This window comes from Streptomyces sp. DH12 (assembly GCF_020873895.1).
In the GTDB taxonomy this organism is placed as follows: domain Bacteria; phylum Actinomycetota; class Actinomycetes; order Streptomycetales; family Streptomycetaceae; genus Streptomyces.
Map to the genome: position 1 here is coordinate 111,091 of NZ_JAHWGT010000013.1, position 56,266 is coordinate 167,356.

Here is a 56,266-nt window from a genome sequence, read left to right on the forward strand (position 1 = left end):
GACGGACTCGGCGAGGGGCACGGAGGGGTCGCGGCGGTGCATGTAGTAGAGGTCGATGACGTCGACGCCGAGGCGCCGCAGGCTGCCCTCGACGGCGGACCTGATGTAGGCCGGGTCGTTGCGCAGGCCGCGGTGGGCGGGGTCGTCCGAGCGGACGACGGCGAACTTCGTGGCGAGGGTGATCTCGTCGCGGTGGGCGGCGACGAAGGGGGCGAGGAACTCCTCGTTGGCCCCCCGCCCGTAGATGTCGGCGGTGTCGATGAGGGTGACGCCGGCTTCGAGGGCGGCGTCGAGGGTGTCGCGGGCGGCGACCTCGTCGGTGTCGCCGTAGAACTCGCTCATGCCCATGGCGCCGAGGCCCTGGACGCCGACCAGCGGTCCCGTCGCTCCCAGCCGTACCTGAGGGATCGTCTGTCCGGAGGTCATCGTGCTGCCCTTTCCGGCGCCGGTCGGGCGCCCGCATAGATGTCGATCTTCATATCGAGGACGGCCAGGGTCTCCTGGAGCTCCCCGATGCGGGTGAGCACGTCGCGGCGCGTCGCCTCCAGCAGGGCGCGCCGCTCATGGAAGGTGTGCTGCCCCGCGCGGACCAGTTCCGCGTAGCGCACCATGGCCGCGACGGACATGCCCGTCAGCCGCAGCTTGCCGACCAGGACGAGCCAGTCCAGGTCCCGGTTGGTGAAGCGGCGTTGGCCGGTGGCCGACCGGTCGACGTGCGGCATGAGCCCGATGCGCTCGTACCAGCGCAGGGTGTGCGCGCTGAGGCCGGTCCACGCCGCGACCTCGCTGATGGTGTAGTGGTCCTGCCCGTCGGGGCGGGGGTGTGCGGGCGGTGGGGCGGCGCAGACGTCGCTGCTGGTGGTGGGGGTGGCCGGCGGAGTGCTCTCGATCACCGTCATGCCCCCACGCTAGGACCTTGGAGTGCACTCGAAGCAAGTGCCGCGGCGAGCAAGTAACCTCGTCCGCATGCAGAGCCTGGCGATGATCGAGAACTGGCCCGTGCCGAACGCGGCCGCCGCAGTCGTCCGTGCCGACGGCACCGTGGTGGGGGCGCACGGCCCCACGGCGCACCGGTTCCCGCTCGCCTCGGTGACCAAGCCGCTGGCCGCGTACGCGGTGCTCGTCGCCTACGAGGAGGGCGCGGTCGAGCTGGACGAGGCCGCCGGGCCCGACGGCTCGACCGTCCGGCACCTGCTGGCGCACACCTCCGGTCTCGCCTTCGACGAGGACCGGGTCATGGCCGCCCCGGGCACGCGCCGCATCTACTCCAACACCGGCTTCGAGGTGCTGGCGGACCATGTGGCGAAGGCCACGGACATCCCGTTCGGGGAGTACCTGCGCCAGGCGGTGCTGGAGCCGCTCGGCATGGCGTCGACGGCCCTGGACGGATCGGCCGCGAAGGACGGGGTGTCGACCGTGGACGACCTCGCGCGGTTCGCGGCGGAGCTCCAGGCGCCCCGGCTGCTGGACCCGCGCACGGTGCTGGAGGCCATGACGGTGGTCCACCCGGGACTGACGGGCATCCTGCCCGGCTACGGCCACCAGCGGCCCAACGACTGGGGGCTCGGCTTCGAGATCCGGGACGGCAAGTCGCCGCACTGGACGGGGGGTTCGTCGTCCCCGCGGACGTTCGGGCACTTCGGGCAGTCGGGGACGTTCCTGTGGGTGGACCCGGGCGCCGGGGCGGCGTGCGTGGCACTCACCGACCGCGACTTCGGGCCGTGGGCGGTGGAGGCGTGGCCGCCGTTCACCGACGCGGTCCTGGCCGAGCTGCGCGCCGGCGGCACCACCCGCGCCTGACCCCTCCCGCTCGGTCCGGACGCCGGCACCCCCCGTCGGTGCCCCCACCGACACCCCCGCCGGCTCCCTCGGTACCGACCGGCCCGACCGGCCCGACCGGCCCGCCCGGTCCGCCCTGACGGGGCGGCGGGCGGACCCGCCCGCTCAGCCCCGACCGGGCGTGGCGGGGTGGCTCATCTGCCACACCAGTACCTCGGCGGCCGTCACCGCCGTCAGTGCGACACCGCGCGCCCCGGTGATCCGGGCCGAGTCTCCCGCGCCCAGCTCCCCGTCCGCGCCGTCGCCGGCCACCCCGACCCGGCCGCGCACCACGTGCACGTAGGCGAGGTCGCCGTCCGGGACGGCGGTGCGCTCCCCCGCGGCGGGGCGGCGCACGTGGAGCAGCGCGCCCGCGGCCGGCACGGCGTACGGGGTGGCGTCGGCGAGGCCGCGCACGATGCCGTACGACGGTTCGCCGCCGGGCTCCAGCGGCGTCAGCCACATCTGCACGAAGGTCAGCGGCGCGGCACCGTCGTTGCGCTCGACGTGCCGGACGCCCGCCGCGGCGCTCAGGTGCTGGACGTCGCCGGGCCGTACGACGGTGGCGTGCCCGGTGGAGTCGCGGTGCGTCAGCTCCCCCTCGACGACCCAGGTGACGATCTCGGTGTGGCTGTGCGGGTGCTCGTCGAAGCCCGCGCCCGGTGCGAGGCGCTCCTCGTTGCAGGCGACGAGCGCCCCGAAGCGGAGGTTGCCGGGGTCGTAGTGCGGGCCGAAGGAGAAGGCGTGGCGGGTGTCGATCCCGGCGGCGGCGTCCCCTCCGGGGTACCGGTCGGCGGCCCTGTGTATGGACATCACGGGGCCAACGGTAGACCGGCTGGACGGGCCGCCGTCCCGATAAGGCAGTCTTGTCCCGTGCCTGAACCAGCAGCGAACGCCGCCCACCCGCACGCAGCGACCCTGAAACGCCTCGAACAGTCCTCCGGGCGGCTCGCCGCCAACGCCATCGCCCGCATGGACGAGACGTTGCCGTGGTACCGGGCCATGCCCCCGGAGAACCGCTCCTGGATCGGTCTCGTCGCGCAGGCCGGCATCGCGGCGTTCACCGAGTGGTTCCGGCACCCCGAGGCGCCCCAGGCGATCTCGACCGACGTGTTCGGCACGGCCCCCCGCGAGCTGACCCGGGCGATCACGCTCCGCCAGACCGTCGAGATGGTGCGCACCACCATCGAGGTGATGGAGACGGCGATCGAGGAGGTCGCCGCCCCGGGCGACGAGTCGGTGCTGCGCGAGGCGCTGCTGGTCTACGCCCGGGAGATCGCCTTCGCGACGGCCCAGGTGTACGCCCAGGCCGCCGAGGCGCGCGGCGCGTGGGACGCCCGCCTGGAGTCCCTCGTCGTCAACGCGGTGCTGTCGGGTGAGGCGGACGAGGGGGCGGTCAGCAGGGCCGCCGCGCTCGGCTGGAACTCCCCCGAGCACGTGTGCGTCATCCTGGGCACCGCACCGGACGGGGACAGCGAGCTGACGGTGGAGGCGATCCGCAGGGCGGCCCGCCACGCCAAGCTGCAGGTCCTGACCGGTGTGCTCGGCGACCGCCTGGTGGTCATCGCGGGCGGCAGCGACAACCCGCTGGCCGTGGCGAAGGCGCTGATCGGCCCGTACGCGGCGGGGCCCGTCGTGGCGGGGCCCGTGGTGCCGGACCTGCTGGCGGCGACGCGGTCCGCGCAGGCGGCGGCCGCGGGGCTGAAGGCGTGCTCGGCGTGGCAGGACGCGCCCCGCCCGGTCCTCGCCGACGACCTCCTGCCGGAGCGGGCCATCGCGTCGGACCCGGCCGCCCGCGAGCAGCTGGTGGAGGAGATCTACAGACCGCTGGAGGAGGCCGGCTCGGCGCTCCTGGAGACGTTGAGCGTGTACCTGGAGCAGGCGAGCAGCCTGGAGGGGGCGGCCCGGATGCTCTTCGTCCATCCGAACACCGTGCGCTACCGGCTCCGTCGTGTGACCGATGTCACCGGGTGGTCGCCGTCCGATGTACGGTCGGCGTTCACGCTGCGGATCGCGCTGATCCTGGGGCGTCTGGCCGACGGCGAGACACAGTCCTAAGGCTTTTGTGGGGGACCAACAATTCACCCGACGGTTCTTCGTCCTAGTCCCCACGGGCGTGGAGGACCGTCCACAAGAGAGAGTGTGAGGGTGCTCGTACTCGTCGCTCCCGGCCAAGGCGCTCAGACGCCCGGCTTCCTGACCCCCTGGCTCGATCTTCCGGGCGCCGCCGACCGTGTCGGCGCGTGGTCGGAGGCCATCGGACTGGACCTGGCCCACTACGGCACGAAGGCCGACGCGGAGGAGATCCGCGACACGGCGGTCGCCCAGCCGCTGCTGGTGGCCGCCGGGCTGCTGTCCGCCGCCGCGCTCGGCGAGGTGTCGCCGGGCGCCGTCGCGGGCCACAGCGTCGGTGAGATCACCGCCGCCGCGTTCGCGGGTGTCCTCGACGACACGGCGGCGCTGCGGCTCGTCCGGACCCGCGGTGTGGCGATGGCCGAGGCCGCCGCCGTCACCCGGACCGGTATGTCGGCCCTGCTCGGCGGCGACCCGGAGGTCACCGTCCCGCACCTGGAGAAGCTCGGTCTGACCGCGGCGAACGTGAACGGCGCCGGCCAGATCGTCGCCGCCGGCACGATGGAGCAGCTGGCCGCGCTGGAGGCGGACAAGCCCGAGGGCGTCCGCCGCGTGGTCGCCCTCCAGGTCGCCGGCGCGTTCCACACCCACCACATGGCGCCCGCCGTGGCGAAGCTGGAGGAGGCCGCCCGCGGCCTGTCCCCGGCGGACCCGCAGGTCGCCTACGTCTCCAACAAGGACGGGCGGACCGTCGCCTCGGGTGCCGACGTCGTCACCCGCCTCGTGGGCCAGGTCGCCAACCCGGTCCGCTGGGACCTCTGCATGGAAACGTTCCGGCGGCTCGGTGCGACGGCGCTGGTCGAGGTGTGCCCCGGCGGCACGCTGACCGGTATCGCCAAGCGCGCCCTCCCCGGTGTCAAGACGCTCGCGCTCAAGACCCCCGACGACCTCGACGCGGCACGCGCGCTCATCGCCGAGCACGCCGGCGCCGCCTCCTGAACCGGAGCAAGGAGCCGTAGAGCATGGCGAAGATCAAGCCCAGCAGGGGCGCCCCGTACGCACGCATCATGGGTGTCGGCGGTTACCGGCCCACCCGTGTCGTGCCGAACGAGGTGATCCTCGAGACGATCGACTCGTCGGACGAGTGGATCCGCTCACGCTCCGGCATCGCGACCCGCCACTGGGCCTCGCCCGAGGAGACCGTGACCGCGATGTCGGTCGAGGCGGCGGGCAAGGCCATCGCGGACGCGGGGATCAGCCCCGACCAGATCGGTGGGGTCATCGTCTCCACCGTCTCGCACTTCAAGCAGACCCCGGCGGTCGCCACCGAGATCGCGGACAAGATCACGGCGAGCAAGCCGGCCGCGTTCGACATCTCGGCGGGCTGCGCCGGGTTCGGCTACGGCCTGACCCTCGCCAAGGGCATGGTCGTCGAGGGTTCCGCCGAGTACGTCCTCGTCATCGGCGTGGAGCGGCTGAGCGACCTGACCGACCTGGAGGACCGTGCGACGGCCTTCCTGTTCGGTGACGGCGCGGGCGCCGTCGTCGTCGGCCCGGCGCAGCAGCCGGAGATCGGCCCCACCGTCTGGGGCTCCGAGGGCGACAAGTCCGAGACCATCAAGCAGACGGTGCCGTGGACGGACTACCGCGACGGCACGGTCGAGCGGTTCCCGGCCATCACGCAGGAGGGCCAGGCGGTGTTCCGCTGGGCCGTCTTCGAGATGGCCAAGGTCGCCCAGCAGGCGCTGGACGCGGCCGGGATCTCCGCGGCCGACCTGGACGTCTTCATCCCGCACCAGGCCAACATGCGGATCATCGACTCGATGGTGAAGACGCTGAAGCTGCCGGAGCACGTCACGGTCGCCCGTGACGTGGAGACCACCGGCAACACCTCGGCCGCCTCGATCCCGCTCGCGATGGAGCGGCTCCTGGCGACCGGGCAGGCGAAGAGCGGGGACACCGCGCTCGTCATCGGCTTCGGGGCGGGGCTCGTCTACGCCGCGACGGTCGTTACCCTCCCCTAGGCACACGTTCCGGCCCGCGAGGTCGGGACGGGCGCCGTCACATCCTCTGAGAAGCACAGAGCTACACACCGAAGGAGCGCCAACATGGCCGCCACTCAGGAAGAGATCGTCGCCGGTCTCGCCGAGATCGTCAACGAGATCGCCGGCATCCCGACCGAGGACGTCGAGCTGGACAAGTCCTTCACGGACGACCTGGACGTGGACTCGCTGTCCATGGTCGAGGTCGTCGTCGCCGCCGAGGAGCGCTTCGACGTGAAGATCCCGGACGACGACGTCAAGGGCCTCAAGACGGTCCGCGACGCCGCCGACTACATCCTCAAGCACCAGGCCTGATCGGATCGCCACCCGGCGGTGGCGCCGCATTCACGCATACCTCATACACGTGGAGAAAGAATTCCTGTGAGCCCGACCAATCGCACCGTGGTCGTCACCGGTATCGGCGCAACCACACCGCTGGGTGGCGACTCCGCCTCGACCTGGGAGGGCCTGCTCGCCGGGCGTTCCGGTGTCCGGCCCCTCGAAGGCGAGCGTTTCGCCGACCTGCCCGTGCAGATCGCGGCCCGTGTGGCCGTCGACCCGCTGGAGGTCCTGCCGCGGCCGCTGGCCCGCAAGTTGGACCGCTCGGCGCAGTTCGCCGTCGTCGCGGCGCGCGAGGCGTGGGCGGACGCCGGTTTCTCCGGCCCCGCCGGCGAGGACGAGAAGGTCCTCCCCGAGCGCCTCGGCTCCGTCATCGCCTCCGGCATCGGCGGCGTGACGACCCTGCTCGACCAGTACGACGTGCTGAAGGAGAAGGGCGCGCGGCGGGTCTCCCCGCACACCGTGCCCATGCTCATGCCGAACAGCCCGGCCGCGAACGTGGGTCTGGAGGTGAACGCCCAGGCGGGCGTCCACACCCCGGTGTCGGCGTGCGCGTCGGGCGCCGAGGCCATCGGCTACGCCATCGAGATGATCCGCACCGGCCGCGCCGACGTGGTCGTCGCCGGCGGCACCGAGGCGGCCATCCACCCGCTGCCCATCGCGGCGTTCGCCAACATGATGGCGATGTCCAAGAACAACGACGAGCCCGAGAAGGCCTCCCGCCCGTACGACAAGAGCCGTGACGGCTTCGTGCTGGGCGAGGGCGCGGGCGTGGTCGTCCTGGAGTCGGCCGAGCACGCCGCCGCCCGCGGCGCCCGCGTGTACTGCGAGGCGCTGGGCCAGGGCCTGTCCGCCGACAGCCACCACATCGCGCAGCCCGAGCCCACCGGCCGCGGCATCGCCGCCGCGCTGCAGAACCTGCTGGACTCGACGGACCTGAAGCCGGCGGAGGTCGTGCACCTGAACGCGCACGCCACGTCGACGCCGCAGGGCGACGTCGCCGAGGTGAAGGCGCTGCGCAAGGTCCTCGGTGACGACCTGGAGCACGTCGCGATCTCCGCGACGAAGTCCATGACGGGTCACCTGCTGGGCGGCGCCGGCGGCATCGAGACCGTCGCGACGGTCCTGGCGCTGCACCACCGCACGGCCCCGCCGACCATCAACGTCGACGACCTGGACGAGGAGGTCGACGCGGACGTCGTGCGCGGCGAGCCCCGTCCGCTGCCCGAGGGCACGATCGCGGCGATCAACAACTCGTTCGGCTTCGGCGGCCACAACGTGGTCCTCGCCTTCCGGACGGTCTGACGTCCGCCGCCGGGACGCCCCGGCCCGTGCGTGAGGAAGGCCCCCGCCCTGCTGGGCGGGGGCCTTCCGCGCTGTCCGAAGGCAGGCGCCGGGGCGCTCGGGTGGCGCGCGGTGGGGGACGTACGCGCGGGGTCGAGTGGGGCGGGGGGAGGCGCCGGGCGGCCCGGCGGGCGGTCAGACGACCTGGTGCAGCCAGCGGACCGGGGCGCCCTCACCCGCGTAGCGGAAGGGCTCCAGCTCGTCGTCCCAGGGCTTGCCGAGCAGCTTGGCGATCTCGGCCTCCAGGAGCGTCTCGCCCTGGGCGGAGCGGGCGAGGGCGGCGCGCAACCGGTCCTCGGGGATCATGATGTCGCCGTGGATGCCGATGACGGCGTGGAAGATGCCCAGGACCGGCGTGGCGCTGTAGCGCTCGCCCTCGGCGGTGGGGCAGGGTTCGGCGGTCACCTCGAAGCGGAGCATCTGCCAGCCGCGGAGGGCCGAGGCGAGTTTGGAGGCGGTGCCGGGCTCACCCCGCCAGGAGAACTCGGCTCTCCAGGTGCCCGGTGAGGCCGGCTGCCGGATCCAGTCGAGCTGGACCCTCGTGCCGAGCACTCCCCCGGCCGCCCATTCGACGTGCGGACAGAGCGCGCGCGGCGCGGAGTGGACGTACAGGACTCCACGTGTCGTCACCGGGACCTCCAGGGTGGGACGAGGTTCGCCTTTTCCCAGCGGCCTCAGTAAACAGCATCGGGAGCGAAACTCCACAAAAGGGACAGCTTGTGACGTGATGTAATTTACCGGAGCCGGTCGGCCAGGCGCGTCTGGTTCGACGGGGAAAAGCTACCGTGCGCCGGGTCTCTTGGGATGACGTACGGTCGGTCCCGTGGCCCGTCGACACCAAGCTTTCACTCGCCAGGACCCCGACCGCGTACGCCCGTCCGGGGGGCGCCGAGCGGCCGCCGTCGCGGCCGCGGCGGCGCTGTTCTGCGGTGCGGCGCTGTCCGGGTGTGTCGCGTCCCCCGGCGACGGCGGGGCGGACGGCGCGCGGCAACGGGCCGCCGCGGCCCGGCCGAGCCCCTCCCCCACCTCCCTCTGGAACACCCGGCCGACGTCCGTCGCCGCGGTCGGCGACTCCATCACGCGCGGTTTCGACGCCTGCGGGGTGCTGGCGGACTGCCCGGAGGCCTCGTGGGCGACCGGTTCGGACGCCGTGGTCAACAGCCTCGCGCTGCGGCTGCTGGGCGCCTCCGCCCTCCCCTCGCGCAGCTGGAACCTGGCCCGGTCGGGCGCCCGCGTCGCGGAGCTGCCCGCGCAGATGCGGCTGGCCGCGGCACAGAAGCCGGACCTGGTCACGGTCATGGTCGGGGGCAACGACGCCTGCCGCCCGTCCGTGGACCTGATGACGCCCGTGGCCGACTTCCGGACGTCGTTCGCGTCGGCGGTGGCACAGCTGCGGCGCGACGCGCCCACGGCGCAGTTGTACGTGTCGAGCGTGCCGGACCTGCACCGGCTGTGGTCGACGGGCCGCGACCACCCGGTGGGCCGGCAGGTGTGGCAGCTGGGCGTGTGCGGTTCGATGCTCGCCGACGCCGACGACCTCGGCGCGGCCGCCACGGCCCGGCGCGCGGCCGTGCGCGAGCGGGTGGTGGCGTACAACAGCGTGCTGCGCGAGGTGTGCGCCCGCGACGCGCGCTGCCGCTACGACGGCGGCGCCGTCTTCGACTTCCGTTTCGGCAGCGGCCAGTTGAGCCCGTGGGACGTCTTCCACCCGAGCCGGGACGGGCAGGGGCGGCTGGCGGAGATCGCCTACCGCGCCGTCACCTCCGCGGAACCGCCCGCCTAGGGGGTGTCCGGGCGGTCGGCGGTGCCGGGCACGGTCCGCGTGTCGCGGCTCGGGGCTCAGTCGAGTTCCAGGCAGACGCTCAGGCGCACGTCGGTGAGGGAGCGGCCGGCGCGGATCTCGTACCGGCCCGGCACGGCGGTCCACGCGGCCGCTTCCTCGTCCCACACGTCGAAGAGGCGGGGCGCCAGGCGGATCTCCGCCTCCGCGGCGGCGCCGGGCGCGGCCTCGACGGTCGCGAAGCCGATCAGCCAGCGGGCGGGGCGTTCGACGCGGTCGGCGCGGGGGGCGACGTACAGCTGGACGACCTCGCGGCCGGGCCGGGCGCCGGTGTTGCGGACGCGGACCCGGGCGGTGGTGGGGGTGACGTCCAGGGACTCGTACTCCCAGGTGGTGTAGCCCAGGCCGTGGCCGAAGGGGTAGGCGGGGGCGGGTCCGGCGGCGCGGTCCCAGGCGCGGTACCCGATGTAGGGGCCCTCGGCGTACCGCAGTTCGCCGTCGACGGGGGTGACGTCGGTGACCGGCGCGTCGGCGAGCGCGGCCGGCCAGGTGGTCGGGAGGCGGCCGCCGGGCTCCTCGGTGCCGAGGAGGACGTCGGCGAGGGCGGCGCCGCCCTCCTGGCCGGGGAACCAGGTCAGGAGCACGGCCGCCACCTCGTCCCGCCAGGGCGTCTCCACGGGCGCGCCGGCGTTGACGACGACGACGGTGCGGGGGTTGGCCCTGGCGACGGCCCGCACGAGGGCGTCCTGACGGCCCGGCAGGCGCAGGTCGGCGCGGTCGAACCCCTCGGACTCGACGCGTTCGGTGGTGGCGACGACCACGACGGCGGTGTCGGCGGCACGGGCCGCCTCGACCGCCTCGGCGATCAGCTCGTCGGGGTCGCGCCGGGGCGGGCGGTGCAGCAGCGCGAAGACGACGGCGGGCAGCGGGGACCTCGGGCCGCCGCCCGTGGTGTGGCGGAGGGACACCTCGACGGGCACGCCCTCGGCGAGGGTGAGCGCGCCGCGTTCGGCGGGGGCGCCGGCGAACGCCTCGAACGGGTCGCTCTCGTCGCCCGCCGCCTGCGTCCCCTCGTAGAGGGTCCGCCCGGCCACGGACAGCGCGAGGGCGCCGAGGCCGCGGGTGCCGAAGCCGTGGACGCCGCTCTCGCGGGGGGTGAACGTGCCGGTGATCTCGACGCTGTGGAGCGTGTCGTGGGTGACCCCGGCGGGCAGGTCGGTGGCGATCCACTGGATCTGGCCGGAGGGCAGCGGGGTGTCGGCGAGCACCGCCCCGGCGGCGTCGCGGCAGACGGCGCGCAGGGTGAAGCCCGGTCCGGCGGGGGCCGGTTCGTCGGCGGGGTCGGCGCCGACGGCGTATGTGAGGGCGACACCCTCGGGCAGGGCCGCCGCGAGGCCGTCGAGCGGGGAGACGGTACGGGCGGGGAAGACGTGCGCGGAGCCGCCGCCGAGGACGCGGGCGTCACGGGCGGCGGCCCCGACCAGCGCGATCCGGCGGGTGCGGGCCGGGTCGAGGGGCAGGACGCCGCCGGTGTCGCTCAGCAGGACGAAGGAGCGGTGCGCGACCTCGCGGGCGAGCGCCCCTCCGTCGACGGGGGGCGGGGGCGCGGGGACGGCCGGCGGGGCGCCCCTGAGCGCGCCGACGCGGGCGGCGAGGCGGAGCACGCGGCGTACCGCCCGGTCCACCAGTTCCTCGTCGACCTCCCCGGAGCGGACGGCGGCGGCGAGGGCCTCGCCGTAGACGGTCCGGGGGCCCGGCATGGCGACGTCGAGGCCGCCGCGCAGGGCGCCGGCTGTGGAGCGGGCGGCCAGCCAGTCGGAGACGGTGACGCCGTCGAAGCCCCACTCGCCGCGCAGCACGTCGTTCTGGAGGTACCGGTGCTCGGTCATGGTGACGCCGTTGACGGCGTTGTACGCGGCCATGACCGCCCAGGGGCGGGCGCGGCGGACGATCGCCTCGAAGGGCGCGAGGTACAGCTCGCGCAGGGCCCGGAGCGGGACGGTGTTGTCGACGGTGAAGCGGTCGGTCTCGGCGTCGTTGGCGACGAAGTGCTTGACGGTGGCGGCGACCCCGCCGTCCTGCACGCCGCGCACGTAGGCCGTGCCGATCTCGCCGGTGAGGTACGGGTCCTCGCTGTACGCCTCGAAGTGGCGTCCGCCCAGCGGGGAGCGGTGGAGGTTCACCGTCGGGGCGAGCAGGACGTGGACGCCCTTGCGGCGGGCCTCCTGGGCGAGCAGACGGCCGACGCGGCGGGCGAGCCCGGGATCCCAGGTCGCGGCGAGCGCGGTCGGGGAGGGCAGGGTGAGGGACGGGTCGTCGGGCGTCCAGCGCACGCCCCGGACGCCGACGGGGCCGTCGGACATGACCAGCGGCGCCAGGCCGACGGCCGGGACGCCGGGGAGGCTCCACATGTCACGCCCGGCCAGGAGGCTCGCCTTGGTGTCCAGGTCGAGCGCGCCGAGCGCCGCCTCCACCGCTTCGTCCGCCGCTTCGTCCGCCGTCATGGTGGCCCCTCCCGCTCCGTCCGACCCGCGTCGCCGCCCCCATGGTCACCCGGCCACCTGGCGGACAGTAGGCGTCGTTACCCCTTCGTGACGTCCGGGGGCCCGGATACCGTACCGTCCTGCTGCGGCACCGACGGGAGGAGCGCGGGACATGACGGCTGCCAGGCCCAGGAGCGAGGAGCGTCGCGAGGCCATCCTGCGCGCGGCCTTCGAGGTCATCGCCGAACGCGGCTACCGGGGGGCGTCGCTGGCCGCCGTCGCCGAACGGGCGGGCCTCACCCAGCAGGGGCTGCTGCACCACTTCCCCGGCAAGGAGGCCCTGCTGGTCGCGGTGCTGGAGGAGCGCGACCGGTGGGACACCGGCGGCAGCGGGGCGAGCGGCCGGTCCGGGTGGCGCCTGGACCTGCTGGCGACCCTCGTCGAGTACAACGCGATGCGGCCGGGCATGGTGCAGACCTTCTCGGCGCTGCTGGGCGAGAGCGTGACGGACAGTCACCCGGCGCGGGAGTTCTTCGTCCGGCGGTACACCGGGGTGCGGGCGGACATGGCGGAGCTGCTGCGGGCCGAGTTCGGCGAGCGGCTGCCCTCCGGCCTGGCCCCGGAGCGTGCCGCGCCTCTGCTCACGGCGGTGCTCGACGGGTTGCAGTACCAGTGGCTGCTCGACCCGGAGTCGGTCGACATGACGTCGGCGTTCCGGGACTTCATGGTGCTGCTGGGGTGGGAGGAAGCGCGGTAGACGCGTGGTGGCGCCGGGTGCGGGCGGCGGCGATACTGCGGCACTGCGACCACCCGACGGAAGGACCCCCGTGTCACCGATACGCACCACCGCCCTCGGCCTCGCCCTCACGACCGCCCTCTCCACCCTCGCGCTCGGCGCCGCGCCCGCCTCCGCCTCCGCCCCGGCTCCCGCCTCCGCCCCCTCCGCCGTCGCGGGGCCCGGCGCGGGGTCCACCTCGGGGCCCGCCGTCGAGGAGGCCCGGCTCGACCGGCCCGTGCCGCGGGAGATCCTGCGGCGTTCCGGGTTCGACACGGCGGCGCCCCGGTTCGCCGACGCGCTGCGCGGCGCGCGGACGTACGCGCAGGCCGAGCGGGTCACCGCACGGCACGGGGCGGAGCTGTGGCGGCGGGCCGTCGAGCGGGCGCAGGGGCGCGGACCGGCGGGCGGCGATCTCGCCCGGGACGACGACCGGCCGCTGTACTGGGCGCGGTTGGGCATGGTCCGGGCCCTGCGCGCCTGGGAGCCGGCCACCGCCCTGCCGGCGGGGGCGCGCGAACGGCTGGTCGACCGGCTGGAGTCGGCCTCGCGGGGCCAGGAGGCGGTCCGCTTCCCGGCCGGGCGGGGCGTCAGGCGGGTGCTGCTGACCGGCTTCGACCCGTTCACCCTCGACCGGGACATCCGGATCGGCAACCCGTCGGGCGCGGCCGCCCTCGCCCTGGACGGGACGCTGGTGCGCACGGCGGACGGCGGGTGGGCCCGCGTGGAGACCATGGTCTTCCCCGTGCGGTGGCGGGACTTCGCGGACGGCGTTGTGGAGCGGGCACTGCGCCCGCACCTGCCGCGCGTGGACCTGTTCACGACCGTCAGCCAGGGCCGCGTGGGCCGCTTCGACGTCGAGCGGTACAACGGGGCGTGGCGCGGCGGCTTCGCGGACAACGAGAACGCCTCGGAGACCGGCCCGGTGCCGGTGGCCGACCCGGCCACGCGACCGCAGTGGACGGTCACCAGCCTGCCGTACGCCGCGATCACGGCGGCCGCGACCGGTCCCTTCCCCGTGTACGACAACACGTCGGTGACCGAGGTGCCCGCCGGCGCGACCCAGCCGGTGGTCCGCCCCGACGGCCCCACGCCCGGCTCGGCGGCCCGCGCGGGCGGCGGGGGCGACTACCTCTCCAACGAGATCGCCTACCGGGCCACGCTGCTGCGCGACCGGCTGGGGCTGACCGGACTGCCGGGCGGCCATCTGCACACGCCGGTGCTCCGGTTCGGCGCGGACCACACGGACGCGGTGGAGGACCCGGCCTACCTGCGGAACCGGGCGGCCATCACGGCGCAGGTCCGCTCGGTCATCGCCGTCGCGGCGGGCGCGCGTGGCGTGGGCGGTACGGCGGACGCGGGCGGTACGAGCGCGGCAGGCGGTACGGGCGGGGCAGGCGGTACGAGCACGCCGGGCGGCGGTACGGGCGCGGCGGGCGGCGGTACGGGCGCGGCGGGCGCCGGCGGCGGTGCGACCGCCGGGCGCTGACGGGACGTCGGCCGCGCCCGGCGCGGCGCGGGCGGGGCCCGGCATACTGGGAGAGTGATCGTCGCAGCGGCCCAGTTCAGCGCGGTACCCGGGGACGTGGCGGCCAACGTCCGCACCATGGCAGGGATGCTCCGCGCGGCGGCCGGGGCGCGGGTGGTGGTCTTCCCCGAACTGGCCCTCACCGGTTACGAGCCGCAGCTCGTCGACCGGGACCGCCGGCTCTGGACGGACGCCGACGACCCGCGGCTCGACCCGCTGCGGGAGGCGTGCCGCGCGGTGGGCGCCGCCGCCGTCGTCAACGGCGCGGCGCCGGGAGCGGCGCCGGGCGACCGGCGGCCGTACCTGGCGTCGTTCGTGTTCGGCCCGGACGGGGCGCTGCTCACCCGCTACGACAAGCAGCACCTGTACGAGGCGGAGGGCGAGGTCTTCGCGGCGGGCCGCCGCGACGGGCGCTTCACCCTGGACGGGCACCGGTTCGCGCTGGCCACCTGCTTCGACAACCACTTCCCGGAGGTCGGCGGGCGGGCCGCGGCGGACGGCTGCCGGGTGTACCTGGCCAGCTCGCTGTACGGGACGGGGGACGGCGTGCGCCAGCGGGCGGCGGTCTATCCGGCCGTCGCCCGCGACCACGGCCTGTACGTGGTCCTCGCCAACCACGTCGGCCCGGCCGGCCCGTGGACCGGCTGCGGGCGCAGCGCGGTGTGGGGCCCGGACGGCGGCCTGCTGGCCGAGGCGGACGAGGTCGCGCCGGGGCTGGTCCGGGCGGAGGTCCCCGCCCCGTAGGCGGCCGGCCCCGGCCGGCGGCGCGGCGGACCGTGCGGTCAGTCCTTGCGCAGGCCGTACGTCCCGGGCCGGGCGGCGGGGGCGGGCTCCTGGTCCGGCCGGGGTGCGTCCGGCGCCAGCTCGCGCGCCATCAGCGTGGCCCCGGCGACGGCGCCGGGCATCAGGAAGACCGCGACGAACGGGACCAGGTACGCGAGGGTCAGCGGCACGCCGAAGCCGAGGACCATCATGCGGCGGCCGCGCAGCAGGGCCAGGCGGTCCTTCAGGTCCATGCGGCGGCGCTGGAGCGCGACGGCCGTGAGCTCCTCGGTGAGGAAGTAGCCGGAGACGCAGAAGGCGAGCACGGGGACGACGGTCTGGCCGACGACCGGGACGAAGCCGAGGGCGAAGAGCAGGATGCCGTAGCAGGCCACCCGCAGCACGACGCGGACGCTGTCGCGGGCGGAGATCCACAGCTCGCGGCCGAAGGACAGCCCCGACTCGGCGACGTGCCCGCCCTCCGAGCGGTCGACCTCCTCCGAGAGCGACTCGTAGAAGGGCTGGCCCACGAGGAGGGTCACCGCGGTGAAGGTGATCACGGCGAGGAAGAGCCCGAGGGCGAACACCAGGGCGGTGAGGAAGCCGCGGAACAGCCCCTGCCAGGGCGACGACCAGTCGTCGGCGAAGGGGGTGGCCCATGCGGTCAGGTCGTCGGCGCCGAAGGCCAGACCGACCAGCGCGCCGGCGTAGAGGACGAGGGTCACGAGGCCGGGGAGGAGCCCGAAGCCCAACCAGCGGCCGTGCCGGCCGACCCACCGCTGTCCCTGCAGGAGAAAGCCGAAGCCCTTGGCAAGATCACGCATGGGGTCACCCTATCGGGGCTCCTCCGCCGGTCCCCCGGCACGTCGCCGCGGGCGCGGTGGCGGGAGCGGGCGCAGCGCAGGCGGACGGCGGAGGGGCGGGACCGTGGAGTGCGGACACGGGGCGGGTGGGACGGCGGAGGGCCGCACCCCCGGTGGTCCCGGGAGTGCGGCCCTCGCCCGTGCGCGGCCCGCGCCGTCCGTCAGACGGCGAGCTCGACCGTGATGTTCCCGCGGGTCGCCTTGGAGTACGGGCAGACCTGGTGGGCCTTCTCGAGCAGCTCCTTGGCGGTGGCGGGGTCGACGTTCGGGATCGTCGCGGAGATCTTCACGATGATCCCGAAACCGTCGTCGTTCTTGCCTATGCCCACCTCGGCGGTGACCTGGGAGCCGGACACGTCGGCCTTCTCCTGGCGGGCGACGACGCCGAGCGCGCCCTGGAAGCAGGCGCTGTAGCCGGCGGCGAACAGCTGCTCCGGGTTGGTGCCCGCGCCGGAGCCGCCCATCGCCTTCGGCGGGTTGACGACCACGTCGAGCACGCCGTCGTCCGTGGCCACGCGGCCGTCCCGGCCGTTCTCGGCGGTGGCTACCGCGGTGTAGAGGACGTCGGACTGCTGGATGGACATGTAGGGGTTCCTCCCTGTGTCGCGCCGCGACTCGCGCCCACGATCGCGACGGCCTGGAGGGAGCCTAGCGGGTGAGAGAAACGATCATCTTACCGGTGTTGTCCCCGCGCAGCAGGCCGAGGAAGGCGTCGACGCCGTTCTCCATGCCCTCGACGATCGTCTCGTCGTACTTCAGGTCGCCCGAGCGCAGCCAGCCGGAGACCTCCTCCAAGAAGCGCGGCTGGAGGGCGGCGTGGTCGCCGACGAGCATGCCCTGCAGCCGCAGGCGCTTGCCGATGACCAGGGCGAGGTTGCGCGGGGCCGGGGTCGCCTCGGTGTTGTTGTACTGGGCGATCATGCCGCAGATGGTGGCGCGGCCGTGCACGTTGAGCGAGGAGATCGCGGCCTCCAGGTGCTCGCCGCCGACGTTGTCGAAGTAGACGTCGACGCCGTCGGGGGCGGCGGCCTTCAGCTGCTCGCCGACCGGGCCGTTCTTGTAGTTGAAGGCGGCGTCGAAGCCGTACTCCTCGACCAGGCGCTTGACCTTCTCGTCGGAGCCGGCCGAGCCGATCACGCGCGAGGCGCCCTTCAGCCGGGCCATCTGCCCGACCTGGCTGCCGACCGCGCCGGCCGCGCCGGAGACGAACACGGCGTCGCCCTCCTTGAAGGAGGCGGTCTCGAAGAGGCCGGCGTACGCGGTGAGGCCCGTCATGCCGAGCACGCCCAGGTAGGCGGTGAGCGGCGCGAGGGAGGCGTCGACCTTGGCGGCGCGCTTGGCCTCGACCTCGGCGTACTCCCGCCAGCCCAGGCCGTGCAGGACGTGGTCGCCGACCTGGAAGCCCTCGGCGGCGGACGCGACGACCTCGCCGACCGCGCCACCCTCCATCGGGTGGTCCAGCCGGAACGGCGGGACGTACGACTTCACGTCGTTCATCCGTCCCCGCATGTACGGGTCCACCGAGAAGTGGAGGTTGCGGACGAGGATGCGGCCCTCGCCCGGGGCGGCGACGGGGGCCTCGCGGAGCGCGAAGTCCTCCGGGACGGGCCAGCCGTGCGGGCGGGAGACGAGGTGCCATTCACGGCCGGACGTCGGGAGTGCGGACATGCTGCGTACCTCCATAGGATGTTTCACCAACTGAAACAACCATGCTCCTCGATATTTCATGTTGTCAAGTAACTGGGTAGGCTGGTGGGCATGGCCAGTACACGCACAGACCCGGTCACCGTCGAGGTCGTGGAACTCATCGGCACCGTCGTGGCGCGCTACCACGAGGAGTACGAGCACGCCGCGGCGCAGCACTCGCTGACCGGGGCGCAGGCGCGGGTGCTGAGCCTGCTCGCCCTGGAGCCGCTGCCCATGCGGCGCATCGCCGTGTCCCTGCGGTGCGAGCCGTCCAACGTGACCGGCATCGTCGACCGCCTGGAGGCCCGCGGCCTCGTCGAGCGGCGCCCGGACCCGGCGGACCGCCGGGTGAAGCTGGCCGCGCCGACGGAGGAGGGCCGAGCCACGGCGCGCCGCCTGCGGGACGCCCTGGACTTCGCCCGGGAGCCGCTGGCGGGCCTGTCGGTGGCGGAGCGCGCCCTCCTGCGCGACCTGCTGCGCCGCATGCTCGGCGAGCCCCCGGCCTGATCGAGCGGCCCGGGAACCGGGCGCGGGGCCGGCGCCGGCCACCGCGGCGGGCGGGCGCCGGCCACCGCGGCCGCCACCCGCACCGTCCACGCCACCGCCCGGCGGCGGCAGGAGCCACGGCGACGGCGACGGCGACGGCGTCAGGCTAGAAGCACCACCACAGCCACGGCGTGCAGCTCTTCGTCGGCGAGGGTGACGGCGCCGGCGAGGGCGGCGGTTCGGGCGCCGGTTCACCGGTCGGGGTGGGCGTCGGATCCGGGGCCGGGTCGTCCGGGGCCGGATCCGAGGGGGCGTCCGGCGGCGGCTCCGGGGCGTCGGCGGAGGCGGTCGGCCGGGTCGGGTTCTTCAGCCCGCCCTTGTGCTGCCCCTGCCCGGCCCCTCCGTCCTCACCGGTCCCGTCGCCGTCGCCGTCGCCGGGCGCGGTCCCGGCGCCGTCGGGGCCGCCGGTCGCGTCGCCGGAGCCCTCGCCGCCCGTCGACGCGGACGGGTCGGCGGTGGGCCTGGCCGCCGACGGCGACTCCCGGACCTCGTCCGGGCCCTCCGGCCGGCCGGTGCTCGGCGTCGGCACGGGCAGGGGTTCCGGCTGCGCCGCGTCCTCCTGCCGCACGGCGGTGGCCGCGCCGTCGTCGGCCGGGTGCTCCATCGCCAGCTCGGCCAGGCTGAGGGCGCCCGCCGCCAGGACGAGGCCGGTGACCCCCAGCAGGACGTTGCGGCCGCGCCGCCGCCGGGCGCGGCGTCCACCCGCCCGCGCGGCGCGCCGGGCCCCAGGCCGGCCCCCGCCGGAGCCGGAGCGGGCGGAGCGGGCGGAGCGGGCGCCGGCGGAACGTTCCTGCCGCGCCTGGGCACGGGAAGACGCCGCGGGCGGTACCGGCTCGTCCCGAGCGAGCTCGAAGACGCCGTCCGCCGCGGCTGTCCGGGGGTCGTCGCGCCGGAGCTCCTCTACGGGAGTACCGCACCCGGCGCAGGCCAGGGCTCCGTTGAGGTGCCTCTGACACTGGTGGCAGAAATCCATGGCGCCCGCAGAGTATGCGCCCGACGGGTGCCGCAGACCGGGGAGCTTGTGAGGATCCTGTGTGGAACGACGTCTTCCGTGGGCGGCGCGCCCGGCGCCCACGGAGCCGGTGGCGGCGCGCTCTCAGACCGTGATCGGCACCTCGTGCACCTCGTCCGCCGGGTGTCCCGCCTTCTCGTGCACCCGCTGCACCGCCTCCTTGGACGGCGCCGACGACAGGCAGTACACCGTGCCGGACTCCGGGTCGGCCCAGGCCCGCTCGAAGTGCACTCCTTCGCCCTTCTCGTGGGCGAGGTCCGCCTGGTGCGCCTGGCGCAGCTGGTCCGCGGTGATGCCCTCGAAACCGTGGTGAACGTCCATGTACGTGGCCATGACACCCGTACCTCCATCCGGTGGCCGTCCCCCTCACTCCATGGTGCGCCCGCGGTGCCCTCCCGTCTCGCGGGGGCGGGGCGGAGGGCCGCTGCCCTCCCGTCGCGCGGGGGCGGTCGGGCGACGGGGGCGGCGGGCCGGTGCGGCATGCGCCACCCGGCTGACCCCCCGTCAGCTCCGTCCCCCCACCGGCGCAGCCCAGCGCGCGCCCCGGTCCCGGCGGCCGGACGATGCAGACACACACCGCTCTCGGGAGGATCCGCCGTGACCGTCAGTCTTGAGCAGTTGCGCCGCTGCCACGTCGCCGTCGACCTCGGGGCCGCCAGGACCCGGGTCTTCGTCAAGGGCGCCGGGCTCGTCGTGGACGAGCCGAGCGTGGCCGCCGTGAACACGCGCACCGGCGCGCTGATCGCGGTCGGCGCGTTCGCGGAGAAGATGACCGGGCGCACGCCCCACTACATCCGGGTCGTCCGCCCCGTCTCCGGCGGCAGCGTCGTCGACATCGACATGGCGCAGCGGATGCTCCGCAGCCTCCTCGGCGAGAAGCTGCGGCGCCAGCTGCGCCGCAAGCCGATGCTGCGCGCGGCCGCCTGCACCCCGCACGACAGCGACCCGCTCGCCCAGCGCGCGACCGTCGAGACGATGGTGGGGCTGGGGGCCCGCCGGGTCGAGCTGGTGGACACCCTGATCGCGGCGGCCGTCGGCTGCGGCCTGCCCGTCGCCCAGCCGACCGCGACGATGATCCTGGTGTGCGGGGCGGCGACGACGCAGGTCGCCGTCCTCTCGCTCGGCTCGATCGTCACCGCCGAGCGCATCCCCGTGGGCGGCAACGCCATCGACCACGCCGTCATCCAGTACCTGCGCCACCAGCACGAGCTGATGCTTCCGACGCAGTCCGTGCGCCCGCTCCAGCTCGCCCTGCACGGCAACGGCCTCACCACCCAGGGCCCGGCGTCGACCGAGATCCACGGCCGCGACGTCGCCACCGGGCTGGCGCGTTCCGTCCTGGTGGACACGGCCGCGGTCCGTCAGGCCATCCACACCCCGCTGACGGCCGTGCTCGACGGCATCGGCAAGGTGCTGCGCGACTGCCCGCCCGACCTGGTCGCCGACCTCGCCGAGCGGGGCATCACCATGGTCGGCGGCAGCGCCCGGCTGCCGGGTCTCGACCAGATGCTGCGGGACTGGACGGGCATGCCGGTACGGATCGCCGAGCGGCCGGACGTCTGCGCGGTCCTCGGGCTGGGCGAGATGTTGGAGGGCCGGATCGAGCCGCTCACCCTGAACCCGCTGGCCGACGCCGAGTAGCCCCCGGGTCGCCCCGGACGGCGGGGCGGGGGCCCGTGCCGCCGGGACGGCCCCGTGCCCGCCGGACGGGCACGGGTGGATCCCGGTGCCGCCCGGCCGGATACGGCGGACACGGCGGACGCGGACGGAAGGGCCGGCGGGCGGCTCGGTGGGCGGGCCGGCGGACGGGTGGGCCGCGGCCGGGCGGGAGGCGCCTGGGAGCATGGCGGGACACCCCGTGCAGCGATGCGAGGAGGACGGCCCCGTGAGTTCCCTCTTTCCGGCCCTGACCGCCGGCGGCCCCGACGGCGACGACCGCCCCGCCCTGCGGTTCGGCGACCGCGCCCTCACCTACGGCGGGCTCCGCGCCGCGGCCGCCGCCGTGGTCCCGCGCCTGGCCGGCGCCGGGCGGGTCGCGGTGTGGGCCACGCCCTCGCCGGAGACCTGCGTCGCCGTGGTCGCGGCGCTGCTCGCCGGCGTCCCGGCCGTACCGCTCAACCCCCGCACCGGCGAGCGCGAGCTGACGCACGTCGTCGGCGACAGCGAGCCCGCCCTGGTGCTCGCCGCCGCGGGTGACCGGCTCCCCGAGCCGCTCGCCGGCCTGCCGCGCGTCGACGTCGCGGCCGGCGCGCCCGGCGGCGGCCCGGCCCGTGGCCCGCTGCCCGCCGAACCGGGCCCCGGCGCACCGGCGCTGATCGTGTACACATCCGGCACGACCGGTCCGCCCAAGGGCGCCGTCCTCTCCCGCCGCGCCCTCGCGACGACCCTCGACGCGCTGGCCGACGCCTGGGCGTGGACGGCGGACGACGTCCTGGTGCACGCGCTGCCGCTGTTCCACGTCCACGGCCTCGTCCTCGGCGTCCTCGGCCCGCTCCGCCGCGGCGGCGCCGTCCGGCACCTCGGGCGGTTCACCACCGACGGGGTGGCGAGCGCCCTGGCCGACGGCGGGACGATGCTGTTCGGCGTGCCGACGATGTACCACCGGATCGCCGAGGCCCTGGCCCCGGCCGGGCCCGCCGGCGGCACGGACCCGGCCCCCGGCGCGGCCGGCGGGCTGGCCCGGGCGCTCGCGGGCGCCCGGCTGCTCGTGTCGGGTTCGGCCGCGCTGCCGCTGCCGGACCACGAGCGGATCACCGCGGCGACGGGGCGGCGGGTGGTCGAGCGGTACGGCATGACCGAGACGCTGATGAACACGAGCGTCCGTCCGGGCGCCGAGCCGGAGCGCCCCGGCTCCGTCGGCACGCCGCTGCCCGGCGTGGAGCTGCGGCTCGTCCTCGACGACGGGACTCCGGTCGCCGGGGACGACGGCGAGACGATCGGCGAGGTGCAGGTGCGCGGCCCGCACCTGTTCACCGAGTACCTGAACCGGCCCGACGCGACCGCCGCCGCGTTCGACGGCGACTGGTTCCGCACCGGCGACATGGCGGTGCGGGACCCGGACGGGTCGGTGCGCCTCGTGGGGCGCCGGGCCACCGACCTGATCAAGAGCGGCGGCTTCAAGATCGGCGCCGGGGAGATCGAGAACGCCCTCCTCGCCCACCCGGCGGTGCGGGAGGCCGCCGTCACCGGCGAGCCAGACCCGGACCTGGGCGAACGCGTCGTGGCGTGGATCGTCGCCGCCGACGCGGACGCGCCACCGGCGGTGGCGGACCTCGCGGCCCACGTGGCCGAGCAGCTCGCCCCGCACAAGCGGCCCCGCGCCGTCCGCTACCTCGACGCGCTGCCGCGCAACGACATGGGCAAGGTGCTCAAGCGGGCCCTCCATGGCTGAGGCGGCGGCACGGCTGACCGCCCGCGCGGCGATAGCGCTGGTGGCGGAGGGGTTCACCGAGCACACGCCGCCCCCGCCGCCTGCCGGCCCCGCGCCGGCCGACGGGCCGCTGGGCTGGGACGGGTACGGGGAGGCGCGGGCCCGCGCGCGGGAGCGGACCGGCGAGGCGGAGTCGGCGCTGTACGGGGAGGCGGAGGTGGCCGGGGTGCGGTGCGCCGTCCTCGCCTTCGAGTTCGGCTTCCTCGGCGGGTCGCTCGGCGAGCGCACCGGCGACCGGATCACCGCCGCGTACCGGCTGGCGCGCGAGCGTCGCCTGCCGCTGGTCTCCCTGGTGGCGACGGGCGGGAGCCGGATGCAGGAGGGCGTGGTCGCGCTGGCGCAGTTGCAGCGGGTGGCCCGCGAGACGGTGCTGCTGCGCGAGGCGGGGGTGCCGCACGTCGCCGTGCTGCGGGACCCGGCGACCGGGGGCGGCTGGGCGACGATCGGCGCGGGCGCGGACGTCCTGCTGGCGCTGCCCGGCGCCCAGATCGGCTTCGCCGGGGCGCGGGTGCGGCCGGCGGACGCCGACCCGGCGGCGTACACGGCGGAGGGGCAGCTCGCGGCGGGCCAGGTCGACGCGGTGGTCCCGCCCGGGGAGCTGCGCGCGCTGCTGGGACGCTGGCTGACCGCCCTGACCCGGCCGGCGCCCGGTCCGGTGCCCCCGCCGCGCGCGCTGGGCCAGGCGGCCGGACCGCCGGTGTCCGGCTGGGACGCGGTGCGCCGGGCCCGCGCCGCGGAGCGGCCCCGCGCCGAGGCGTACCTGGACGCGTACTTCCGGGAGCGGCTGCCGCTCGTCGGGGACCGGTGCGGCGGCACGGACCCGGGGATGCTGTGCGGCGTGGGGCTGCGCGACGGGCGCGGGGTCGTGTACGCGGCCCAGTGCGGCACGGCGACGCGGCCGGCCGGGTACCGCACGGCGGCGCGGGTGGTCCGCCTCGCCGACCGGCTGGGCCTGCCGGTGCTGACGCTGGTGGACACGCCGGGCGCCGCGAACGACGCCGAGGCCGAGCGGGCGGGTGCGGGCGCGTCGATCGCGGAGGTGTTCGCGGCGGTGGCCGGCGCGCGGGTGCCGGTGACGACCCTGGTGGTCGGCGAGGGCGGGTCGGGCGGCGCGCTGGCGCTCGCCGCGCCGGGCCGCACCTGGGCCACACCGGACAGCTACTTCTCGGTGATCGCGCCGGAGTCGGCGGCGGCCATCCTCAAGCGCCCCGCCGGGGACACCGCCCGCACGGCGGAGCAGCTCCGGCTGCGCCCGCAGGACCTGGTGGAGCTGGGAGTCGTGCGCGGCATCGTCTGACCGGACCGGACCGGCCCGGCCCGGACCGGAGCGGTACGGCGCCGCCCGGTACGGCCGGCCGCGGCCCGGCACGGCCCCCGTCCCGCGGGGCGCCCACGGCCGGGAGTACGCGGCCGGGAGTACGCGAGGCGACCGCGACCGGACGGCGGGACGACCGGCCGGTGGGCGCGAGGCGTCGGCGCGCGGGCGCGCGGGTGCAGGCCGTGGTCCCGGGCCTCCCGCGCGATCCGGACCCGTCGGCGCACGGGCGCGCGGGCGTGCGGCTTCAGGGCCGGTGGTCGCCGGGCTCCTCGTCGCCCATGGTCCGCGCGGCGGCGTCGAGCGCGGCGGCGAGGTCGTTGAGGCGGGCGCGCAGCGTGCGCATCTCGTCGAGGGGCATGCCCGTGACCTCCGCCATCCGGCGCGGGACCCCGGCGGCGCGCTCGCGCAGGGCGGCGCCGGCCGGCGTGGGCCGCACCGTGACGGACCGCTCGTCCTCGGCGCTGCGGCGCCGCTCCACGTACCCGGCGGCGTCCAGCCGCTTCAGCAGCGGCGAGAGGGTGCCGGAGTCCAGGCGCAGGTGTTCGCCGATCCGCTTCACGGGCAGTTCGCCGTGCTCCCACAGCACCAGCATCACCAGGTACTGGGGGTAGGTCAGCCCCAGGTCCTTGAGGGCGACGCGGTAGACGCCGTTGAAGGCGCGGGTCGCCGCGTGCAGCGAGAAGCAGATCTGGTGGTCGAGGCGGAGGAAGTCCTCGTCCTCCCGGGCGTCGCGGTGCGTGTCGGTGTGGTGCATGCCACTAGGCTACCTCCCCCAATTTAGTTGTGTGCAATTTAATTGCCTGCTAGAAATGATCTCGACGCACTTCACGACCGAGAGGACGGGACTCCCCATGGACGCCCTGTACACCGCCGTCGCCACCGCCAACGGCCGCGAGGGCCGCGCCGTCAGCTCCGACGGCCTGATAGACCTGCCGCTCGCCTTCCCCCAGGCGCTCGGCGGCAACGGCGCGGGCACCAACCCCGAGCAGCTCTTCGCCGCCGGGTACGCGGCGTGCTTCGCCAGCGCCATGGGGGCGATCGGCCGGCAGGAGAAGATCGACGTCAAGGACGCCTCCGTCACCGCCGAGGTGAGCATCGGCAAGGACACCGACGGCGGCTTCGGGCTCTCCGTGGTCCTGCGCGCCGAGCTCCCGGACCACCTCCAGGGCGAGGCCGGCCGCGACCTGCTGGAGAAGACCCACGCGTACTGCCCCTACTCCAAGGCGACGCGCGGAAACATCACCGTGCGCCTCGAGGTCGAGTGACCGCGCATGCGCCCGCCGGGCACCCGGGGCGTGTCCCGCCTCAGACGGCCGGGCCCCGCCAGCCCGCGACGGCCGCGGCCTCCAGGCCGCGGGTGCGGTAGCTCTCACCCTCCAGCGTGACGACCTCGGCGTGGTGGGCGAGCCGGTCCGCGGTCGCGGAGGCGACCCCGCCGTCGCCGAAGACCTCGGCCCACCGCGAGAAGGGCCGGTCGGTCGTGACGAGCAGCGAGGCACGCTCGTAGCGGTGCGCGACCAGCTGGAAGAAGAGGTTGGCCGACTCGCCGTCGAACGGGACGTACCCGAGCTCGTCCACCACCAGCAGCGGACAGGCGTCGAGCGCCGCCAGCTCCTCGTCGAGCCGGCCCGCGGCCTTGGCGCGGCGCAGCCGGGCGCCCCACTCCTGCGCCGTCGCGAAGAGCACCCGCTGCCCCGCCTCGCAGGCCCGCACACCGAGTGCGACGGCGAGGTGGGTCTTGCCGGTCCCCGGGCCGCCGAGGAAGACGACGTTCTCGCGGCGCGCGACGAAGTCCAGCCGGCCCAGCCGGTCCAGGACCAGCGGGTCGGGCGCCCGCAGGTGGCCGACGTCGAAGGTCTCCAGCTCCTTGCGGGCCGGGAAGCCCGCCGCCGCGATCCGCTCCTCCGCCGAGGCCGAGCGCCCGGCGCCCGCCTGCCGCGGAATGGGCCGCAGGGCGGCGCCCGCCTTCGCGGTGCTCACCGCCGTACCGCCCACGCGTGCGTCCCGGGCGTCCCGCCAGTGCCGGCCGTCTCGGCCCTCTCCGCCGTCCCGGTCGTGTCCGCCGTCCCGGTCGTCCGGGTGGGCGGGGCCGCGCTCGGGTGCGTCGTCGGGGCGGGCGCCGTGCTCGTGGGCGGTCATCGGCCCGGACATGTACGCCAGGATCAGGGCCGACACGATGAACGCCATGTGGATGACCGTGCCCCACAGCAGGTCGTGCTGCGGGGTGTGGTGCACGTCGACGAACATCTGGAGCAGGTGAACCGACGAGATGCCGACGATGGCCGTCGCCAACTTCACCTTCAGCACGTTGGAGTTGACGTGGGAGAGCCACTCCGGCTGGTCCCGGTGCCCCTGGAGGCCGATGCGGGAGACGAAGGTCTCGTACCCGCCGACGATCACCATGATGAGGAGGTTGGCGATCATGACGACGTCCACGAGCTTGAGCACGGCGAGCATCACGTGCGTCTCGTCGGCCGAGCCGCTCAGGACGTGGTCGATCAGCTTCCACAGCTCGTTGAAGAACTTGTAGACGTACACGCCCTGCGCGGCCACCAGGCCGAAGTACAGGGGCGCTTGGAGCCAGCGGGTGGCGAAGAGCGCGTAGCCGAGGGTCGTCATGTGCGACGGGGCGGCGGAGCGGGACGAGTCGAGGCGGGACACCGGCATCTCCTGCTACGGGGTGGGGAGCGCCATTCTCGCGGTGCACGGGAGAAAATCTGAATTCCTGCCACTCGTAGGGATTAATAGGCATTCAGTCGGACGGCAGCGGGCCGCTCTCTGTCCGTGGATCACCCTGGCGCGGCCCCCGGCAGTTGTGCGAATGTCGCTGCGGGTGTGTTCGACGCGTCGCCGGTGACTCGGCGAGGCGGACCACCGGCGAGGGGGCGACACGGGATGGCGCTGCTTTCCGACGGCGGCCTGGAGTTCCGGCTGCTGGGGCCGCTGGAGGTCCGGGTGGCCGGCCGCCGGCTCCCGCTCACGGCCCCCCGGCTGCGGCACGCCCTCGCGGCGCTGCTGCTCCACGCCGACCGTACGGTCTCGGTCGACCAGTTGGCCGAGGGCGTGTGGGAGGACCGGCTCCCCGCGGACCCCGCCAACCAGGTCGCCGTCTGCGTCTCGCTGCTGCGCCGCCGCTTCGCGCGGGCGGGCGCGCCGGACGGCCTCATCCTCACCACCCCGCCCGGCTACCTCCTCACCACCCGCCGAGCGGTGCTCGACACGGCCCTGGTCCGCCGCCTCGCCGCCGAGTCCGAAGCCCGCGCCGGGGCGGGCGAGCGGGAGGAGGCCGCCGCGCTGCTGCGGCGCGCGCTGTCGCTGTGGCGGGGGCCGCTCCTGGAGGGCACCGCCCGGCGGGCCTGGCAACCCGAGGTCCGCGCCTGGGAGGAGGAGCGGCTGGCCCTCCACGCGCGGTGGGCGGAGCTGGAGTCGGCACTCGGCCGGTACGAGGGGCTCGTCGCGGAGCTGAGCGCCTTGGTCCAGGAGCGTCCCTTCCTGGAGCGTCCCCGCGCCCAGCTGATGACCGCCCTGTACCGCTCGGGCCGGCGGGCCGACGCGCTGCGGCTGTACCGGGAGGGGGCGCGGCTCCTCGACGAGGAGCTCGGCGTCACCCCGGGGCCGGAACTGCGCCGCCTCCACGAGGAGATCCTGCGCGACTCCCTCCCCCCGCGCCCGGAGCCGCCCGCACCACCGCGGCCCCCGGCCTCGGCCGTCCCCGCCACCCCGGCCGCCCCGGCCGTCCCCGCCACCCCGGCCGTCCCCGCCGCCCCGGCCGCCCCGGCCGCCTCGGAGGACCCGGACTCCGCTGCCGTCCCGGCCGCCGCGGCCACCCCGCCTCCGCCGCCGTCACCCTCGCCGGCCCCGTCCCCGCCGCCGGCCCCCGACTCCGCCCCGCCCCCGCCCCCGCCGGTCGGGCCGTGCCTGCTGCCCGGCGGCGTGGCGGAGTTCGTCGGCCGGGAGCGCGAGGTGGCGGTGCTGACGGAGGTGCTCGCCCCCGGCGGGCGTCCCGCCGACCGGGACGGTACGGCGCTCCCCGCAGCCGGGCGCGTGCCGGTCGCCGAGGTCGTGGGCGCGGGCGGCACCGGCAAGACCGCGCTCGCCCTCCACGTCGCCCACGGGTGCCGCCCCGCGTTCCCCGACGGCCAGCTGTACATCAACCTCCGCGGCCTGCACACCGACCCGGTACCGCCGGAGGAGGCCCTGGCCCGGTTCCTGCGCGAACTGGGCACCCCCGGCCCCGCGATCCCCGACGGCCTGGAGGAGCGCGCCGAGAAGTACCGGGCCCTCCTCGCCGACAGACGTGTGCTGATCATCCTCGACGACGCGGCGTCCGCCGCACAGATCCGGCCGCTCATGCCGGGGACGGGCAGCTGCGCCGTGGTGGTGACGAGCCGCTCCCGGGTGGCGACGTCGTTCGCGGCGCGCGTGGTGGAACCGGGGTTGTTCAGCCGGGCGGAGGCGCGGGAGCTGCTGGCGCGGATCGCCGGTGCGGACCGGCCCGCCGCCGAACCGGACGCCGCGCGCCGGCTCCTGGAGCACTGCGGCAGGCTGCCGCTCGCGGTGAGCATCGTCGGCGCGAAGCTCGCGGCCAAGCCCCACTGGACGCTCGACCGGGCGGCCGGCCGTCTCGCCGACGAGCGGCGGCGCCTGGACGAACTGGAGCACGACAGCCTCGCCGTCCGCACCAGTCTCGCCCTCTCCTACCGCGGCATCGGCCCGGTCGCGCGGCTGCTGCTGCGCCGGCTGGCCGTGCTCGCCCCGCCGGACTTCGCCGACTGGATCGCCCCTCCCCTGCTCGACGCCGCACCGGACGAGGCGGAGGCGGCGGTGGAGGAACTGGTGGACTCCCGCCTGGTCGATGTCGTGGGGACCGACCGGGCGGGGCAACTGCGCTACCGCGTGCACGAGTTGGTGCGGCTCTTCGCCGCGGAGCGGGCGGCCGGCTCGGAGACGGAGGAGTCCCGCCGGGCCGCCGTGGCCCGGACGGCGGAGGCGGCCGTCGCGTACGCGGAGACGGCGCACCGCCTGGTGTGCGGCGGCGAGTTCACGACCGTGCGCGGGCACCCGACCCGGTACCCGGGGGGCCTGCCCGCCGGGGGCCCGGCCACCGGGGACCTGCCCGCCGGGGCAGCGCCCGGTCCGGGGACGGCGCCGGCGGACCCGCTGCGCTGGTACGAGGCGGAGCGGCTGACGCTCACCGCGCTCGTCCGCCAGGCGGCCGGCCACGGGCTGGGCGGGCAGGCGTGGGACCTGGCGGCGGTCTGCCGCTGCCTGTTCCGCACCCGCGGCCACCACGACGACTGGGCGTCGACCCACCGGCACGCCCTGCGCGCCGTCCGCGCGGCGGGTGACCGCCGGGGCAAGGCGGCGACGCTCCTCGGCCTCGGCGAGCTGCACCTCGCGCGGCGCCGGCACGCCGAGGCGGTGCCGCTGCTGGAGGAGGCGCACCGCGGGTTCGAGGAGGTGGGCGACGCGTACGGCGCCGCGCTCGCGCTGCGCGGGGCGGCGCGAGCGGAGCGGTACCGGGGCCGCTACGAGCGGGCGCTGGAGCGCTGGGCACGCTGCCTGCCCGCCCTGCGCGCCGCCGGTGACGAGGAGGCGCGGGCGCAGGTGCTGCGGTGGACCGGGCTGACGCTGCTGGAACTGCGCGACGTGGACGGCGCCGAACCGTACCTGCGGCGCGCGGAGGAGATCACGCGCCGGCTGCACGGGCGGGCCGCGGACCGTTCGCGCCTGGCGCCCGCGGCCCTGCTGCGCGGCCGGGGGCGGATGGAGGCGGCGGAGGCGCAGTACCGGCGCGGCCTGGAGGCGGCGCGGGCCCTCGGGGACGTGGTGGCGGTCGGCCACGCCTACTTCGGGCTGGGCGGGATCGCCCTGGAGCGGGCCGACTGGGCGGGGGCGGAGTACCTGCTCGGCCGGTGCGTGGAGCAGGCGCGCACCGTGCGGGACCCGCTGTTGGAGGCGGGCGGGCTGTTCTGCCTGGCCGCCGCGCGCGGGCACACCGGGGACCCCGGCGCCGCGTACGTGCTGCTGAAGCGTTCCGCGGCGCTCAGCCTCGAACTGGACGCGCCGGTGCGGTACGCGCGCTGCCGGTACGCGCACGCCGCGGTGCTGGCGGCGCGGGGCGGGGACCGCGCCACGGCGGCGGCGCTGCGCGCCGAGGCGGACGCCGCGGTCGCGGGCACGGGCTCCGCGCGGGCCGCGGCGGCGTTCCCCGGCGACGGGGTCGCGCATTACCCGCTCGTTCCCTGACCGCCGCGGCGCACTCGGCGCCCCTTCGCCGCCCGTTCACCGGCCCGGGGAAATGCAGCCGGAAAGCGACTCTGTCGATTCGGTTCCTTCTCGATGTCATCTCCGTCTCCGCTGGTCGGACCGGGTTTGGCGAAAATTGGCACATGCATCTTGACCGTGCTTGCCGCCCGTTTTCCGAACTGCTCATGATGGGTCGCGAATCGGCGGGCCGAAAACGGACCGCGGAATAGGAGCGTGCGCGCATCCGGAATGGGACGGGTGTTTCCCGTCCGGTGGGCGGCGCCGGGGCCTCGGGGAAAGGGGCGGACGTGGGGCGGGACGGCGAGGACGGCGGGGACGGCGGGGACACCGCGACCGGCGGGGAGCAGGGGTCCCGCGGCGGTTCGGGGGCCGCGGCCGCCGTGAGCGTGGCGCTGATCACCGTGCTCACCTCCCTGCCCCTGTTCCTGGTGGGCGCCACGAGCACGCTGGTCAACCGCGAATTGGGCTGGGACGCCGGCGACACCGGGCTGCTCCTCGCCGCGTACTGGCTGTCGTCCCTCTCCGGCGCCTACCTGAGCCGGCGGGTCGACACACCGGTGTCGGCCGAGACGACGGTCGGCTCGGCGGCGCTCGTCACCGCCGTCGGCCTGTCGGTGGCGGCCTGGTGCGGCGGCTGGGGGCTCGCGCTGGGCACCGCGCTCGGCGGGCTGGTCTACGGCTACACCCAGCCGCACACCAACTCCCTGCTCATGCAGCGCTGCCCGCCGTCCGCGCAGGGGTTCGCCTTCGGCCTGAAGCAGGCGGCGGTCCCGGCGTCGACGCTGGTCGGCAGCCTGGCCGTGCCGGCACTGGCCGTACCGTTCGGCTGGCGGGCCGTCTTCACCGCCGCGGCGGTCGTGTGCGTGGCCTACGCGCTGCCCGGCCTCGTCGTGCGCCGCCGCGGGCCCGGCGGGCGGCGCGGGCCCGCGACCCCGGCGCCGCCGCTGCGGTTGAACGCCCACCTGGTCGGGCTGGCCGTCGCCGGACTGTGCGGGGCGATGGTGGGCAACGCCCTCGGCGGCTTCCTCATCGCCTCCGGCGTCCACGAGGGCATGGCGCTGACCTGGGCGAGCCTCCTCGCCGCCGCCGGGTCCACGACCAACATCGCGGTCCGCCTGCTGGCCGGGATCGTCGTGGACCGGGGCCGGTACGCGCCGCGCGCCCTGCTGTGGCAGCTGTACCTGGCGGGCGCCGTCGGCACGCTGCTGCTGGCGGTCGGCGGCGGCCCGTGGGTGATGACGGCCGGCGGGCTGCTGGCGTTCGGCGGCGGCTGGGGGTGGGCGGGGCTCCTGCACTACGTCGCGGGGGCCGCGTTCCCCGGGCGGGCGGCGCGGGCGACGGCGGTGACGCAGATGGGCGTCTCGCTGGGCGGCGCCACCGGCCCGACGCTCTTCGGACTGCTCGTCGACCACGCCGGGTGGCCCGCCGCCTGGCTGATGCTCACCGCCGTCGGCACCGTCGCCGCGGTCGTCGTCCGCCTGCTGCGCGAGCCGCCCGACACCGCGGCCCCGGCCGCGGCGGCGGCCCCCTCGACCACGCACACCAGGAAGTGAGGCACCGTCATGACCTCCACCGCTCCCGAGACGTCCCCCGCCGCGCCCCCGTCCGCACCCGCGGCGACACCGACCCGCTTCGTGACCAGCCGGCGCGAGCGGTCCCTGCGCGACCTCACCACCGAGCAGCGCAGGAGCCAGATATCCGACGGGCACCGGCTCATCCGCGCGGCCCGCGCGCGGCCCTTCCAGCTGTACACGGCGCGGCGGCACGCCACCCGGGCGGTGACCCTCGACGCCGAGGAGTGGATGGCGGGCGTCCTCCCGGCGATGCGCGCCGCCGTGAGCCGCACCGCGTCGGCGCGCCTCGACACGGCCCTGGCGCGGGCGCGCAAGCGGATGAACGAGTACGGGGTGAAACGCGTCGGCTCGGCGGAGGCCGTGGCCGAGGCGCTGTCGGACACCAAGTGGTTCCGCACCCGGCGCGAGCACGTGGGGCGGGCGGAGCTGCGCGACCGGGTCGCCGACGCCCTGGCCCACGGCGAGCCGGTGGAGCTGGTCCTCCCCCTCTTCTCCCGCAAGCCCTTCTCCCCGGTCAAGAACCGCGGCGTCGCGCCCGACACCGCGGAGCTGCACGCGCTGGCGCGGTGCGCGGCGCTCGCCCACACCGTGGCGGCCCTCTCCCCCACGGGGTGCCGCTTCACCGTCGTCGCCGACGGCCGCAAGTACAACCGGGCCTGCCGCACGCCCGACGCCGTCGTGGAGGCGTACCAGGACGGCCTGCGCCGGTGGGTGCGCGAGCTCGACGCCGAGGAGGTGCTGCGCGTCACGGACTACGAGGAGTGGGTCGCCCGCGGCCTCGGCCCCGGTGACCTGCGGGAGCGCGAGGAGTACTACCTCCGGCAGGCGGCCGCCCTGCACGAGCGCCACGGGCGGCGGTTCTCCCCGGCCACCCCGCGCGACAGCCTCGCGCGGCTGGCCGACGGGGACGACACCGGGCGGCAGCTGGCGCACACCTTCTGGTCGATCGCCACGTCCGTGCGGTACACGGCGCTCGGCACCGGCCACGCCGGCCTGCCGGACGGCCCCTGCTACACCGACGCGTACCAGGAGGCGTACGCGCACTACGTCGCGCACCTGGGGCGGCCGCTGACGGGGACGGGCGCGGGGGCCGGCGCGGGCGGGCAGCGGCCCGCCGCGCCGTACGGGCGGACCGCGGCCGACCCAGGACTCCACCACGCCCTGCGGGAGGAGGCGTGGCGGGCCGCCTGCCGCTACGTGGCGATCTCGCTCACCGACCGGGACCTCGACCTGGTGCGGGAGACGGCCCCCCGCGCGGTCAAGCTGACCATCCACGGGAAGCCCGGTGAGCTGCACTTCACGACGGCGGCATCGCGCGACGCGAACATGACGGCGCAGCACTCGACGGGCGGTTACGCTCTGCTGGACGGTCGAGCCAGGCCCACCTTCCGCTACCGCGTCGAGCGGGAGGCCGCCGGGGAGACGCCGGTTCTGCTCCACGGCGCGGCCGACCGCGCCGAGCGCGAGCCGCACTTCCTGCCGCTGGCCCGACTGGAGCGCACACAGCAGCCCGTCGCCTACGTGGACGACCCGGCGCCGCTGCTCGACGGTACCTTTCCGCACCTTCTGGAGGCCCTGGAACTATGACGACCACCGCGACCTCTTCCCCCCGGCCCGGCCGGATAGTCAGCGGCAGTGGACTGCCCGCCCTGCTCAGGGAGAGCCCCGACGCCGTCCCCTTCACCCCGCGGACCCCGGACCCCGCCTGCGTCCTGACGGTGGGTCGACTGCGGGAGGAGCTGGTGCCGCGCTGGCGCGAGGGGGTGGAGCGGCAGGCCAGGGCGATGGTCCGGCGCTCCCGGAGCACCCTGGAGGTGCTCACCGGGGAGACCCTGTACGACCGGCTCGACGACCCGGCGCACCGGCGGGCCGCCCTGGTCGCCGAGCTGTTCCGCAACCACCAGGTCAGCGCCAACGCGGGCCGCCTGGACACCCGGGCGCTCCAGCGCCGTGTGGTGGAGGCGCTCGCCGAGTCGGAGCCGCTGCGCTTCGAACTCGCCTGGGGCCAGGCCAAGCGCTCGGTCGGCGGGTTGAAGACGCACGGGCAGTGGGCCGACCTCGCCGAGGTGTACGCGGTGGGCCGGGTGCTGGCGCTCGTGCTGGCCGCCCGGGAGCTGGCCGAGGACGACCGGATCGGCATGACGGTGTACTCCGGCGGCAACCGGTTCGCGAAGGCCCTGTACGCCCGGCCGCAGGCGTTCGCGGAGTACGACGCGCAGCGGCAGCGCATCGCCGCGGCCCTGGTGGGGCCGGGCGTGGCGGAGTTCCTGGACTACGCGGCGGTGATGCGGTCGGACGCGGCGGAGGACGCGCGGCACGAGGAGCGGGTGGCCCGCCACCTCGCCGCGCTCACCGACGAGGACGTCGCCGGGCAGATGCCGGTGATGCTCTTCAACGTCGACTGGCCGCAGGTGCTGCCGCTGGCCGCCGGCGGCGAGGCGCCGCACGGCGTGCCGATGGCCCCGCACGTCGCCGAGTGGCTGCGGGAGGCGCCGGACGAGCGGGTTCCGCTGCTCGTGCGGGCCGCGGTGACCTGCGCGGTCTCGCCCGCCGCCCAGGCCCGCTGGCTGGAGGTGTTCGGGGACCGGCCGGAGGTACTGGAGGACGCCGTCGCGTTCGTCCTCGCGGTGGGGCGGGCCGCGGCCGCCCGGTACACGGCCATCGCGCGGGCCGACCGCGACGCGCCCGGCCGGACCGCCGGTCCGCACACGGTGCGGCTGACCGTGCACGAGAAGACGGACCGGCCGGAGGTGCCGGCGGTGCTGACCCTCGGTGTCCGGGGCGGCGCCCAGCTCTCGCAGCACGTGATCGCCCGGGTCGCCCCGGACGCGCCCGTCGCGTTCGCCTCGGTGGCGGAGACGCAGGTGCGGTCGCCCGAGGCCGCACCGGTCCTCCTCACCGACACCGCCGGCACCACCGCCGGCACCGCCGACAACGCCACCACCGGCACCACGGCCTCCACGGCCTCCACGGCCCCCGCCGGAGCGGACGCGGCCACCGCGGACCTCTTCGACTGGCTCGTCCGCGAGGACCTGCCGCTGTGCTACGCCTCCGGGCCCGAGCAGGGCGTCCTGCGGGCGCTGGCCCAGGTCCTCGACCCCGACCACGGATGAGCGCCATGACACTGAGCACCACCAGCCCCGCCCGCCTCGCCGAGCTGCGGGAGGAGACCCGGGCCGCGTACGACGCCCTCGTGGCCCGCGGGCTCGCCCTCGACCTCACCCGGGGCAAGCCGTCCCCCGCCCAGCTGGACCTCTCCACCCCGATGCTCGACCTGGGCGGGGCCGACCTCGGCCCGGCCGGCGCGGGCGCCGACCACCGCAACTACGGCGGCCTGACGGGCCTCGTGGAGCTGCGCCGGATCTTCGCCGACGCCCTGCGCGTCCCCGTCGACCAGCTCCTCGCCCTCGGCAACTCCAGCCTCGCGCTGATGCACGACACGCTGGTGCACGCGGCGCTCTTCGGCGTCCCCGGCTCCAAGCGGCCCTGGTCGGCGGGGCGGACGGCGGTGCTCTGCCCGGTGCCGGGGTACGACCGCCACTTCACGCTCTGCGAGAAGCTCGGGTTCGAGATGATCCCCGTCGCGATGCGCGACGACGGACCGGACATGGACGAGGTCGAGCGGATCGCCGCCGCCGACCCCGAGGTGCGCGCCATCTGGTGCGTGCCCACCCACTCCAACCCCACGGGCGCCGTCTACGGGGAGGAGACGGCGCGCCGGCTGGCCGCGCTCGACGCCGCGGCGCCGGACTTCCGGATCCTGTGGGACGACGCGTACGCGGTGCACCACCTCACCGACGAGCCCGCGCGGGCGCCCGACGTCCTCGCCCTGTGCGCGGAGCACGGCCACCCGGACCGGCCGCTGGTCTACGGCTCCACCTCGAAGATCACCTTCGCGGGGGCGGGCGTGGCGTTCTTCGGGGCCTCCCGCGCGAACGTGGACTGGCTCACCGGCCACCTCGCCGCGCGGACCATCGGCCCGGACAAGCTCAACCAGCTGCGACACGCGCTGTTCCTGCGCGACGCCGACGGACTGCGCGCCCACATGGACGCCCACCGCGCCCTGCTGCGCCCCCGCTTCGACCTGGTGGAGCGGGTGCTGCGGACGCGCCTCGGCGGCCTGGGGGTGGCCGACTGGAAGCGGCCGCGCGGCGGGTACTTCGTCAGCCTGGACGTACCGGACGGGTGCGCGCGGCGCACGGTCGAGCTGGCCGCCGGCGCGGGCATCCGGCTGACGCCGGCGGGCGCGACCTTCCCGTACGGCACCGATCCCCGCGACCGGAACATCCGGATCGCGCCGACCTACCCCGCCCCGGACGAGCTGGAGCAGGCGATGGAGGGCCTCACCGTCTGCGTGCTGCTGGCCGCGCTCGAACAGCGCGCGGCGGCGCCGTCCAGGATCGTCCACGAAGACGAGCACGTCCCGCCCCCGGCGTGATGCTGGGGAACGGCCCAGTCGACCGACAAAGGAGTGCCGAGATGCTGATGGAACGTCAGGAATTCCGCGACCAGCTCGAGAAGACGCTGCACGAGAAGCTCACCCTGAACCACCCGATGTTCGACATCCTCTTCGACGCCGAGAAGAGCGAGCTGCACACGCTGCAGAAGGTGGCGCTCCAGGGCTACCAGCTCACCAAGCACTTCCTGGACTACATAGAGACGCTCTTCTACTTCTGCCCGAAGGAGGGCCGCCACAAGCGCCGCCTGCTCTTCAACCTCTACGAGGAGGAGACGGGCCGGATCTCGAAGACGAAGAACCACGTCGAGCTGATGCAGGACTTCATCCGCGCCATCGGCATCGACGACGAGACCCGGGACGCCGAGACGGCCCTGCCGAACACGCAGGAGCTGATCGACTACCGCATGAAGGCGTGCAAGAACCCGGAGACGTACCACATCGGCGCCGCCGCGGTGATGATCGCCAGCGAGGGCCAGAACCTGGAGACGCGCGGCGCCGAGGCCCGCGACAGCATCTTCAAGCGGGTGTACGGCCTGAAGGACGAGGACCTGCTGTTCTTCTCCGTGCACCAGGCGGAGGACGTCCACCACGTCCGCCACGGCCTGGACCTGGTCTCCGACATCTGCACCACGGAGAAGATGCAGGAGGAGGCGCTGTACGCCGTCTCCCACACCTGCGACCTCTTCTACAACATGTACGAGGGCGTCTACCAGGAGTACAAGGCCGGCCGGCTCTGACCGCGGACGACACAGGAGCAGGGATGCCCGTGAAACAGCCGCCCGGGTCGTACTCCCTCGCCACGCACGCCGTGCGCGCGGGCCAGTACCAGGACCTGTCGGATCTCCACAGCGAGGGGCTCGCCCTCACGGCGAGCTACGTGTTCGCGGACGCCGAGGACGCCGCCGAGAAGTTCGCCGGCCGCCGGCCCGGGAACGTCTACATCCGGTTCAGCAACCCGACCACGGCCGCCTTCGAGGAGCGGATCGCGGCCATGGAGGGCGCCGACGCGGCGGTCGCGGTCGGCTCGGGGATGGCGGCGTACACGGCCGTGGCGCTCGGGCTGCTCTCGGCCGGCGACCACGTGGTCCTCGGCGACGGGATGTTCGGCACGACGCCCAGGTTCTTCCGCACCTACATGGAGAAGTTCGGGGTGTCCGTGTCCGTCGCGGACGTCCGGGACCTCGACCAGTGGCGGGACGCGGTCCGGGAGAACACGGCCATGTTCGTGCTGGAGACCCCGACCAACCCGATGATGCACGTCGCCGACCTGCGCGCGCTCTCCGCCCTGGCGGCCGAGCGGGACATCGTGCTGGTCGTCGACAACACCCTGTGCACGCCGGTCCTGCAGAATCCGCTGGCGCTCGGCGCCGACCTCGTCATCCACTCCGCCGCGAAGTACATCGACGGCCAGGGGCGGTGCGGGGGCGGCGTCGTCGCCGGGCGGGCGGACCTGCTCAAGCCGGTGTCGGAGGTGCTGCGCACCGCCGGCCCCAGCCCCAGCGCCTTCAACTCGTGGGTCTTCCTGAAGTCGCTGGAGACGCTGCCCATCCGGATGCGGGAGCACTCGCGCAACGCGACGCTCCTCGCACAGTGGCTGGAGCGGCACCCGGCGGTGGAGGAGGTCTTCTACACCGGCCTGGAGAAGCACCCGCAGCGGGAGCTGGTCGACGCCCAGCAGTCCGGCCACGGCGGTCTGCTGAGCTTCACCGTGCGCGGCGACCAGGGGGACGCGTGGAACGTGGTCGACAACCTGTCGCTCATCTCCCTCACGACGAACATCGGCGACACCAAGTCGATGGTCACCCACCCCGCGTCGACGACGCACGGCCGGATGTCGCTCTTCGAGAAGGAGCGCGCCGGCATCGCCCCCAACCTGCTGCGGATCTCGGTCGGCCTGGAGGACGTCTCCGACCTGATGGCCGACCTGGACCAGGCGCTGCGCGCCGTCGACGCCCGGTCGTCGTGACATGAACGTGAAGCCGAACGGGGGCACCATGACCGACACACCCGACGTGACCGACGGCTTACTGCGGATCGGGATCGTCGACCTCTTCTCACCCGCCCCGGAGAGCTGGGCGCGGTACATGTTCGCCACCGCCGTGGAGAGCGCGGCCGGCCGGCTCGGCCTGCCCGTGGAAGTCACGGCGTACGGCGCGGACATGACCCGCCCGACGGCGGAGTGCGGGATCGCGTGGGAGGACCTGCCGTCGCTGGACGGGCTGATCGTCACGGGGGGCGAGCCGCGCTACCGCGCGGTGGAGGCCGAACCGGCCCTCGCCGTGGTCGACCGGATCCTGGCGGAGACGGCCGGGGCGGTCGCGTCGACGGTGTACTCCTGCCAGTCGGCGCACGCGGCCCTGCACCTGCTGCACGGGTTGAGCCGCAGCCGGCTGCCGCACAAGCGGCAGGGCGTCTACCCCCACCGCGTGCGCGCCCGCGGTCCGCTCACGGCCGGCCTGCCGGACACCGTGCGCGTGCCGCACTCGCGGTGGAACACCATGCCGACCGAGGAGCTGCGGCGCGTGGGCGTCACCGTCGCGCTGGAGACCGAGGACGGCGCCTGGTCCCTGGCGACCGGCGAGGACGGGCTGCGGCACGTCTTCTGCCAGGGCCACCCCGAGTACCTGCGGGAGACGCTGCTGAGCGAGTACCGGCGCGACCTGCGCCGGTACGCCGGCGGCGAGGCCGACCACGTGCCGGACCTGCCGCAGGGCTACCTGACGGCGGACGCGCGGGACACGCTCCTCGCGTACGCCGAGAAGCTCCGGGAGCAGCGCGATCCCGAGCTGCTCAAGAGCTTCCCCGACCGGGCCGCCGCCGAGGGGATCGAGGACGGCTGGCTGGCGGACTCACGGGCCTTCTTCACCGACTGGGTGCGGGCCCTGGACCTTTCGAGAGAGCGGAGTGGGCAGCAGCGTGTTGACATGGCACTGGCCCGTCGACGTACGGGCGCATGAGAAGGACCTGGCCAGGATGCTCGCGGCGAGCGCCGCGGACGACGGCATCCTCGGTTACGCGGAGACCCCCTCGGCGGCCCAGCAGGCGGGGTTCGTCGACGGGGTGGAGCAGCTGGTCTCCGGCGGCGGCGGTCACCTCCTGATCGGCGAGGACGAGGAGGGGGTGGCGGCGATGTGCGTGATGAAGACCAACGGCATGCCCAACTGCCGCCACCTGGCGGAGGTGATGAAGGCGTACCTGGAGCCCCGGGTGCGCGGCACCTCGGCCGTGTACCAGCTGGTCGAGCAGGTCTGCGCGAAGGCGACGGAGGTGGGCGTCGAGACGCTCACCATCGACGTCCGCGAGGACTCCAAGGCCCACCGGGTGTGGTCGCGCTTCGGCTTCACCTCCTACGGCGTCCTCGACGACTACGCCCGCGTGGACGGGACGTCGTACCGCGGCCACTACATGCGCCACGGCGTCCGGGAGCTGGCGGCCTCCGTGGCCGAGCGGACCCGGGCGCGGTCCGGCGGGGCGGCCGTGAGCTGACTTTCCGTCAGACCACCCGTCCACCGGCCGGAACGGACGGGGCGCGCGGCGCCTGACCGCGTTCATTCACAACGCACCGCACCACGGGCCCGGGGACGCCGGCCACGACACAGGCAGGGAGAGACATGCCGCCCTCTGAGGAAGAGACCAGTACGCGCACGCCCGAAGCACCCCCCTCCGGCGGTTCCGGCGGTTCCGCGGGGGCCGGGGTGTCCCGGCACGGGCGGACCCTGCTGTTCGTCGCCGTGGCCCTGGGCTTCGTCATCGCGCTGCTGTCCTCGTCGATCAAGAACACGCTCACGGCGTTCTACGTCTCCATGACGGAGGACTTCGACGTGTCACGCGGCACGTTCGCGATCGCCCCGTCGGCGTTCATGCTGACGTACGCGGTCGCGTCGCCGGTGATGGGCTTCGTCGCCGACCGGTTCGGCGCGCGCAAGTCCCTGGCCGGCGGCCTCGTCCTCGGCGGCGTGCTCTTCCTGGTGGGCGGCTACACCCAGTCGTTCGCCGTCTTCACGGTGGTCTACGGGGTGGGCCTGGCGATCTCGTACACGGCGATCTCGTACGTGCCGCTGGGCGTCCTCGTCGACGAGCTGTTCCCCCCGCACCGCCGGGGCGTCACCTACGCGATCCTCATGAACGGCACCGCCGTCGGCTTCGTCGCGCTGCTGCCGCTGTGGATCCAGCTGGACGAGGGCACGGTCTGGCGGTCGGTCTTCCGCTGGCTGGGCATCGTCCTGCTGGTCATCACCGTCGTCGCCCTGCTCGTCCTGCCCAAGGAGGGCGGTTCGGCCGGCGCCGCGGCGCGGGAGGGCGCGGAGCCCCAGCGCAAGACCAGCCAGGGCATGCTCTCGGAGGTGCTCGGCTCGCGGGTCTTCTGGACGATCAGCCTCGCCTTCTTCGGCTGCGGCGTCACGATGGCCTTCGTCGACGTCCACCTGGTGGCCCACCTCGACCACATCGGCCTGGGCGCGAACGTCGCGAGCACCACGGTGGCGCTGCTCGGCGCCGCCGAGATCGTGGGCGCGCTGGTCGCCGGCTACTTCTGCGACCGCGGCCACGGCGTCAAGGTGCTCGTCTGGAGCTACCTGGTGCGCGCGCTGTCGCTGGTCATCCTCATGGCGGCGCCCACGGCGCTGGCCGCCAACGTCTTCGGGCTGCTCTTCGGCATCACGTACCTGGGCACCGTGGTGGCCAGCTCGATGTACCTGATCAACTCCCTGGACGCCCGCGCCAAGGGCCTCGCGCTCGGCCTCATGTGGTTCATCCACCAGATCGGCGCCTTCGTCGCCAGCGAGGGCGGCGGCATCAGCTACGACACGCTCCAGTCGTACGACCCGGTGGTCGTCTTCTCGGCGGTCATCGCGCTCGTCTCCACCGTCATCATCGCGGTGTGGCTGCCGCGCGTCCTGCGCGCCACGGCGGCCCCGGCCGTCGACGGCAAGGTCCCCGACGGCAAGACCCCCGACGGGCAGACGGCCGGCAGCGAGACGGCCGACGGCAAGGCGCTCGGCACGGGAGCCGCCGAGCGCTGACCGCGCCGGTCACATCCCGTGGCCGTGCCCGTCCAGCTCCCTGCGCTCCCCCTGCTCGACCCCGGTCTCCGCCCCCGCGGGGTGGAGGCCGGGCGCCACCACGCCGGCGAGCACGCCGACGTAATACGCCCAGAAGAACAACAGCGCGAGCAGCGCCACGAAGCCGAAGAACTGCCGCGGTGGTGCCCACCGGGAACTCGCCATCTCTCCCCCTCGAAGTCCCGCAGCCGGAAAAAGCCTCGGTGACGCGATACTAGGCGCGCCGGCGACGCCGCGGGAACAGCGCCCGCCCCATTCCCGGCCCTCGCGCCGGCGCCCGAACGCCCCCGCGCCGCGCCGTATACAAAGCCTCCGGAAAATTCACCGGAGCGCGGGAACCGCAGCCCCCGGCCAACCGACCAACATCCCGTCGGCCGACGGTCGGTGAACCGCCGATCCCCTTCTCACCATGCGGATCTCGGTTGACTCCGGTGGCGACTCGTACGGTACGGTGACGCGCACCCGCGCATCAATCACCGGCCTTGACACTTCGGGGGAGGGAGCGGGCCGCGTGTCACAGACGTCGGAACTCGACGGAATTCGGACCCTTGACGAGTTCGTCATCCAGCTACGCGCGTTGAAGATGAGGGTCGGCAATCCGTCCATCACCGAGATAACGCGCCGTGTTCACCGCGACTGGCGGCGGGCGGGCCGGCCGAGAAGCGAGTGGCCCGCCCGCTCCACCATCGGGAACTGTTTCCAGACGGGCCGCCGGCGGCCGAATTCCGATCTCCTGCTCGCGGTGGTCCGCGCGCTGGCGATGGACGACCAGGACCTGCTCGCCGCGTGGAGCCGCGCGCTGCACGCGGCCCTCGGCGAGGCGGCGTCCGGCCCCGGCGTCCGGGTCACCGACAAGATCCCGCCGCCGCCCGACGGCACGCTGGTGCGCGGCCCCCTCCTGGACGAGGCCCTGCGCCTCCTGGAACTCCCCGGCAACGGCCGCACCGTGGTCCTGGAGGGCCCGGTGGGCGCGGGCAAGAGCACCCTCGCGCACGAGCTGGGCCGCCACCTCGTCACCGCGCGCCACGCCCGGGGCCCCGTCCTCGTCGCCGACCTCCACGGCACCCACCCGGCGGCGCCCCCGGCGACCCCCTTCACCGTCCTCGGCCACCTGCTGCGGGTCCTCGGCACGCCCATGGCCGACGTACCGGCCTCCACCGAGCGCCGCACCGTCCTGCTGCGCCGCCTCCTGGCGGGCACCGGGGCGCTGCTGATCCTGGACGACGCCTACGACGCGGAGCAGGTACGGCCGTTGCTGCCCGGACCCCGCGCGGGCCACACCGTGATCACCACCCGGCGCTCCTTCGGCGGCGCGGACATCGGCGGGCGCGTACGGGTCCCGCCGTGCGAGACGGCCGACTCGCTGCGGATCCTGCGCGCCGCCGCGGGCGCCGCGCGCATCGACGCCGACCCGATCGCCGCGACGCTGATCGGCGAGGCCGTGGGCCACCTCCCGCAGGCCCTGGTGATCGTCGGCCGGCACGTCGCCGCCCACCCGGACTGGCCGCTCGCCGACTACCACGAGCACGTCGTCGCCTCGCTCGCGCTGCGCGGCGGCATGGGCCGCTCCTTCGCCGCCTCCGAGCAGCGGGTGTCGCGCGACGCGCGCCGCCTGCTGCGGCTGCTGACCCTGCTGCCCGCCGCGTACACCGACGTGCGCACCGCGGCCCGCCTCGCCGGCACGAGCCCGCAGGACGCCGCGGACCGCCTCACCGAACTCGTCGCGGCCGGCCTGCTCGAACACCTCGGGCCGGGCCTGTACGGGCTCGGCAGGCTCGTCCACTCCTACGCCCGGGCCCGGTTGCGCCTCGACGAGCCGGTGAGCCGGGTGCAGGAGGCACTCGCCCGGCTGCACCGGCGCCCCGCCCGCAGCGCGGAGGCCGTGGGCCGCTGACCACCCGGGTCCGGCGGGCCCGGCCGTCAACCTCGCACCTGCGAGGTACCGCGGCGGCCGGGCCTCTGGTGACGTGGTCCCCACAGCGGCACACCGCAGACGACCGCGCCGCTGCCGGAACCCGTCGAGGGGGAACAACCATGTTCGAGAAGATCGCACGAGGCGCCGCCGCACTGGTGCTGACGACCGGAGCCGTCGCAGCGGGCACCGCCACCGCCCGGGCCGGCGAGCAGGGGGCGCAGCAGCGGGACTACGCGGGCTGCAAGGTCGGCTACGCGTGCATGTACCAGAGCCAGGCCGACTGGGAGGCCGGCAAGCCCAGCCACCGCTGGTACACCTACGGGGCCCACAACCTCAGCAACCAGGTCGGCGCGAAGATCGTCTTCAACAACCAGCACTCGGGCGCCAAGATCCAGATGTGCTTCGGCTACAACGGCGCCGACTGCACGGGCGACATCGTCCACAGCTGGAGCTACAAGGCGATCGACATCACGCCGGTGAACAGCGTCCGCCTCTTCGCCTGACGCCCCCGACGGGGTGGGGACGCCCGGCCACGCGCCGCGCCTGCCGCCCCGTCACCACGGTGAGGGCCTCCACGGCGATCCGTGCGGGCCCTCACTCCCGCGCACACGTCTTCCTCGTCCGCCCGATCGCCCACCCCGCCGCCACGGGCGCCCCGTTCGCGACCGCCCCGCACCGGGGTCGTGGGGCATCCGGGGGACGCCGGCGTGTCGCTACGACACCGCGGCTGCCACCGGGGTGCACCGTGGCGTGAAAAAGCCCGTGACGCAGGTGAATCCTTCCTGCGGCCACGGGCCGTGGTGGGGCGGGTGGGACTCGAACCCACGGCCGACGGATTATGAGTCCGCTGCTCTAACCGGCTGAGCTACCGCCCCGTGCGGCGCGTCGCGCACATTTGTGCGCGCCGTCTGCCGCAGCATAGCCGCTCATACGATCTCCTGCTCCGGATGGTCGGCAACGCACGTCCTTGAGGACTGCCGCGGCCCGGCGATGGTTCCCGACGCGCCGGGGAAAGCCGGGAGGAGCCCGGGAGGGGGACCCGAGAGGGGAGCCCGGGAAACGAGAGAGAGGGCCCCGTAGGACCCTCTCTCGTCACTGCTCCCCCGGCTGGACTCGAACCAGCAACCCTCCGGTTAACAGCCGAATGCTCTGCCAATTGAGCTACAGGGGATCGCGCTCCCCCGACTGGACTCGAACCAGTAACCTGCCGGTTAACAGCCGGCTGCTCTGCCAATTGAGCTACAGGGGATTGCTGCGTTGCACCGAACGTACCCACCCGGGGCCTCCCGGACGGCGCGCGCTCGCTGCGACACATACATTAGCGCAAGCTGGGGGGTGCTCCGCCAATCGGTACCGTCCCGGCCTGCCGGGTGTGACCCCCGCCCCCGCGGGCAGGCGGCCGGCAGCGACGCCTACGGAGAAGGGTGGCAGCCATGCGGTACAAGATCACGTTCGCCGTCGGAGCGGCGGTCGGGTACGTCCTGGGCACCAGGGCCGGCCGGGAGCGGTACGAGCAGCTGCGCGCCTCGGCGCGCCGGCTCTCGGAGAACCCCGCCGTCCGCAACGTCACGGAGTCGGCCACGCAGACCGGCCGGCAGGTGGCGGGCCGGGCGTACCACACGGTGAGCGAGCGGGTCGGCGACCGGATGCCGGAGACGGTGTCCGAGCGGGTCAGGTCGCTGCGGGGCCGCGGCCGGGGCACCGAGGACGAGTGGGGCACCAGCAACACCTGACCCGGGCGGGCGCGGGCGTCACCGACGGGCCGGTTCCGGGTCGGAGTACGGCAGAATCTCCTTCATGGGGATAGTCGCCGGGTTGGACAGTTCGTCGGGTTCCACACGCATCGTCGTCTGCGACGCGGACACGGGCGCCGTCCTGCGCCAGGGGTACGCCGCGCACCCCCTCGAGCCGAAGGCGACCGAGGTCGACCCGCAGGCGTGGCTGCTCTCGCTGGGCGAGGCCGCGGCGGGCGGGCTGCTCGAAGGGGTGCAGGCCATCGGCGTCTCCGCGCAGCAGCACGGCCTGGTCCCCCTGGACCACCAGGGCGTCCCCGTGCGGGACGCCCTCGTCGGCAACGACAAGCGGGCGCAGGTCGCGGCCGCGGACCTGGTGGAGTCGCTGGGCGGGCGGCAGGCGTGGGCGGACGCCGTGGGCTGCGTGCCGGGCGCGGCGCACCCCGTGGCGAAGCTCCGGTGGCTGGCCCGTACCGAACCGGACGCCGCGCGGCGGGTCGCCGCGGTCCTCCAGCCGCAGGACTGGCTGGTGTGGCAGCTGCTGGGCCGGCCCGCCCGGCGGACCACCGACCGGGGCGGCGCCTCCGGCACCGGCTACTGGTCGGCGGCCACCGGGGCGTACCGGCCGGACCTGGTCGAGCTCGCGCTGGGCCACCGGGCGGCGCTGCCGGAGGTGCTGGGCCCGGCGGAGGCAGCGGGCGTGACCCCCGAGGGGCTGCTCATCTCCGCCGGCACCGGCGAGACGATGGCCGCCGCGCTGGGCCTGGGGCTCGGCGTCGGGGACGCCGTGGTGTCGCTCGGGGCGTCGGGCTCGGTGATGGCGGTCCACCACACGGCCCTCGCCGACGGCCAGGGCATGATCACCGCGTTCGCCGACGCGGCCGGGACCCACCTGCCGGTGGTGTACACCTCGAACGCCGTGCGGGCGCTGCGCGGCACGGCGGAGATGCTGGGAGTGGCGGGCCTGGAGGAGCTGTCGGCGCTGGCGCTGAAGTCGACGCCGGGCGCCTCGGGGCTGGTGCTCCTGCCCTACCTGGAGGGTGAGCGCACACCGCCGCTGCCGCACACGGCCGGCACGCTGAGCGGGTTGCGCCGCGAGTCGATGAAGCCCGAGCACCTGGCGCGGGCGGCGTTCGAGGGCATGCTCTGCTCCCTCGCCGACGCGATGGACGTGCTGCGCCGGCGCGGCGCCGAGGTGCGGCGGGTGTTCCTGCTGGGTGCCGCGGCGGAGCTGCCGGCCGTGCAGGCGGCGGCGCCCGCGATCTTCGGGGCGCAGGTCGTCGTGCCGCAGCCCGCCGACTACACGGCGCTCGGCGCCGCCCGCCAGGCCGCCTGGGCGCTCGGCACCGCGCACGGCACGCTCGGCCCGCAGACGCCGCCCGCCTGGCGGGGCGCCGCGGCGCAGGTCTTCGAGCCGGGCGAGGAGCTGGCGGTGGGGCAGGCGGTGCGCCAGCAGTACGGCGCGACCCGCGACCAGCTGCACCCGGGGGCGTTCGGCGCCTAGCGCGCGGGGCGGACGGCGCGGGGCGGACGGCGGACGGCGCCCAGCGGGCGGGGCGGACGGCGGACGGCGCCCAGCGGGCGGGGCGGGTGGCGCGGGGTGGGCGGCGCGGGGCGCGGGTCCGCGAAAACCCGTTCGTAACGCGACAGGCCCGCGGGCGATAGTTGAATCCGTGCTCAGACAACTACTCCGCAACCACCTGGCGCCGTACCGGCGGCCCATAGCCTTCCTGGTGGCGCTCCAACTGCTCCAGACGGGCGCCACCCTCTATCTGCCGACGCTCAACGCCGACATCATCGACAAGGGGGTCGTGGTCGGCGACACCGGCTACGTCCTGACGTACGGCGCGGTCATGATCGCGGTCTCCGTGGTGCAGGTGGCGGGCAACATCGGCGCCGTCCACTACGGCGCCAGGACCGCCGCCGCGCTCGGCCGGGACGTGCGGGCGGCCGTCTTCGACCGGGTGCAGTCCTTCTCGGCGCGCGAGCTCGGCCGGTTCGGCGCGCCGTCGCTCATCACCCGCACCACCAACGACGTCCAGCAGGTGCAGACGCTGGTCCTGATGGCGTTCACGCTGATGGTGTCCGCGCCCATCATGTGTGTCGGCGGGATCGTGCTGGCGCTGGGTCAGGACGTGCCGCTGTCGGCGGTGCTGCTGGCCGTGGTGCCGGTGCTGAGCGTGTCCGTGGGGCTGGTCGTGGCGCGGATGCGGCCGCTTTTCCGCACCATGCAGGAGCGGTTGGACACGGTGAACCGGGTGCTGCGCGAGCAGATCACCGGCAACCGCGTCATCCGGGCGTTCGTCCGCGACGCGTACGAGCGCGAGCGGTTCCGGGGCGCGAACCGCGAGCTGACCGACGTGTCGGTCTCCGCGGGGCGGCTGATGGCGCTGATGTTCCCGACCGTGATGACGGTCATCAACTTCTCCAGCGTCGCCGTGGTGTGGTTCGGCGCCCACCGGATCGACGACGGCGGGATGGAGATCGGCGCGCTCACCGCGTTCCTCGCGTACCTGATGCAGATCGTGATGGCCGTGATGATGGCCACCTTCATGTTCATGATGGTGCCGCGGGCCGAGGTGTGCGCCGAGCGCATCGAGGAGGTGCTGCGCACCGAGACGAGCGTGCGCCCGCCCGTCGCGCCGGTGGAAGCGCTGTCGGGGCGCGGCCGGCTGGAGGTCCGGGGCGCCGACTTCCGCTACCCGGGCGCGGAGGAGCCCGTGCTGCGGGGCGTCGACCTGGTGGCCGGGCCGGGTGAGACCACCGCGGTCATCGGCTCGACCGGCAGCGGAAAGTCGACGCTGCTGGGCCTGGTGCCGCGGCTGTTCGACGTGACCGGCGGCCGGGTGCTGGTCGACGGCGTCGACGTGCGGGAGCTGGACCCCGCGGTCATCGCCCGCACGGTGGGGCTCGTCCCGCAGCGGCCGTACCTGTTCTCCGGTACGGTCGCGACGAACCTGCGCTACGGGCGGCCCGACGCGACCGACGACGAGCTGTGGCAGGCGCTGGAGACCGCCCAGGCCGCCGACTTCGTCCGGGATCTGGAGGGCGGGCTGGACGCGCCGATCTCGCAGGGCGGCACCAACGTGTCCGGTGGCCAGCGGCAGCGGCTGGCGATCGCCCGGACGCTGGTGCAGCGGCCGGAGATCTACCTCTTCGACGACTCCTTCTCGGCGCTCGACTACCGGACCGACGCGCGCCTGCGGGCGGCGCTGGCGCGGGACACCGCCGGGGCGACGGTGGTGATCGTCGCGCAGCGGGTGTCGACGATCAGGGACGCCGACCGGATCGTCGTCCTGGACGGGGGCCGGGTCGTGGGGACGGGGCGGCACGCCGAACTCATGGCGGACAACGACACCTACCGGGAGATCGTGCTCTCCCAGCTGACCGAGGCGGAGGCGGCCTGATGGCTCCTGGCGGACCGAGCGCGGGGGGTCCGGGCGACCGGTCCACCGACTTCAAGAACTCCTTCAAGCGGCTGCTGGCGCGGCTGCGGCAGGAGAGGGCCGCGCTGTGGACCATGGTCGCGGCGGGCGTGCTGAGCGTGGCGGCGGCGGTGGTCGGGCCGAAGATACTCGGCCGGGCGACGGACCTGGTGTTCGCCGGGGTCGTCGGCCGCGGCATGCCGGAGGGCGGCACCAAGGAGGAGGCGGTCGCCGCGGTGCGGGAGCGCGGCGACGACGGGCTCGCGGACATGCTGTCGGGGGTGGACTTCACCCCGGGCCGGGGCATCGACTTCGGTGCCGTCGGCGACGTGCTGCTGCTGGCACTGGCCGTGTACACCGTCGCCGGGCTGCTCATGCTGGTGTCGACCCGGATGTCGATCCGCGTCATCAACCGCACCGTGTACCGGCTGCGCGAGGACGTGCAGGCGAAGCTGGAGCGGCTGCCGCTGTCGTACTTCGACCGGGCGCGGCGCGGCGAGGTGCTGAGCCGGGCGACGAACGACCTCGACAACATCGGCCAGACGCTCCAGCAGACCATGGGCCAGCTGATCAACTCGGCGCTGACGGTGCTGGGCGTGCTGGTGATGATGTTCTGGATCTCCCCGCTCCTCGCGCTGGTGGCGCTGGTGACCGTGCCGCTGTCGGTGGTCGTGGCGGCGCGGGTCGGCAAGCGGTCGCAGCCGCAGTTCGTGCGCCAGTGGAAGGCGACCGGCCGGCTCAACGCCCACGTCGAGGAGATGTATTCGGGGCACGCGCTGGTGAAGGTCTTCGGCCGGCAGGAGGAGGCGGCGCGGGACTTCCGCGAGCAGAACGACGAGCTGTACGAGGCGGGGTTCCGGGCGCAGTTCACCTCCGGGCTGATGCAGCCGCTGATGTTCTTCGTGTCGAACGTCAACTACGTGCTGGTCGCGGTGGTCGGCGGGCTGCGGGTGGCGTCCGGGACGCTGTCGATCGGCGACGTGCAGGCGTTCATCCAGTACTCCCGGCAGTTCTCCATGCCGCTGACGCAGCTGGCCTCCATGGCGAACCTGCTCCAGTCCGGCGTCGCGTCGGCGGAGCGGGTCTTCGAGCTGCTGGACGCGCGGGAGCAGCCCGAGTCGCCGGCGCTGGAGCGTCCGGGCCGGCTGGGCGGGGCGGTGGCGCTGGAGTCGGTGTCCTTCCGGTACGAGCCGGACAGGCCGCTCATCGAGGACCTGTCGCTGACGGTGCGACCGGGGCAGACGGTCGCGATCGTCGGGCCGACGGGGGCGGGCAAGACCACCCTCGTCAACCTGCTCATGCGGTTCTACGAGGTCACCTCCGGCCGGATCCTGCTGGACGGCGTGGACGCGGCGCGCATGTCCCGGGAGGAGCTGCGCTCCTCGATCGGGATGGTGCTCCAGGACGCGTGGCTGTTCGGCGGGACCATCGCGGAGAACATCGCGTACGGCGCGGCGGCCGGCCGTGAGGTGACGCGCGCGGAGATCGAGGAGGCGGCGCGGGCCGCGCACGCCGACCGCTTCGTCCGCACGCTGCCCGACGGCTACGACACCGTCCTCGACGACGAGGGGGCGGGGGTCAGCGCCGGCGAGAAGCAGTTGATCACCATCGCGCGGGCGTTCCTGTCGGACCCGGTGATCCTCGTCCTGGACGAGGCGACGAGTTCGGTGGACACGCGCACGGAGGTGCTCATCCAGAAGGCGATGGCGCGGCTCGCCCACGGGCGGACCAGCTTCGTCATCGCGCACCGCCTGTCGACGATCCGCGACGCCGACGTGATCTTGGTGATGGAGAATGGCTCCATCGTCGAACAGGGCACACACGACGGGCTGCTGGCCGCGGAGGGCGCCTACGCCCGCCTGTACGCCGCGCAGTTCGCCGAGGCCGTGGCCGAGGTCGACTGACCGCGCAGGGCAACGAAGGGGGACGGCATGGCGACGGGCTCGGGACCGGAGCACCGCACACCGGACGACGGGACACCGGAGGACCGCGCGCAGGACGGCGGGACGCGCAAGGACGCATCGGAGGGTGCTCCTGACGGCGCCCCCGGCGGTGCGGCGGGTGACGCGTCCGCGGGCGACGGCGAGGCGGGGAAGGCCGGTGGCGGGCTGGGCATCGCGGTCGGTCTGCCCCTGGGCGTCGCGCTGGGCTTGGCGTACGGGGCGGCCACCGGCGACCTGGCGATGGGCATCGCCTTCGGCATCCCCGTCGGCATGGTCCTCGGGGTCGCCTTCGGCTCCGGCCGCCGCGATGGCGGGAAGGCCGGCGGGTAGCCCCGCCGACGGGTGGCCGCGCCGCCGGTCGGCCGGGCCTACGGGCGACGGTCAGTCCAGGTAGCCGCGCAGCTGCTCGGCGTAGGCGTGGTCCCGCAGCTTGCCGAGGGTCTTCGACTCGATCTGGCGGATGCGTTCGCGCGTCACGCCGAAGAGCCGTCCGATCTCCTCCAGGGTGCGGGGCCGGCCGTCGACCAGCCCGTACCGCAGCTGGACGACCTCCCGCTCGCGCTCCCCGAGCGTGGACAGCACGGCCTCCAGGTGCTCCCGGAGGAGCAGGAACGCGGCGGACTCCACGGGGGACGCCGCGTCGCCGTCCTCGATGAGGTCGCCGAGGGCCACGTCGTCCTCCTCGCCGACCGGCGCGTGGAGGGAGACCGGCTCCTGGGCCAGCCGCAGCACCTCGCCGATCCGCTCGGGCGGCAGGTCGAGGTGGGCGGCGACCTCGACGGCGGTGGGCTCCTGCCCGTGCTCCTGGAGCATCCGCCGCTGCACGCGCACCACCCGGTTGATCAGCTCCACGACGTGGACAGGCACGCGGATGGTCCGGGCCTGGTCGGCGACGGCCCGGGACATCGCCTGGCGGATCCACCAGGTGGCGTAGGTGGAGAACTTGTAGCCGCGGGCGTAGTCGAACTTCTCGACGGCGCGGATCAGGCCGAGGTTGCCCTCCTGGACCAGGTCGAGCATGGTCAGGCCGCGGCCGACGTACCGCTTCGCCACGGAGACGACGAGCCGCAGGTTCGCCTCGATGAGGCGGCGCTTGGCCATGCGGCCCATGACGACGAGCGTGTCGAGGTCGTGGGCGAGCCGGGTGTCCGGGTCGGGGGTGCGGGCGAGCTTCTCCTCGGCGAAGAGGCCCGCCTCGACCCGGCGGGCCAGCTCGACCTCCTCGGCGGCGGTGAGCAGCGGGATGCGCCCGATCTCCCGCAGGTACTGCCGGAACAGGTCGGACGACGGCCCGGCGGCCGGGTCCGCGGCGGAGCGCGCCGGGAGGCCCGCCGCGGCCGCCTGCGGGACCGCGTCGTCCGGTACGACCGCCGCCGGTGCCGCGGCGTCCGGGAGCGCGGTGTCGCGGACGGCGTCCGCCGGCGCTCGGGGGTGGTCCTGCGGCCGGCCCGCCAGGGGGATGACGTCGGCGACATCGGTCGGGGTCCGGGTCTGCACGGGGGCGACCTCCAGGTGATCGCTGCCGGTTCGGGGCGTACGGCGGCGGGACGGCGCGGGCCTGCCGCGCCGGTTCACCGTGCCGGTCCGAGGCTGCGCCCCCAGTGTGGGGTACGACACAGGACCGCCACGAGGGTCGTGCGCCCACTTTTTGCGACCGGTGCGTGACGGCGCGACCACGGGTGGACACGGACCGGGGCCGGGCGCGGGCCGGGCGCCGGGCCGGCGCGGCACCGGGCGCGGGGCCGTCAGAGGGCGTCGGCGCCCCGGTTGCGCAGCGACTGCGCGTACTGCTGGAGGACCCACAGCTCGTTCTGGACGGCCGCGAACCGCTCCGGGTCGCCCTGCCCGCCGAGGCGGGTGAGGGAGCCCTGGACGTCGCGGATGCGGCGGTCGACGGCGCGGAGGCGGACCTGGACGAGGTGGTCGCCCGCGTACGTCTCGTCGACGGTGCGCCCGTGGATGACCTCCACGGCCAGCTCCGTGACGAGGGCGCGCACCGTGTCGTCGGGGGCGGCGTCCCGCACCCGCGCCAGGTACTCGGCGGCGTCGTGGACGCCCTGTTCCGCGCCGCCCGCGTCGGCGATGGTACGGCGGACCGCGGCGTAGGGCGGGGCGGTGAACTCGTCGGCGCCGTACGCGTCGAAGGCGGGCGAGACGAGCGCCGGGTACTGGAGGGCGAGCTTGAGCAGCTCCCGCTCGGTGCGGTGGGCGGGGCTGCGGAGGTTCAGCGCGGGCCCGGAGAGGACCACGGGCGCCGCGGCGGACTCGCCGGACGGGGCGTGGCGCGCGGGCGCCGGGCCGCGGCCGCCGCGGTCCCTGGCCCAGCGGGCGAGCTGGGCGACGCGCTTGACGACGAACTGCGTGTCGAGGATGCCGAGCATCCCGGCGAGCTGCACGGCCACCTCGTGCTGCGAGGCGACGTTCTTGATGCGGGCGACGATCGGCGCGGCCTCGTCGAGGGCGGCGGCGCGGCCGGCCGGGGTCTCCAGGTCGTACCGGCCCACGATCTGGCGCAGCGCGAACTCGAAGAGCGGGGTGCGGGGCTCGACGAGGTCCGCGACGGCCTCGTCGCCCTTGGCGAGGCGCAGCTCGCACGGGTCCATGCCGTCCGGGGCGATGGCGATGTAGGTCTCGGCGGCGAACTTCTGGTCGTCCTCGAAGGCGCGCAGCGCGGCCTTCTGGCCGGCGGCGTCGCCGTCGAAGGTGAAGATGACGCGGGCCGAGCCGTTGTCCATCAGCAGCCGGCGGAGGATCTTGATGTGGTCGCCGCCGAAGGCGGTGCCGCAGGTGGCGATGGCGGTGGTGATCCCGGCGAGGTGGCAGGCCATGACGTCGGTGTAGCCCTCGACGACGACGGCCCGGCTGGACTTGGCGATGTCCTTCTTGGCGAGGTCGATGCCGTACAGCACCTGCGACTTCTTGTAGATCGGCGTCTCGGGCGTGTTGAGGTACTTGGGCCCGTTGTCGTCGTCGCGGAGCTTGCGCGCGCCGAAGCCGACGACGTCGCCGCCGACGTCGCGGATGGGCCACATCAGCCGGCCGCGGAACCGGTCGATGGGGTTGCGGCGGCTCTCCTGGGCGAGCCCGGAGACGAGCAGCTCCTTGTCGGTGAAGCCCTTCCCGCGCAGGTAGCGGGTGAGGTGGTCCCAGCCGGCGGGGCTGTAGCCGACGCCGAAGTGCCGGGCGGCGGCCTGGTCGAAGCCGCGCTCGGCGAGGAACGCCCGGCCGATCTCGGCCTCGGCGCCGTCCAGCTGCTCGGCGTAGAACTCGGCGGCGGCCTTGTGCGCCTCGATCAGCCGGATCCGCTCGCCGCGCTGGTGCCCGGGGTTGTAGCCGCCCTCCTCGTACCGCAGCGTGATGCCCGCCTTGCCGGCGAGGCGCTCGACCGTCTCCGAGAAGGAGAGGTGGTCGATCTTCATCACGAAGGCGATGGTGTCCCCGCCCTCCTGGCAGCCGAAGCAGTGGAAGAGGCCCTTGGCGGGGCTGACCTGGAAGGAGGGGGACTTCTCGTCGTGGAAGGGGCACAGGCCCTTGAGGTTGCCGCCGCCCGCGCTGCGCAGCTGGAGGTACTCGGACACGACGGCGTCGATCGGGACCGCGTCCCGTACCGCCTTCACGTCGTCATCGTTGATCCTGCCTGCCACGCAAGGATTCTACGGGGGTCCGGGAGGTCGCCACCCCGGACCGGCACGGCACGGCGGTCCGGGGGCGCCCCCGCCTACGCGGAGGGGAGCAGGGAGCCCAGCGGGACCGCCGGGTCGGCCAGCGCCTCGGGGTCGACGGTGGTGCCCGCCGCGCCCGCCCGGACCAGGGCCTGGACGGGCCCGGTGACGTCCCACACGTTCACGTTCATCCCGGCCAGGACCCGGCGGTCCTTCAGCCAGAACGCGATGAACTGGCGCCTCCCCGCGTCACCGCGCAGCACGACCTGGTCGTACGAGCCGGGCGGGGCCCAGCCGGAGTACTCCAGGCCCAGGTCGTACTGGTCGGAGAAGAAGTACGGCACCCGGTCGTAGGAGACGTCGCGGCCGAGCATGGCGCGGGCGGCGGCGGGGCCGCCGTTGAGGGCGTTCGCCCAGTGCTCGACGCGCAGCCGGACGCCGAGGAGGGGGTGGTCGGCGGCGGCGACGTCGCCGGCGGCGTGGATGCGGGGGTCGGAGGTGCGCAGCGCGGCGTCGACCGCGACGCCGCCGCCGAGGGCGGGGTCGACGAGGGCGAGCCCGGCGGCCTCGGCGAGCGCGGTGCGCGGGGTGGCGCCGACCGCCACGAGCACGGCGTGCGCCGGGTGCTCCTCGCCGTCCTCGGTGCGCGCGGCGAGCACCATGCCGTCCTGGCCGACGATCTCGGACAGGCGGGTGCCGAGCGCGAAGCGGACGCCGTGGCCGGCGTGCAGGTCGGTGAAGAACTGGCCGAGCTCGGGGCCGAGCGCGTGGTGGAGCGGGGTGGGGGCCGGTTCGACGACCGTCACCTCGGCGCCGTAGCCGCGGGCCGCCGCCGCGACCTCCAGGCCGAGCCACCCGGCGCCCGCGACGACGAGGTGGCCGTTGCCGCGGCCGAGGGCGGCGAGGACGCCTTGGAGCCGGTCGGCGTCGGCGAGGCCGCGCAGGTGGTGGACGCCGAGGAGGCCGGTGCCGGGCACGTCGAGGCGGCGCGGCTCGGCGCCGGTGGCCAGGAGCAGCTTGTCGTAGTGGATCGTGGCGCCGTCGCCGAGCCGGACCGCCCGCTGCTCGCGGTCGACGGCGGTGACGGGCTGTCCGAGGTGCAGCTCGACGTCCGCCCCGGCGTACCAGGCGGGCTCGTGGACGAAGACGCCGTCGCGCGGGTCCTTGCCGGCGAGGTAGCCCTTGGAGAGCGGCGGCCGTTCGTAGGGGTGGTCGCGTTCGTCACCGACGAGGATCACCCGGCCGGAGAACCCTTCGGCGCGGAGCGTCTCCGCCGCCTTGGCGCCGGCCAGTCCCCCGCCCACGATGACGAAGGTCTCATCTGCGTCGACCACTTGTCGCCTCCCACCGGAATGCACCGTACGTCCTTGTCCACGCTACGCCCCGGCCCCCCGTGGGGCCCCGGGCACCTAGGGAGGGTCCCGCACGGCGGGTGGGTGCGGAAGAGGACCTACCGAGCGCGGGGTGCCGTGAGGCGGGCGTGCAGGGCGCGCGCGGAGGTGTCGGTGAAGGAGGCGATCTGGTCGACGACGACCCGCTTGCGGGCGCGGTCGTCGGGGGCGGCCTCGAACAGGGCGCGGAACTGGGGGTCGAGGTCGTCGGGGGCGCGCCGCACGAGCGCCTCGGCGAGCTCGGCGATGACGACGCGCTGGTCGGCGCGGAGGGCCTCCTGCTCGGCGCGCTGCATCACGTACCGGTCGGCGACGGCCTTGAGGACGGCGCACTCGTTGCGGGTCTCGCGGGGGACGACGAGGCGGGCGCCGTACCGGGTGAGCCGGCCCGATCCGTACGCCTGGCGGGTCGCGGCCTCGGCGGCGAGGCAGAAGCGGCCGATGAGCTGGCTGGTGGCGTCCTTGAGCCGGGCCTGGGCGAGGGCGGTGCCGTCGTAGCCGTGCGGCCACCACTCCTGTCCGAGGAGCCGGTCGAGGGCCTCGGCGAGCTCCTGCGGGTCGGTGTCGGCGGGGACGTAGCGGCCGGCGGCGACGCGCCAGATGTCGGCGCGTTCGGGGGCGGAGAGGAGGAGGCGCGGGTCGATGTGGCCGGCGTGCAGGCCGTCCTCGACGTCGTGGACGGAGTAGGCGACGTCGTCGGACCAGTCCATGACCTGCGCCTCGAAGCAGGTGCCGCCCTCGGGGGCGCCGAGGCGGACCCACTCGAAGACGGGCAGGTCGTCCTCGTAGACGCCGAACTTCGGGGAGTGCGGGTCGGTGGGGTGCGCGCCGCGCGGCCAGGGGTACTTGGTGGCGGCGTCGAGGGCGGCGCGGGTGAGGTTGAGGCCGACGCTGACGGGCTCGCCGCCGGGGCCTCCGGGGACGAACCGCTTGGGTTCGATGCGGGTGAGCAGCCGCAGTGACTGGGCGTTGCCCTCGAAGCCGCCGCAGTCCTTGGCGAACTCGTTGAGCGCCTGCTCGCCGTTGTGCCCGAAG

The 56,266-nt window shown here is 74.9% G+C and carries 49 protein-coding genes and 3 tRNA genes (2 of these 52 running past the window's edge); 32 read left to right on the top strand and 20 right to left on the bottom strand.

All coding sequences use genetic code 11. The annotated features are described in order from the left end of the window. Positions 1–426, bottom strand: the 5' end (the start) of a protein-coding gene (locus tag LPA54_RS14380) for an aldo/keto reductase (protein WP_228977498.1). 594 nt of this gene lie to the left of the window's left edge; 426 of the gene's 1,020 nt are visible here — the first part of the coding sequence; the start codon lies at positions 424–426; its stop codon lies off the left edge, out of view. After that, a complete protein-coding gene (locus LPA54_RS14385) occupies positions 423–899 on the bottom strand; it encodes a MerR family transcriptional regulator (protein WP_228977501.1) in 477 nt (158 codons plus the stop codon). The genes LPA54_RS14380 and LPA54_RS14385 overlap by 4 nt, the downstream gene beginning before the upstream one ends. Before the next feature lie 67 nt (positions 900–966). Between LPA54_RS14385 and LPA54_RS14390 the strand changes: the two genes are divergently transcribed. After that, positions 967–1,800 (top strand): serine hydrolase, encoded by an 834-nt coding sequence (locus tag LPA54_RS14390; RefSeq protein WP_228977503.1) that lies wholly within the window; start codon positions 967–969, stop codon positions 1,798–1,800. Positions 1,801–1,944: 144 nt separating this feature from the next. Here the strand turns inward: LPA54_RS14390 and LPA54_RS14395 are convergent, their stop codons facing one another. Continuing rightward, positions 1,945–2,631, bottom strand: a complete 687-nt coding sequence (locus tag LPA54_RS14395; protein ID WP_228977504.1) for a pirin family protein — start codon at positions 2,629–2,631, stop codon at positions 1,945–1,947. 60 nt (positions 2,632–2,691) lie between these two features. Between LPA54_RS14395 and LPA54_RS14400 the strand changes: the two genes are divergently transcribed. The 5 genes from LPA54_RS14400 to fabF all read left to right on the top strand — a co-directional run bounded on the left by LPA54_RS14400 (position 2,692) and on the right by fabF (position 7,577). Then, a complete protein-coding gene (locus tag LPA54_RS14400) occupies positions 2,692–3,876 on the top strand; it encodes a CdaR family transcriptional regulator (protein WP_228977507.1) in 1,185 nt (394 codons plus the stop codon). 90 nt (positions 3,877–3,966) lie between these two features. After that, positions 3,967–4,890: an ACP S-malonyltransferase gene (locus tag LPA54_RS14405; protein ID WP_228977509.1), complete on the top strand. Its 924-nt coding sequence runs from the start codon at positions 3,967–3,969 to the stop codon at positions 4,888–4,890. 23 nt (positions 4,891–4,913) lie between these two features. Beyond that, positions 4,914–5,915, top strand: a complete 1,002-nt coding sequence (locus tag LPA54_RS14410) for a ketoacyl-ACP synthase III (RefSeq protein ID WP_228977511.1) — start codon at positions 4,914–4,916, stop codon at positions 5,913–5,915. Positions 5,916–5,999: 84 nt separating this feature from the next. Further along, positions 6,000–6,248, top strand: a complete 249-nt coding sequence (locus LPA54_RS14415; RefSeq protein ID WP_228977513.1) for an acyl carrier protein — start codon at positions 6,000–6,002, stop codon at positions 6,246–6,248. A gap of 66 nt (positions 6,249–6,314) precedes the next feature. After that, the gene (gene fabF, locus LPA54_RS14420; RefSeq protein WP_228977514.1) at positions 6,315–7,577 is read left to right on the top strand and encodes a beta-ketoacyl-ACP synthase II; all 1,263 of its coding nucleotides are present in this window, start codon (positions 6,315–6,317) and stop codon (positions 7,575–7,577) included. Between the two features lie 174 nt (positions 7,578–7,751). On the opposite strand, the gene LPA54_RS14425 is transcribed toward fabF, so the two are convergent. Further along, positions 7,752–8,246: a DUF3145 domain-containing protein gene (locus LPA54_RS14425; RefSeq protein ID WP_228977516.1), complete on the bottom strand. Its 495-nt coding sequence runs from the start codon at positions 8,244–8,246 to the stop codon at positions 7,752–7,754. Between the two features lie 289 nt (positions 8,247–8,535). On the opposite strand from LPA54_RS14425, the gene LPA54_RS14430 reads away from it, so the two are divergent. After that, on the top strand, positions 8,536–9,399 hold the full coding sequence (locus LPA54_RS14430; RefSeq protein ID WP_228977638.1) for an SGNH/GDSL hydrolase family protein: 864 nt from the start codon (positions 8,536–8,538) through the stop codon (positions 9,397–9,399). A gap of 56 nt (positions 9,400–9,455) precedes the next feature. Here the strand turns inward: LPA54_RS14430 and LPA54_RS14435 are convergent, their stop codons facing one another. Next, positions 9,456–11,900 carry a beta-glucosidase gene (locus LPA54_RS14435; protein WP_228977518.1) on the bottom strand — a complete coding sequence of 815 codons (2,445 nt, stop codon included), beginning with the start codon at positions 11,898–11,900 and terminating at the stop codon, positions 9,456–9,458. Between the two features lie 151 nt (positions 11,901–12,051). Between LPA54_RS14435 and LPA54_RS14440 the strand changes: the two genes are divergently transcribed. From LPA54_RS14440 to LPA54_RS14450, 3 genes are all read left to right on the top strand, one after another. Further along, entirely contained in the window at positions 12,052–12,636 is a 585-nt protein-coding gene (locus LPA54_RS14440; protein WP_228977520.1) for a TetR/AcrR family transcriptional regulator, read from the top strand. A gap of 70 nt (positions 12,637–12,706) precedes the next feature. Continuing rightward, entirely contained in the window at positions 12,707–14,143 is a 1,437-nt protein-coding gene (locus tag LPA54_RS14445; RefSeq protein ID WP_228977524.1) for a pyroglutamyl peptidase, read from the top strand. A gap of 54 nt (positions 14,144–14,197) precedes the next feature. Further along, complete coding sequence (locus LPA54_RS14450) at positions 14,198–14,926, top strand: carbon-nitrogen hydrolase family protein (RefSeq protein WP_228977526.1); 729 nt, start codon at positions 14,198–14,200, stop codon at positions 14,924–14,926. A gap of 38 nt (positions 14,927–14,964) precedes the next feature. Here the strand turns inward: LPA54_RS14450 and LPA54_RS14455 are convergent, their stop codons facing one another. The 3 genes from LPA54_RS14455 to LPA54_RS14465 all read right to left on the bottom strand — a co-directional run bounded on the left by LPA54_RS14455 (position 14,965) and on the right by LPA54_RS14465 (position 17,475). Further along, a complete protein-coding gene (locus LPA54_RS14455) occupies positions 14,965–15,768 on the bottom strand; it encodes an EI24 domain-containing protein (protein ID WP_228977529.1) in 804 nt (267 codons plus the stop codon). Positions 15,769–15,968: 200 nt separating this feature from the next. Further along, positions 15,969–16,391 (bottom strand): organic hydroperoxide resistance protein, encoded by a 423-nt coding sequence (locus LPA54_RS14460; RefSeq protein WP_228977531.1) that lies wholly within the window; start codon positions 16,389–16,391, stop codon positions 15,969–15,971. Positions 16,392–16,455: 64 nt separating this feature from the next. Then, positions 16,456–17,475, bottom strand: a complete 1,020-nt coding sequence (locus LPA54_RS14465; RefSeq protein ID WP_228977533.1) for an NADP-dependent oxidoreductase — start codon at positions 17,473–17,475, stop codon at positions 16,456–16,458. Positions 17,476–17,565: 90 nt separating this feature from the next. On the opposite strand from LPA54_RS14465, the gene LPA54_RS14470 reads away from it, so the two are divergent. Then, positions 17,566–18,000, top strand: coding sequence for a MarR family winged helix-turn-helix transcriptional regulator (locus LPA54_RS14470; protein WP_228977534.1), 435 nt, complete (start codon positions 17,566–17,568; stop codon positions 17,998–18,000). A 145-nt stretch (positions 18,001–18,145) separates the two neighbouring features. Here the strand turns inward: LPA54_RS14470 and LPA54_RS42290 are convergent, their stop codons facing one another. Together LPA54_RS42290 and LPA54_RS14480 are read right to left on the bottom strand one after the other, a co-directional pair. Next, the gene (locus tag LPA54_RS42290; protein ID WP_267487120.1) at positions 18,146–19,012 is read right to left on the bottom strand and encodes a hypothetical protein; all 867 of its coding nucleotides are present in this window, start codon (positions 19,010–19,012) and stop codon (positions 18,146–18,148) included. A gap of 123 nt (positions 19,013–19,135) precedes the next feature. Then, complete coding sequence (locus LPA54_RS14480) at positions 19,136–19,384, bottom strand: SCO4226 family nickel-binding protein (RefSeq protein ID WP_228977537.1); 249 nt, start codon at positions 19,382–19,384, stop codon at positions 19,136–19,138. A 264-nt stretch (positions 19,385–19,648) separates the two neighbouring features. Between LPA54_RS14480 and LPA54_RS14485 the strand changes: the two genes are divergently transcribed. From LPA54_RS14485 to LPA54_RS14495, 3 genes are all read left to right on the top strand, one after another. Continuing rightward, positions 19,649–20,692 (top strand): rod shape-determining protein, encoded by a 1,044-nt coding sequence (locus tag LPA54_RS14485; protein WP_228977538.1) that lies wholly within the window; start codon positions 19,649–19,651, stop codon positions 20,690–20,692. A 244-nt stretch (positions 20,693–20,936) separates the two neighbouring features. Then, positions 20,937–22,442, top strand: coding sequence for an acyl-CoA synthetase (locus LPA54_RS14490; protein ID WP_228977539.1), 1,506 nt, complete (start codon positions 20,937–20,939; stop codon positions 22,440–22,442). Next, a complete protein-coding gene (locus LPA54_RS14495) occupies positions 22,435–23,778 on the top strand; it encodes a carboxyl transferase domain-containing protein (protein WP_228977541.1) in 1,344 nt (447 codons plus the stop codon). Before LPA54_RS14490 ends, LPA54_RS14495 begins: the two co-directional genes overlap by 8 nt. 265 nt (positions 23,779–24,043) lie before the next feature. Here LPA54_RS14495 and LPA54_RS14500 read toward each other — a convergent pair whose 3' ends face one another. Continuing rightward, a complete protein-coding gene (locus LPA54_RS14500) occupies positions 24,044–24,553 on the bottom strand; it encodes a MarR family winged helix-turn-helix transcriptional regulator (protein WP_228977543.1) in 510 nt (169 codons plus the stop codon). Between the two features lie 97 nt (positions 24,554–24,650). On the opposite strand from LPA54_RS14500, the gene LPA54_RS14505 reads away from it, so the two are divergent. Then, the gene (locus LPA54_RS14505; RefSeq protein WP_228977645.1) at positions 24,651–25,064 is read left to right on the top strand and encodes an organic hydroperoxide resistance protein; all 414 of its coding nucleotides are present in this window, start codon (positions 24,651–24,653) and stop codon (positions 25,062–25,064) included. 40 nt (positions 25,065–25,104) lie between these two features. On the opposite strand, the gene istB is transcribed toward LPA54_RS14505, so the two are convergent. Beyond that, complete coding sequence (gene istB, locus LPA54_RS14510; RefSeq protein ID WP_228977647.1) at positions 25,105–26,418, bottom strand: IS21-like element helper ATPase IstB; 1,314 nt, start codon at positions 26,416–26,418, stop codon at positions 25,105–25,107. Between the two features lie 276 nt (positions 26,419–26,694). Between istB and LPA54_RS14515 the strand changes: the two genes are divergently transcribed. The 10 genes from LPA54_RS14515 to LPA54_RS14560 all read left to right on the top strand — a co-directional run bounded on the left by LPA54_RS14515 (position 26,695) and on the right by LPA54_RS14560 (position 41,123). Further along, positions 26,695–30,048 (top strand): AfsR/SARP family transcriptional regulator, encoded by a 3,354-nt coding sequence (locus tag LPA54_RS14515; RefSeq protein ID WP_228977546.1) that lies wholly within the window; start codon positions 26,695–26,697, stop codon positions 30,046–30,048. Positions 30,049–30,356: 308 nt separating this feature from the next. Then, positions 30,357–31,622, top strand: a complete 1,266-nt coding sequence (locus LPA54_RS14520; protein ID WP_228977548.1) for an MFS transporter — start codon at positions 30,357–30,359, stop codon at positions 31,620–31,622. Between the two features lie 9 nt (positions 31,623–31,631). After that, the gene (locus LPA54_RS14525) at positions 31,632–33,230 is read left to right on the top strand and encodes an L-tyrosine/L-tryptophan isonitrile synthase family protein (RefSeq protein WP_228977550.1); all 1,599 of its coding nucleotides are present in this window, start codon (positions 31,632–31,634) and stop codon (positions 33,228–33,230) included. Further along, positions 33,227–34,756, top strand: coding sequence for a hypothetical protein (locus LPA54_RS14530; RefSeq protein WP_228977553.1), 1,530 nt, complete (start codon positions 33,227–33,229; stop codon positions 34,754–34,756). The genes LPA54_RS14525 and LPA54_RS14530 overlap by 4 nt, the downstream gene beginning before the upstream one ends. 5 nt (positions 34,757–34,761) lie before the next feature. After that, a complete protein-coding gene (locus LPA54_RS14535) occupies positions 34,762–36,081 on the top strand; it encodes an aminotransferase class I/II-fold pyridoxal phosphate-dependent enzyme (protein ID WP_228977555.1) in 1,320 nt (439 codons plus the stop codon). A 41-nt stretch (positions 36,082–36,122) separates the two neighbouring features. Beyond that, on the top strand, positions 36,123–36,839 hold the full coding sequence (locus tag LPA54_RS14540) for a TenA family transcriptional regulator (protein ID WP_058942226.1): 717 nt from the start codon (positions 36,123–36,125) through the stop codon (positions 36,837–36,839). A gap of 23 nt (positions 36,840–36,862) precedes the next feature. Beyond that, entirely contained in the window at positions 36,863–38,068 is a 1,206-nt protein-coding gene (locus tag LPA54_RS14545; RefSeq protein ID WP_228977558.1) for an O-succinylhomoserine sulfhydrylase, read from the top strand. A gap of 28 nt (positions 38,069–38,096) precedes the next feature. Further along, entirely contained in the window at positions 38,097–39,059 is a 963-nt protein-coding gene (locus LPA54_RS14550) for a homoserine O-succinyltransferase (RefSeq protein ID WP_228977561.1), read from the top strand. Next, positions 39,019–39,588, top strand: coding sequence for a GNAT family N-acetyltransferase (locus LPA54_RS14555; protein ID WP_228977563.1), 570 nt, complete (start codon positions 39,019–39,021; stop codon positions 39,586–39,588). Before LPA54_RS14550 ends, LPA54_RS14555 begins: the two co-directional genes overlap by 41 nt. Before the next feature lie 125 nt (positions 39,589–39,713). Then, a complete protein-coding gene (locus tag LPA54_RS14560) occupies positions 39,714–41,123 on the top strand; it encodes an MFS transporter (RefSeq protein ID WP_228977565.1) in 1,410 nt (469 codons plus the stop codon). A 9-nt stretch (positions 41,124–41,132) separates the two neighbouring features. Here the strand turns inward: LPA54_RS14560 and LPA54_RS14565 are convergent, their stop codons facing one another. Next, entirely contained in the window at positions 41,133–41,327 is a 195-nt protein-coding gene (locus tag LPA54_RS14565) for a hypothetical protein (protein ID WP_228977567.1), read from the bottom strand. Between the two features lie 346 nt (positions 41,328–41,673). Between LPA54_RS14565 and LPA54_RS14570 the strand changes: the two genes are divergently transcribed. Together LPA54_RS14570 and LPA54_RS14575 are read left to right on the top strand one after the other, a co-directional pair. After that, positions 41,674–43,056: a hypothetical protein gene (locus LPA54_RS14570; RefSeq protein ID WP_228977569.1), complete on the top strand. Its 1,383-nt coding sequence runs from the start codon at positions 41,674–41,676 to the stop codon at positions 43,054–43,056. Positions 43,057–43,196: 140 nt separating this feature from the next. Then, positions 43,197–43,580 (top strand): hypothetical protein, encoded by a 384-nt coding sequence (locus tag LPA54_RS14575; protein ID WP_228977572.1) that lies wholly within the window; start codon positions 43,197–43,199, stop codon positions 43,578–43,580. Between the two features lie 295 nt (positions 43,581–43,875). Here LPA54_RS14575 and LPA54_RS14580 read toward each other — a convergent pair. From LPA54_RS14580 to LPA54_RS14590, 3 genes are all read right to left on the bottom strand, one after another. Next, a tRNA-Ile gene (locus LPA54_RS14580) sits at positions 43,876–43,952 on the bottom strand. 223 nt (positions 43,953–44,175) lie between these two features. Further along, positions 44,176–44,248, bottom strand: a tRNA-Asn gene (locus LPA54_RS14585). Positions 44,249–44,253: 5 nt separating this feature from the next. Beyond that, positions 44,254–44,326: transfer RNA gene (locus LPA54_RS14590), tRNA-Asn, on the bottom strand. Positions 44,327–44,510: 184 nt separating this feature from the next. Between LPA54_RS14590 and LPA54_RS14595 the strand changes: the two genes are divergently transcribed. The 5 genes from LPA54_RS14595 (at position 44,511) to LPA54_RS14615 (ending at position 50,508) form a co-directional block, all read left to right on the top strand. Then, on the top strand, positions 44,511–44,810 hold the full coding sequence (locus LPA54_RS14595; RefSeq protein WP_228977573.1) for a YtxH domain-containing protein: 300 nt from the start codon (positions 44,511–44,513) through the stop codon (positions 44,808–44,810). Positions 44,811–44,874: 64 nt separating this feature from the next. Then, the gene (locus tag LPA54_RS14600; RefSeq protein WP_228977575.1) at positions 44,875–46,314 is read left to right on the top strand and encodes an FGGY family carbohydrate kinase; all 1,440 of its coding nucleotides are present in this window, start codon (positions 44,875–44,877) and stop codon (positions 46,312–46,314) included. Positions 46,315–46,483: 169 nt separating this feature from the next. Beyond that, complete coding sequence (locus tag LPA54_RS14605) at positions 46,484–48,217, top strand: ABC transporter ATP-binding protein (protein WP_228977577.1); 1,734 nt, start codon at positions 46,484–46,486, stop codon at positions 48,215–48,217. Further along, a complete protein-coding gene (locus tag LPA54_RS14610) occupies positions 48,214–50,139 on the top strand; it encodes an ABC transporter ATP-binding protein (RefSeq protein ID WP_306806500.1) in 1,926 nt (641 codons plus the stop codon). Before LPA54_RS14605 ends, LPA54_RS14610 begins: the two co-directional genes overlap by 4 nt. Before the next feature lie 27 nt (positions 50,140–50,166). Continuing rightward, positions 50,167–50,508 carry a hypothetical protein gene (locus tag LPA54_RS14615; RefSeq protein WP_228977582.1) on the top strand — a complete coding sequence of 114 codons (342 nt, stop codon included), beginning with the start codon at positions 50,167–50,169 and terminating at the stop codon, positions 50,506–50,508. Between the two features lie 51 nt (positions 50,509–50,559). On the opposite strand, the gene LPA54_RS14620 is transcribed toward LPA54_RS14615, so the two are convergent. The 4 genes from LPA54_RS14620 to LPA54_RS14635 form a co-directional block, all read right to left on the bottom strand. Beyond that, positions 50,560–51,675, bottom strand: a complete 1,116-nt coding sequence (locus LPA54_RS14620) for an RNA polymerase sigma factor (protein WP_308112848.1) — start codon at positions 51,673–51,675, stop codon at positions 50,560–50,562. A 248-nt stretch (positions 51,676–51,923) separates the two neighbouring features. After that, entirely contained in the window at positions 51,924–53,822 is a 1,899-nt protein-coding gene (gene dnaG / locus LPA54_RS14625; RefSeq protein ID WP_228977585.1) for a DNA primase, read from the bottom strand. A 74-nt stretch (positions 53,823–53,896) separates the two neighbouring features. After that, on the bottom strand, positions 53,897–55,174 hold the full coding sequence (locus LPA54_RS14630; RefSeq protein ID WP_228977587.1) for an FAD-dependent oxidoreductase: 1,278 nt from the start codon (positions 55,172–55,174) through the stop codon (positions 53,897–53,899). A 116-nt stretch (positions 55,175–55,290) separates the two neighbouring features. Then, a protein-coding gene (locus tag LPA54_RS14635) for a deoxyguanosinetriphosphate triphosphohydrolase (protein WP_228977649.1) crosses the window boundary here: on the bottom strand, positions 55,291–56,266 show its 3' portion. Its footprint extends 383 nt past the window's final position; the window shows 976 of its 1,359 coding nt (coding positions 384–1,359); the start codon falls outside the window, past its right edge — the gene reads right to left on this strand; its stop codon occupies positions 55,291–55,293.

Coding starts and splice junctions, on each gene's coding strand:
- LPA54_RS14385 (WP_228977501.1), bottom strand. CDS start 899: ATGACGGTGATCGAGAGCACTCCGCCGGCCACCCCCACCACCAGCAGC.
- LPA54_RS14390 (WP_228977503.1), top strand. CDS start 967: ATGCAGAGCCTGGCGATGATCGAGAACTGGCCCGTGCCGAACGCGGCC.
- LPA54_RS14395 (WP_228977504.1), bottom strand. CDS start 2,631: ATGTCCATACACAGGGCCGCCGACCGGTACCCCGGAGGGGACGCCGCC.
- LPA54_RS14410 (WP_228977511.1), top strand. CDS start 4,914: ATGGCGAAGATCAAGCCCAGCAGGGGCGCCCCGTACGCACGCATCATG.
- LPA54_RS14415 (WP_228977513.1), top strand. CDS start 6,000: ATGGCCGCCACTCAGGAAGAGATCGTCGCCGGTCTCGCCGAGATCGTC.
- LPA54_RS14435 (WP_228977518.1), bottom strand. CDS start 11,900: ATGACGGCGGACGAAGCGGCGGACGAAGCGGTGGAGGCGGCGCTCGGC.
- LPA54_RS14440 (WP_228977520.1), top strand. CDS start 12,052: ATGACGGCTGCCAGGCCCAGGAGCGAGGAGCGTCGCGAGGCCATCCTG.
- LPA54_RS14455 (WP_228977529.1), bottom strand. CDS start 15,768: ATGCGTGATCTTGCCAAGGGCTTCGGCTTTCTCCTGCAGGGACAGCGG.
- LPA54_RS14460 (WP_228977531.1), bottom strand. CDS start 16,391: ATGTCCATCCAGCAGTCCGACGTCCTCTACACCGCGGTAGCCACCGCC.
- LPA54_RS14465 (WP_228977533.1), bottom strand. CDS start 17,475: ATGTCCGCACTCCCGACGTCCGGCCGTGAATGGCACCTCGTCTCCCGC.
- LPA54_RS14470 (WP_228977534.1), top strand. CDS start 17,566: ATGGCCAGTACACGCACAGACCCGGTCACCGTCGAGGTCGTGGAACTC.
- LPA54_RS42290 (WP_267487120.1), bottom strand. CDS start 19,012: ATGGATTTCTGCCACCAGTGTCAGAGGCACCTCAACGGAGCCCTGGCC.
- LPA54_RS14480 (WP_228977537.1), bottom strand. CDS start 19,384: ATGGCCACGTACATGGACGTTCACCACGGTTTCGAGGGCATCACCGCG.
- LPA54_RS14495 (WP_228977541.1), top strand. CDS start 22,435: ATGGCTGAGGCGGCGGCACGGCTGACCGCCCGCGCGGCGATAGCGCTG.
- LPA54_RS14500 (WP_228977543.1), bottom strand. CDS start 24,553: ATGCACCACACCGACACGCACCGCGACGCCCGGGAGGACGAGGACTTC.
- LPA54_RS14505 (WP_228977645.1), top strand. CDS start 24,651: ATGGACGCCCTGTACACCGCCGTCGCCACCGCCAACGGCCGCGAGGGC.
- istB (WP_228977647.1), bottom strand. CDS start 26,418: ATGACGACCCTCGGCTACGCGCTCTTCGCCACCCGCTGGCTCCAAGCG.
- LPA54_RS14515 (WP_228977546.1), top strand. CDS start 26,695: ATGGCGCTGCTTTCCGACGGCGGCCTGGAGTTCCGGCTGCTGGGGCCG.
- LPA54_RS14525 (WP_228977550.1), top strand. CDS start 31,632: ATGACCTCCACCGCTCCCGAGACGTCCCCCGCCGCGCCCCCGTCCGCA.
- LPA54_RS14530 (WP_228977553.1), top strand. CDS start 33,227: ATGACGACCACCGCGACCTCTTCCCCCCGGCCCGGCCGGATAGTCAGC.
- LPA54_RS14535 (WP_228977555.1), top strand. CDS start 34,762: ATGACACTGAGCACCACCAGCCCCGCCCGCCTCGCCGAGCTGCGGGAG.
- LPA54_RS14540 (WP_058942226.1), top strand. CDS start 36,123: ATGCTGATGGAACGTCAGGAATTCCGCGACCAGCTCGAGAAGACGCTG.
- LPA54_RS14545 (WP_228977558.1), top strand. CDS start 36,863: ATGCCCGTGAAACAGCCGCCCGGGTCGTACTCCCTCGCCACGCACGCC.
- LPA54_RS14550 (WP_228977561.1), top strand. CDS start 38,097: ATGACCGACACACCCGACGTGACCGACGGCTTACTGCGGATCGGGATC.
- LPA54_RS14560 (WP_228977565.1), top strand. CDS start 39,714: ATGCCGCCCTCTGAGGAAGAGACCAGTACGCGCACGCCCGAAGCACCC.
- LPA54_RS14565 (WP_228977567.1), bottom strand. CDS start 41,327: ATGGCGAGTTCCCGGTGGGCACCACCGCGGCAGTTCTTCGGCTTCGTG.
- LPA54_RS14575 (WP_228977572.1), top strand. CDS start 43,197: ATGTTCGAGAAGATCGCACGAGGCGCCGCCGCACTGGTGCTGACGACC.
- LPA54_RS14595 (WP_228977573.1), top strand. CDS start 44,511: ATGCGGTACAAGATCACGTTCGCCGTCGGAGCGGCGGTCGGGTACGTC.
- LPA54_RS14600 (WP_228977575.1), top strand. CDS start 44,875: ATGGGGATAGTCGCCGGGTTGGACAGTTCGTCGGGTTCCACACGCATC.
- LPA54_RS14615 (WP_228977582.1), top strand. CDS start 50,167: ATGGCGACGGGCTCGGGACCGGAGCACCGCACACCGGACGACGGGACA.